Below are 54,885 nucleotides of genomic sequence, written 5' to 3'. Positions count from 1 at the left end.
CAACCTGGAGCAAAAGTCCGCTTTTGTCCAGCGTTGTATAAGTCTTTCAGAGCGGATCTCACCCCCTTACAATAGACAGCAACTTGATTCCATCTTCATGGCCTTGCTGCTTGCTCGGTCGGCAGCAGGGGTTGCTTGAGTCAAAGTCTTTCGGGAAGCTTGGGTGTTGAGAGCGGTGAAGTATTCCCAGAGTCTTTGCTTGCCTTGGCTGGGGGCAAGGTTGGCTTTGGCAGGCCTAGTGGGATCCCTGCTGTTGCTCCCTTCGGCAAGGGCGCAGTCGGGCTTTGTCATCACTGGCAGCGAGGGGGTGCCTGTCCTCAGCTATCGGCTGGATTTTCGCGGCATTCGCGGCCGGCTGGATCGCTATCGCCTGAAGATCCCACCCCAAAATGTGGCGGTGGCAGAGGTGCAGATCAAGGCGGATAGCAATTTCGATGCCGTCATCGACCCGAAGAATGTGCGCCTAGAGGCGGAGGGCAAGCCGGTGGAGCTGGCGGAAGTGTACTGGAACGAGGAGTTTCGCTCTTTGGAGGTGGTAGCCCGTCAACCCATTGCCGCCGGCCAGGAGATCCGCTTGGTGCTCTCCAATGTGCGCAATCCCTCCGCTGCTGGCATCTACCGGGTAGAGGCGCGGGTGCGGGGGACAGAGCCCAACCCCCTCTTCCGCAAGGTGGGCAACTGGCTGATTACCATCGACGATCCCGAGCGGCTCACGTTCTGAGGGGAACTCTCCTCCAGACGGCAGCCTGGTCTATCGAGAGAGACGGTCTTTGGTGCTGGCCGACCTCTGGTATCCCAATTGGTGGCAGGCCCTGCTCTTAGGCATGGTGCAAGGGATCACCGAATTCCTGCCCATCAGCAGCACAGCCCACCTGCGGGTGTTTCCGGCTTTGCTGGGCTGGCCAGATGCGGGAGCTTCGTTTGCGGCGGTGATCCAGTTGGGCAGTCTGGGAGCAGTGTTGATCTACTTTGCCTCTGACCTGCGCCAGTTGCTCCTTGGCTCCTGGAGGGCTTGGCAAGAGCGAGACTTCCAGCAGGAGTCTTGGCGGCTGCTCATGGGGATCCTGGTGGGAACGTTGCCGATTGGGGTGGCCGGATGGGCCGTCAAGGCCATTTGGGGATCTCCGCCCCGCCAGTTGTGGGTGATCGCTGCTGCCGCTATTGGCTTGGCCCTAGCTTTGGGCTGGGCAGAACGGGTGGGGAAACGCCGGCGAGGCCTAGACAGCCTAGGCATTTGGGATGGAATCTGGGTGGGGCTGGCCCAGGCCTTGGCTTTGATCCCAGGGGTATCCCGCTCCGGCGTGACGCTGACGGCGGCTCTGTTGCTCGATTTGCAGCGCTCGGCTGCCGCCCGCTACTCCTTCTTGCTGGGAATCCCCGCCCTCTTTTTGGCCGGGGTAGAGGAGTTCGTCTCCGAGTTCAGGACAGAGGCGCTGCTAGCGCAGGGGCTGGGGACGCTCTCGGCCTTTGTCTTCTCCTACTGGTCCATCGATTGGCTCATTCGATTTTTGCAGCGCAGCAGCACCTGGCTGTTTGTTGTCTATCGGATGGGTTTTGGCCTGTTCATTTTCTTGGGACTGGCCCTGGGGTTCTTGCAACCTTAGACCGACTTTTGTCCCCGCAGAATCTGCAGCGCTTTGGGCAGGTGCTCCGCTAGGTGGGCCGGATCCACCCCTGTCGGACCCCGCTCCCCCACCAGCTGGATAGCTGCCTGGGCATGCCACCACACCCCGGCACAGGCGCAACTCAGTAGCTCTGAGATCCCCATCGCCTGACCCAGTTGGGCCCTTCTGCGCGCCACTAGTCCACCGATTAAGCCAGTTAAAACATCGCCGCTGCCGCCGCGAGCCAAGGCCGGTGTGCTCTCCGGGTTTACCCAGCATTCCCCTGTGGGAGAGGCGATTATCGTCCGTGCCCCCTTCAAGACCACCACCGCCCCACTCTGGGCTGCTGCCTTTTGGGCTGCCTCGAGGCGATCCTCAAGCGAGATCCCAGGAAAAAGCCGGCGAAATTCCCCCAGGTGCGGGGTGAGGATAGCTTGGATCCCGTTTTCTGGCAGGCGCTCCACCCCCATCTCCGCTAAGGCATTGAGGCCATCGGCGTCGATCACCCAGGGGATCCCGGCCCAATCCCGCAGCAAGATCTCCAAAAGCAGCTGGCGGGTTTCCCCAAGGCCTGGCCCCACCGCCACCGCCTGGAAGGGCTTCTCAGCTACTAGCGGCAAAGAAGGGATCCCTTCCCAGGGGTGCACCAACACCTCCGGCAAAGCGCTGTGGATCAGCTCCTTCAACTCCGCCGGCGCCACTAGGGTTACCATGCCCACGCCGCTGGCACGGGATCCCAGGCCGGCCAACACTGCCGCCCCGGCATAGGCCGTCGAGCCTGCTACCAGCAGCAGGGATCCCTGGCGGTACTTGTGGGTGTCCAAGGGGGGATCGGGGGGGAAATGGGGCCAGGGTTGCAGCAATAGCTGGGGAACCGCCTCCGCCGGGCAGGCCCAAGGGGGGATCCCAAAATCAATGCGACGCAGCTGTCCTACCCAAGGCAGAGCCGCCTCCTGCCACAGGCCCCGCTTCCAGAGGCCCAGGGCATAGGTGTAGCTGGCGCGGATACAGCAGCCCCAGATCTTGCCTGTCTGGTCGTTGAGGCCAGAGGGCAGGTCCAGGCTGAGGATGGGAATGCCGCTGCCGTTGGCCCACTCCACTGCCTCTGCCCAGGGATCCCCCAGGGGCCGGTTTAGGCCAATGCCAAACAGGGCGTCAATCAGTAGATCGCAGTCGGCCAACTCCTCCAGCCGATCCACAAACTCCGCCCCCAGCGTCCTGAGATAGCGAGCGTGGTCGGCAGTCAGGGGCTTGAGATCATCCGGCTTGCCCAGCCAAACCTTCACCTCCTTTTGGGCCAGCCGCAGCTCTCGTCCAACCACCAAGCCGTCGCCGCCGTTGTGCCCTGTGCCGCAGAGGATGCCGATGCGCTGCGCATGGGGGAAATCCTGCCGCAACTGGGCAAAAACGGCCAGGCCCACCTTTTCCATGAGAGCGGCCACAGGCATGCCGGCAGCGAAGATCTGCTCCTCGAGGCAGCGCATTTGGGCCGAGCTGACTAGGGCAGTGGAGGGGTCAAAGAGGGGCAGGGCGCCGCGCCGCTGGGGCGAATGGGGCTCTGTCATCGCAGTCATGGTTGAGGGGGACTTAGGGAGCTTAGCTCGATCACGTTCCCGTCGGGATCCCGAACAAACAGCGCCGCTCGCCCGGAAGCGCTTGGCTGCACCTCGTAGCCTGCCTGCAGCAGGCGGGCCTTTACCGCTTCCAGGTCTTCCACGCCCAGCGCCACATGGGGAAGGCGCCCCCACTTCGCCTTGCTGCCCCCACTGGCTGGCTGCCCTTGGTCAAGCGGCTCCTCAGTAACAATCAAGTGAATCTGAGAGGAGCCCACCTGGTACCAAGCGCCGGGAAAGTCAAAGGGAAACCGCTCTGCTTTGGGGAGCCCGAGCACCGTCCCGTAGAAATGCTCAGCCCTGGCCAGATCGCTAACCCAAAGGGCAGTATGTAAGTGCTGATAGGCAGGCATGACGCTAGGTCTAATGAAGTTCTTCTCTGAGGGTCTGTTCCGCCTGTGCGCTAAGTTGGAGCTAGGGCAACGAGCGCTTGGCCTTGCCCAGGGGTTGGTCTATGGGATCCCGCACCAAGTTTTTCGGCACTGTCCTGGCCATGCTGGCCGTCAACAGCATCTATATGCAGTTGCAGCAGCTTGCCCTGCGGCTAGAAGAAAAAGTGAAGCCAGCTCCCTCAGAGCAAGCCTCTCCAGAGCCTCAGAGCAACGCGCAGCCGCCGGATCGCTGAGAGCCTCTGGCCCAAGTTTTCCGGAGGGTGCAACTGGCCAGGGCCGGCTTTGTCGGGATCCCCTAGAAGCCGGGTGGTGCTTTGCAAAGGGGATCAAACTCCGTACCATAGAGGAGCAGGCTCCCCTGTTTTGCGGTTTACACCTTGGGTACTCACCATGACTCAGCCCTCAGCAGCCTCTGGGCAAAAGCCGATCGTTGTCGCCCCTTCTATTCTTTCAGCCGATTTTAGCCGCTTGGGGGAAGAAGTGCGGGCAGTGGACGAGGCAGGAGCCGACTGGATCCACGTAGATGTGATGGATGGCCGCTTTGTGCCCAACATCACCATCGGCCCGCTGGTGGTAGAAGCGCTGCGCCCGGTTACGGCCAAGCCTCTGGATGTCCACCTGATGATTGTGGAGCCGGAGAAATATGTGGCCGACTTTGCCAAGGCGGGGGCCGACATCATCTCCGTTCACGCCGAGTCCAGCTCCACCATCCACCTGCACCGCACCCTCAGCCAAATCAAGGATCTGGGCAAACAGGCAGGTGTGGTGCTCAACCCGGCCAGCCCTCTGGAGCTGATTCAGTACGTGCTGGATCTGGTGGACCTGGTGTTGATCATGAGCGTCAACCCTGGCTTTGGCGGCCAGAGCTTCATCTCGGCGGTGGTTCCCAAGATTCGCCAGTTGCGGGCCCTGTGCGACGAGCGGGGCTTGGATCCCTGGATCGAGGTGGATGGCGGCATCAAGGCCAGCAACGCCTGGCAGGTCATCGAGGCGGGGGCCAATGCCCTGGTGGCGGGCTCAGCCGTATTCAAGGCCAAGGACTACGGGGAAGCCATTCGCGCCATTCGCCACAGCCGCCGCCCCGAGCTGGTGACGGTTTAGGGCTTTCTTCCCGTAGGCCGGCAACGCCGCAAGCAGCCTCAGCTCAAGCCCTAGCCCGCGCAAAGCTTTAGCGCAGAGCGGCCGTCTTCTTCTGGGCAGCGGCAGGGGAGGCACCTGCTTCAGCTTGACCTAGGCAGTGAGGAGGCGCAGAGGGGGGAACAAGCGGCTGAGGCGAGGTAGGGCTGAAAAAAACCTGGCAGAAGGGCAGGCGGCTGTTGCGCTGAATGTCGGCAAGGTAAGGGGGAGGGATGGTGCCCCAGTAGGCCCTTAGGACATGCTGGTCGGGATCCTCTGGCAGCACCTGGTAGTGCAACATTAGGCGGTTATCGGGAAACCAGGCGCGAACAAGCCTTTGCAGTTGCCTGAAATTGAAGCCTGGCTCTTCCGGATTGTAAATGAGGTGCATCCCCACTAGCCGCCCGCCCATGAAGTAGGCCTCTACATAAAACCCACGGGCATAGAGGGGGGGCTCTGAGGGATCCCGCGACGAAGGGGCATCCGGCAGATAGAGGGCCTCACCGCCCGGTCGCAGTTGCCAGCGGCTCCAGCGGGGATCCTCTCGGTCGCTGGAAATAGTCTCCCAGTTGTTGGCGTGGGCGTAGCCTAAGAAGCGCTCCTCCACCATGCCTAGATAAAGCATCTCCATCTGCAAGGAGGGTCGGGCCCGCGTTTGCAACAAGGGCAGAGTGCGCACTTCTCCTTGCTTGAGCACCAAAACTTCCGCCAGGGCTGGACAAGGTTTCCACGCCAGCAACGCCGCTAGGACCCCTGCCCCAACTGCCCAGCCCAGGTAGCCGAGACCAGGCTTGACCCAGGCAAGCAGCCATGGGGCTAGCCTCGGGAGCTGGAGAGACAGCCTAAGCTGAGTGTCCAACCCAACAAAAGCTGGAACGTAAGATGAGATCACCGCAATTTCAAAGAGCCCAAAGCTGTTAGGAAGTCTATTCTAGCCACAGAGCTAAAGCCTTTTAGAAATTTTGTTGCCTTGCATCAATTTTTGCAGGTTCTGAATGTCTGCCACCCAGTGCAACAAAGTAACACTTCCGGCATGGTAACTCCAGGGCTAATTGTTATCGCCGGCCCCACCGCCACTGGCAAGTCACGTCAGGCGTTGCTGCTGGCTCGGCGGCTGGGATCCCCTCTGCTGAATGCCGACTCTCGCCAGGTCTACCGGGAGTTCGACATCGGCACTGCCAAGCCTACCCCCGCTGAGCGGGCCCTCTGGCCGCACGAGTTGATGGACTTTGTGGATCCCCGCCACACCTACACCGTGGCCGAGTTTCAGCAGGCGGCCCAGTCGCGCATTGCCGAGGCCCATCGGCAGGGACAGACTCCCATTCTGGTGGGGGGGACGGGGCTCTACATCCAATCCATTACCGCAGGGCTGGGGATCCCGGCAGTTCCGCCGCAGCCCGAGTTGCGCGCCCAACTAGAGACGTGGCCGCCCGAGATCCGCTACGCCTGGCTGCAGCAGTTGGATCCCGTTGCCGCCGAGCACATCCATCCCCATGACACGGTGCGCACCCTGCGGGCTTTGGAGATCATCTACACCACCGGCAAGCCAGCTTCCCGCCTGAGGCAGGCCCATCCTCCCAGCTACCCCATCCTCATCTTGGGGCTGCGCTGCCCAATGCCCCGTCTGGAACAACGCATTGCTCGGCGCACGGCAGAAATGCTGGCAGCAGGCTGGATTGAGGAGGTGAAAACGCTGCGGGAGCGCTACGGGCCAGACCTGCCCCTCTTACAAACCTTGGGCTACGCGGAGATTGGCGCCTACCTAGAAGGGCGGATCCCAGAAGCAGAGCTGCAGCCTTTGATTGTGCGGCGCACCCGCCAGTTTGCCAAGCGGCAGATGACCTGGTTTCGGGCCATGCCAGGGATCCAATGGCTGGACTGCGAGGCCGAGGATCTGCCGGAGCAAATCTGGAGCCGGGTTACGGCGTGGATGGCCGCTCAGACCAGCGCTGTTCGCGATAGCGGGACGGAGTCCTTAACCAGTCCTGCCGTCGCTGCGCGTCCGCCCGCCGATCCGTAAGGATCTCCAACACCCGCACCCCCTGGGTCGGCAAGGGATCCAAGGCTTGGGCCAGCTCCTCCCAGGTCTCTATCCGCCGGTGGGGGATGCCATGGGCCTGGCAGAGGAGGGCAAAATCCACGGCCTGGGGGGTGGCAAAGTAGGGCTCAAAGGGAGGGTTGGGCTCCTGGCGAGCCGCCTTGGCAATGGGCAAGAGCTCAAAGATACCGCCCCCCTGGTTGTTGATGAGAAGAATCGTCAGGGATCCCTGAAGGCATTGGGCAAGACGCAGGCCACCGCAGTCGTGCAAAAAGGCCAGATCCCCGGTCAGCACCACCGTCGGGCGCTGGCGATGGGCCACCCCAAAGGCGGTCGAGAGGATGCCGTCGATGCCGTTGGTGCCGCGGTTAAAGTAAGGCCGGATGCGGCGGTCGTTGGGTGGCCAAAACCACTCCACATCCCGCACCGGTGTGCTGTTGGCAATAAATAGCGGCGTCTCCGGCGGCAGGTGATGGGCCAGCCACCAGGCAATCTTGCCCTCAAACCACTCCGGCAGAGCTGCCAGCAGCCGATCCAGCTCAACCCGAGCTTTTGCTTCCGCCTGCAGCCAGGCTTGCAGAAAAGCGGTTGTTTTGGCTTTGCCTGCCGGGATCCCTGCCGCCACCTCCTCCACGGCAAAGGGCAAGTGGGTCGTGGAGTTGTGGAGAGGATCGGCGTTCTGGGGCCGAGGGTCGAGCAGCCAGGTGCGGGGTTGGACTTGGGCCAGGGTTTGCCGCAGGGCCTTGCTGGTGGGCAAGGGTCCCAGTTGGATCACCTGCTCTGGCCAAAGATGGGGCTGCTCTCCCTGGAGGAGAAAATCGTAGGTGGTGATGAGGTAGGGGTTAAGGGAAGCGTAGTTGCGCAGGGGGGAAAGGCCTTCTGCCAACACCGGCCAGCCCAGGGCTAGGGCCAGACGGGCCACTGCCTCAGCGTAGGCGCGGGGATCCGCCGCTTGGGCCGGCCCTGCCAAGATCACTCCCCGCTCACAGCTGCACCACTCCTGCCAAAAGGAAGCCCTCTCCATCTGAGGACTGCCCCGCAGCGCCTGGCAGGAAGATCCGGCCGGAGCAACCCCCCGAAAAAAGCTCTTCTCAAACTCCGGATTTTTCTGCCAACGGGCCAGGGGCGCGGTGCTGCTGTCAGCAATGGGAGCCAAGGGCTCCCGCAAAGGCACGTTGAGGTGCACTGGACCCGGGAAAGGGTAGAGGGCACGCTCCCAGGCGTGAATGACGGTCTGGCGCAGGTAGGCCAGAGCTTCTAGGTCGGCGCTGGGCAGGGCTAGCTCCGCCTGCCAGTTGGGGTAGTGGCCGTAGAGCTTCACCTGGTCGATGGTCTGCCCGGCGCGGCAGTGGCGCAGCTCCGGCGGCCGATCCGCCGTCAAAACCAGAAGTGGCCAACCACTTTCTGCCGCCTCGATGAGAGCGGGGAAAAAATGGGCGCCGGCGCTGCCAGAGGTACACACTAGCGGGATGGGCTGCCGCAGCTGCTGGGCCAAGCCAAGGGCAAAGAAGGCCGCCGACCGCTCATCCAGCACCGGAATGGCCTCGATCTCAGGGTGCTGCGCCAGAGCATAGGTGAGGGGGGCAGAGCGGGATCCCGGACACACCACCGCCACCCGACAGCCCAGCCGGCTCAAGGTCTCGGCCAAAACGGAGCTCCAGAGGGTGTTGAGGTTGCGCCAGTCCAGCCGTTGAGGGCAAGGCGTGTCAGCCATTCCAGCCACAAGAGGTAGCGGGAAAGAACCCAAAATGGGCACATCCTGTTACTGTAGGCCCATCGACCACCCCGGGGAAGCCCCCTCTCCTATCCACCGCTTGTTATGGCCTCCTGCCGACAGGAGGAGCCGGAGGTTGGTCAAGTTTCTCGAAGGGGGGAATAATGTTTATCGACCTTTGCTGCAGCCAAGCAGGAGCGCCCATGCCCAGAAAACCCGATGGCTACCTCGTTCACATCATGCTGGAAGGGGGTCAGACCCTGCAGGTACGGGTCAAGGAAGCCAGAGAATACACAGAGCTGATCAACCAACTGATGGTGGGTGGGGACGAGTTCATCACCTTGCCCAAGCAAATGGACAACGAGTACATGATCGTGCGTCCCCAGCGGGTGGCCGGTGTGTCGGTGGAGGCAATCTACAACTCCAGCGTTGGTATTGACTTGTAGAAATCCCAAGAGCCAAGCCAGGGATCGCGCCCGAAGCCCCCAGCCTTGAAGCTGGGGGTGCTAGGAAGGCTTTCTACAGACTTAGATTTAGGATTGCAAGGCCGAGAAGACTATTTCTCCGGTGGCAGGAGGACTTTGTCAATGACGTGGATAATGCCGTTGGAGGCTTTGAGATCGGGGGTTGCCACCTTGGCGTCGTTGACCCGGATCCCATCCTTGACGGAGATCTCCACCGGCACTTCAGCAAGGGTAGTCACCTTACCGGCCTCTAGATTTTGAGAGAGAAGCTCGCCAGACACGACATGGTAGCTGAGCACTCGCTTCAATTTCTCCTTGTTTTCTGGCTTGAGCAAGTCGTCTAGCGTGCCGTTCGGCAGGGCCGCAAAGGCTTCATCAGTAGGGGCAAAAACGGTGAAGGGGCCCTCCTCAGAGAGCGTCTTCACCAGGTCAGCAGCCTCCAGGGCTTTGAGCAAGGTGGTGAAGGAGCCAGCCTCAGTGGCAACATCCACAATGGTTTTGGCTTTTTGGGCAGGAGCCGCAGTCTTCGCGCTTGCAGGCGCTGGGCTAGGGCTGCTGGCATGGACTCCAGGAGCCACAGCCAACACCGTGGCCGAGGCAACGGCTAAAGAGAGCGTGAAGAGCTTGCGAACCATGGAATGTAACCCTCCGTAAAGAGTAGGTTTACACTCTTTACGACGGACAGCCTCTGGCTCGAGTTCCTTACTTCCCGTGGTGGAGCTGCTAGCTGTTTAGGCGTTGCCTCTGCGGCTTGCCGAGGGATCGCCGCCGCTTTCAGCTGGGTTGGGACTGGTCAAATCGTTAAGGCGGCGCAGGATCCCCCATCCCTGCAGGGCTTCCAAGAGGGCCTCCCGCACAACGGCCACGGTTTCTTGGTCAAGGGCCAGGCGCAGATAATCCACTGCCAGCCGAGTTTGTTCGGGAGCCAGATGGGGCAGGCGGCTCTGCAGCCGGCGTACCCCCAGCAGCCGCCTGTAGGGATCGGGGGAAGCAATGTCGCTAAGATCCCGCTCCCATTGAGAACGCTGCCGCTCTTGCCGGCGGCTGAGCCACTCCCAAAACAGCAGTGACAGCAAGGCAAAGGTGGCTAGCCCCTGCACAATGGCGCCCGTGGCCAGCCAGCGCTGGTTGGCTTCTGCCCAGATTGAGACCACAAGGTAGGTGCCGAGGGTGGCGGCTGCCCCACCAGTAACGGCTAGCAAAAGGGAGCGGTCAGCTTGGCGAAACCAAGCCTGCCACTCCTGCCAGCGGCGGCTAAACTCAGGGCTGCAAGCCGCGTACACCCCTAGCATCACCCCAGTGCCCACTGCTAGGGAAAGGGCCAGGCGCCAGTGCCAAAAGGCTAGCCCCGCCAACGCCAAGCCTGACACCGCCAAAACCCGCCCCTGCGATCCCCCCAGCAGCCACCCCGCCGCCTGGGCTCCCCTTTCCTCTGCCCCTTTCTGAACCCGCTGAAGATACTCCTGCCAGGATCCCTGGCCAGAAGAGGGGCGACTGGATCCCTTCTTCACCGCCGGCAACTCTCCCAACTTTTTCTTCGCCAAGACAGGTCAACGCTTTAATTATGCTCTGTCGGCAGATCGGAGATAGGCTTTCCACCCCTGAGCTTGCAACTGGGCATTTTTCTCCTGCACAGCCTGCTTGAGGTTTTCCCGGTAGGCAAGCACCCGCTGCAGCAGTTCAGGATCCCCGCTGGCTAGGATCTGCACCGCCAAGAGACCGGCGTTATAGCCGTTGCCAATGGCTACGGTAGCCACGGGGATCCCCTTGGGCATCTGCACTATCGAATACAGGGAGTCCAGCCCCTGCAGGGACTGGCTGAACACCGGCACCCCGATGACTGGCAGAGGGGTAAGGGAGGCTACCATCCCCGGCAGATGGGCCGCCCCGCCAGCGCCGGCAATGATGACGCGGATGCCGCGGGTGTGGGCACTGCGGGCAAACTCCACCATCGCTTCGGGGGTGCGGTGAGCGCTGAGGATCTGGAGGAGATAGGGGATCCCAAACTCCTCGCACACCTGAGCGGCGGGGGCCAAGGTGGGCAGATCCGAATCGCTGCCCATTACGATAGCGACAAGAGGGGAGTCTTCCATGGCTTGCTGGCCCGTCGTAGCCGATCCATAATCGCATAGCCCAGCCCTGTCAAAACCGGGGGGGGCTCAGCCAGCAGCAGGGTGGCTGCCCCTTCGTCCAAGCGGCGCAGGCTGGCAAAGAGAGCCCGCGCTGCCGCAGTGGGATCCGGCCCCAGGCATTCAAAGGTCAGCGCAACTCCCGGCCAGTGGTGGGCAAAGCTTTCCGCCAGCGCCTGGGCATCGGCTGAGAAACTGAGGACGCCCAGGTGGGCATGTTCAGCTGTCTCCTGCCGCAACCGCTGCCACTCCTCAGGGCGGAGCTGGTCAAAGGCAACAGGCAACAACCAGAGGGGCTTGGTGGGGGCGTAGTGGCTGCTGAGCCCTCCCGGTGCCTCGGGCCTTAGGTTGCTGTCCGGTGCAGTCTGGAGGGGCAGGCCGAGATGAGCTTCCAGCACTTCCCGCGGGATCCCGCCAGGGCGCAACAGCGTGGACGTGCCGTCAGGGCTGAGCTTAAGCACGGTCGATTCCAAGCCCACGCTGCACTCTCCTCCGTCCAAAATGTAGGGGATCCGCCCCGCCAACTCGGCATAGACCGCCTGGGCGGAGGTGGGGCTAAGGCGGCCAAAGCGGTTGGCGCTGGGGGCAGCTAGAGGCACCTGAACTGCCTGCAGCAAAGCCTGGGCCACGGGGTGGGCAGGCATCCGCAGCGCCACTGTAGGCAAGCCACTGGTGACGAGATCCAGCACCCGGGGTCCCTTGGGCAGCACCAGCGTCAGCGGGCCCGGCCAGAAGGTGTCGACAAGGGATCCCAGCCGAGCGCGGGCGGCGGCAGTAAAAGCCGACAGATCCACCAGCTCCCCGTCCAGCGCCTCAAGGCAGACCCCAGCTGGCAGGTGCAGGATCAGGGGATCGAAACGGGGGCGCTCCTTGACAGCAAAGATGGTGGCCACCGCCTGTTCGTTGAAGCCGTGGCCCGCCAGGCCGTACACCGTCTCCGTAGGCATGGCTACCAGTTGACCTTGCCGCAGGGCTTCAGCGGCTAGGGCAAGGTGCTCGGGGGTGGGGGGAAGAATCTGCGTTGGCATTGGGCAAGCTGGGGATCCCCTTCCTACCTCCATTGTCAAGCCAGGGGGAGGGCAATGTCTCCTTCTGCAGCTCAGCGCTTGCTCTCTTCCTCCACGTGGGTGTGCAGCACCCTGCCGCGTAGGGTCTTGCCCAGCCAGGGAGTGGCCTGCGAGTGGGAGCGGAGCGTGGCTGCCGAAACTGTCCAGGTATGGGTTGGATCAAAGAGCACCCAATCGCTGCCGGGCTCCAGGCTGGGCGGCTCCAACCCCAGGCAGCGGGCCGGGTAGAGGCTAAGGGCCGACCAGAGCTGTAGCGCCGTCAGCGCTCCCGTCTCCACCAAGTTCTGCCACAGCAGCGGCAGGGCCAGCTCCAGACCCATGGCCCCAGGGGGTGCGTCGGCAAAGGGCAGGGTCTTCTCCTCGTAGGTGTAGGGGGCATGATCGACGGCAATGCCCAGGCTACCGCTGCGGATCCCGGCAATGAGGGCCTCCCGGTCGGCGGCACGGGGAAGAGGAGGCAGTAGGCGCAAGTTGGGATCGTAGCCGCGCTCGAAGACAGCTTCCTCCGACAGGAGGAGGTGCATCCAGGTGGTACTGGCGGTAACCGGCAGCCCCTCTGCCTGCGCCTGCTGGATAAGCTCCAGGCTGCGGGCTTGGCTGAGGCGCATCACATGCACTGGCGGCGGCGAGGGAACGCTGCGCAGCACTTCCAGGAGGCGGGCTAGGGCGGCGGTCTCGGCACTGGCTGGGATGCCCTTTAGCCCCAGGCGCAGAGCCCATACCCCCTCGTAGAGACTGCCCGAACCACCTAGGGTGGGATCCCAGGCCCAAACCAGCAGGGGCTTGTTCCAGGGCCGCAAGTACTCCAGAGCTTGTCGCACCAGGGCCAGGGAGCGCAGCGACTCTGCTCCCCCAAGCCGGGCCACAAAGCCAATGGCTCCAGCGCGGGCCAGCTCTCCCCAAGGGCTGGGAGCTTCTTCCCGGCCACCCAAGCTCAAGGCAGCCCAGGGCAGCCAGCGAGGATCCCCAGGCCGGCGACGATAGCGACCTAGCTGCTCTGGCTGATCCAGCACGGGAAAGGCTGCCGTCCCCGCAAGAGGAGTGGGCAGCAGGCCAACTTGGGTAAAGCCGCCTGCCCGCGCCGCTGCTGCCAAGGAAGTGAGAGTCTCGCGGCCAGCGGAGAGGCCATTGTCTTCCAGCTCGCCACTAGAGGTGTACAAATCGATCAGGCCTGGGCCCAGCACCCAGCCGGCGGCGTCCAGACGGGGGATCTTGGCGGGGATTGCCGTTGCCTCGACAAGCAGGAGGCGGCCCCGACGTAGCCAAACGTCAGCCACGCCATCGCGCTGGCGGCAGGGATCCAACAGGCGTACCCCTTGGAGGCAAATGTCTGGCAAACCCAGGTCGGCAAGGAGAGGGGATCCCATCTCTTACCCCCTAGAGAGCGCCCGCCGTGGTGCAGTCGAAAATCTGGCCGGACAGGTGAGTGGTGAGGTTGAGCACTCTTAGGACTGGGGCACCCTCCTTTCCTTCCGGGTAGTCGATGACGGTAATGCCGCCATTGCCTTGCTTGAAGATCCAAAAGGCATGGGGAGAAAGGTCGAACAACTGGCAGATGATGGCTTTGTTGATGGCATCATGGGCTACCACCACTGCCGTACCTTCAGGAAACTGAGCAGCAGTAGTGGCCAAAATTTCTTCCCAGGCTGAGCGGGTGCGGGCCCAAACTTGGTAGAGATTTTCCCCGTTGGGCATCTGCACAGCCGCAGGATCCCGCTGCCAGCGCTCCAGCTCGCCGGGGTATTGGGCCTCCACCTCGCTCTGCAGCTTGCCCTCCCAGTCGCCGTGGCAGATTTCTTGCAGCTCCACCATTGGACGCAGAAGGAGGTTGGGGTGGTAGCGGCAAATGGCATCAGCAGTAGCCCAGGGCCGCTTGAGGGGGCTGGAAAAGGCTAGATTCAGCGGCTGATCCGCCAGAAATTCGGCTACCTTGGCTGCCTGCTCCTCGCCGGTGGCGTTGAGGGGGATATCCCGCTGCCCCTGGAAGCGTTGCTCCCGGTTCCACTGCGTCTCGCCATGGCGCACCAGCAGAATGCGCATCCCCTGCTTGCGCTGGGGCAGGGATTGGCCCAGATGGGCGGTGATGTTCCAGGATTCCAGTTGGGGTGGCCCCCCCAGGCCCTGGGGAAAGTTGAGGACGCTAATGGCACAGTTGTTTTGCCCCAGGCGGTGGTAGTGGACTGGCCCCAAGCCAATGGCCGTGCTGACCAGGGCACGGTTGAGGCCGCTGTGGCCGACGATAAGAACGTTGAGGGGATGCTTAGGATCCTTCCCTCGCTCTGAGCGGGGATCCGCCTGCACCTGCTCAGCCAACTGTTGCCAAAAGCCCTGGGCTTGCTGCCAGAGATCCCGCACCGGAAAGCGTCCCCCTAGCTCCAGCTCCTCGGGATGGTACCGCCATCGGGAGTACTCTTCTGGGTACTTTTCCTTCACCTCGGCAAAGGTCAGGCCTTCCCACTCCGTTAGGTCAATCTCCCGCAGCTGCTCGCTAATCAACAAAGGGACCCCCGCTCGCTCCTTGAGAAGAATGTGGGCAGTGTCGAGGGCGCGGGAGAGAGGGCTAGAGTAGACGTAATCCAAAGGGATCCCGGTCAGGGCCTCAGCTAGCCGTTGCGCCTGCGCTTCTCCACTGGGGGTGAGGCGAGAGAGATCGGAGCGACCTTGGATGCGATTTTCGACGTTGAAGGTGCTCTCACCGTGGCGCACAAGCAGGATGCGCAGGGCAGGCTGAGCCATCGTTTGCACCGGTTGAACTCGAGAACACCTTACTAGAGTATCGCCTAGAGCCCTGCTGTGGGGTTTGGCTGGCCTCCCTAGAGATGAGCCGCTCACAAAGGGGTAAGCCGCGCTAGGAAAGCCCCCTCCGCCTCCTGGTAGAGAATTTGTCCTTGCCAGCCGTTGGCGTGGGCATAGTGCAGCAGGGTTTCTGGGTCCACAAAAAGCCAGGGGAAAGGATCCCCGCGCCGGCCGTTGTACTCAGCCACAAAGTTCACTACCTTGGTTTCTGCTTTCCCCCCCTCTAAGTCCCTAGGAACGGTCGGCTCTGGATCCTGCAGCAGATCCTCCAGACGCGCCGAGTCGCCCTCTTCGCTGAAGTCGCTGAGCTCGGTAGAGTCCACAAGCAACTGGCCGGTGGGCTGAATCCAATGGCGAGCCCGGCACAAAAAACGCTCCAACCCCTCTAGGGATCCCAGGAGGCCAGCGCCGTTCATCAGCAATAGCAGCGTGTCGAAGGGCTCTTCCGGCCCTGCCCAGTGGAAAAGATCGGCAGCAATGCGGCAGCGCACTCCCCGTTCGGCCATGATCTGCAACGCCACGGGCGAGCGATCCAAGGCAGCCACGGCCAATCCTTCCTCCTGCAGCAGCAGGCTGTGGCGGCCCGTGCCGGCGCCGATGTCCAGCACCCGACCGCGGCATAGATCCAAAGCCATGGCCTCCACCTCCGGCAGCTCCTGGGTGAAGAACACCTCGGCGGAGACCACCTGGGGCTCTTCCGCCAGAGGGATCCCCTCCAGACTGTAGGCGTACAAGCGCAGGGATCCCTTGGCCTGGCCTCGGTGCCAGTCCCATAGGGCTTGCTCTAAGGGATCCTGAAGTGGGTAATTCTCGACAGCCTTTATCATGGAAGGGGAAAGCTAAACCATTGACCCGATGGCCATCGTCGCCTTTCTTTACGGTGCCGCTATCGTCCTTTTGCTGATTGCAGCAGTGGTTTGGGCAACATCTCGGCAGTTCAATGTGGAGACCGAGACGCAGATCGGCACCTCGCCAGAAGAGCCCTCCGAGACCTCATCCGTTCCCATTTCCATTGTGGAGCAGCTAGAGCGCCAATACCGCAACAGCCCTTCCTACCGTCCCGATCCGTGACATACTCCCGCACTCATGCTATGCATAGTCGGAGATCCTTAGAGATCCTTGGAAAGATGACTTTTGAGGATTCCTGAGGATACAAGCAGTGTCTTTGCTGGCCAAAAGCTAGCGTTTTCTCTCTCTATATATGGTTGCTAAGTCTCCACCACCCATTGTCTACATTGCCTTGGGGCTATTGCTACTCTGGGGCGGTCATCGTGCTTGGCGGGCGGGCTATGTTCGCTGGCCGCAAGGGATCCCTCTGCCTCAGGTGTCGCTGCCAGGGTTGGGGGGTGGAGCACAAGATCTGCTCCTGACCAGCGGCGAGCGCACCTTGTTTGCCGATAGCAGCCCCACGGCCACGGCAGCGGCGGAGCTATTGCGCCAAGGTAACCTCAGCGCAGCCATCTCGGTGTTGGAGATGGGTCTGCAAAGCAACCGCAACGACCCAGAAGCTCGCATTTTCTTGAACAACGCCCGCGCCCAGCAGCAGGGCAGTCCCTTGAGCCTGGCGGTGGTGGTGCCCATCTCCAGCAACCCCAACCGCGCCAAAGAGACCCTGCGCGGGGTGGCGCAAGCTCAGGAGGAGCTTTTCCAACAGGGGGGAATCGGAGGACGGCTGCTGCGGGTAGTGATTGCCGACGATGGCGATAACCCTGAGCGAGCAGCAGCGGTGGCCAAAGCCCTGGTGGCGCAGCCTGAGATCTTGGGGGTGATTGGCCATAACACCAGCGATGCCACCCTGGCTGCAGCCGAGGTTTATCAGCCTGCCGGCTTGGCGATGATCTCCTCCACCTCCACCAGCACTCGCATCAGCATGCTGGGGGATGCCATTTTTCGCACCGTGCCCTCGGATCAAGTGGCTGGCACACAACTGGCCCGTTATGCTCTCAACACGTTGCGGCTGCAAAGGGTGGCCATCTTCTACAACCCCAACAGCGCCTACAGCTCCAGCCTGCGGGACGCCTTTGCCTCCACCCTGACCAGCGAAGGGGGCATCGTGCTGGCGGAGTTCGACTTATCGGCGTCGGACTTCAACCCCCAGGCCAGCCTGCAAAGGGCCGTCGGCCAAGGAGCCCAGGTAGCTTTTTTAGCTCCCACGGCTTCCGTAGCCGAAAAAGCGCTGGCCGTAGCCCGCGAGAACGCTGTAGCTGGTAAGCCCCTTGCTCTTCTGGGCGGCGATGTGCTCTTCAGCCTCACCACATTGCAAGAAGGGGGAGCAGCGGTAGAGGGCTTGGTGGTGGCGGTACCCTGGCATCCCCAGGTGCCGCGCAACCGCGGCTTTGCCCAGAAGGCAGCCCAGCTCTGGGGAGGGCAGGTGAGCTGGCGCACCGCTCTGGCTTATGATGCCACCCGGGTTTTCTTGCAAGCTTTCAGCCAAGGAGCCACCAGCCGCAACGCTGTTCTCGCCGCCCTGGGCGACCCGAACTTCCGCTTGCCGGACGGCGCTTCCGGAGAAGTGCGCTTCTTGCCCTCCGGCGACCGCAGTGCTCCCCATGTGCTGGTGCGGGTTGAGCCCGGCAACCGCTCCGGTACCGGCTACGATTTCGTGCCTCTCCCCTAGGGATCCCGCCAGGCGCTACAGTGGGGGATGCTCTCAATCTCCTCAGAATCGAATGGATCCCATGCCCACTCGGATCACAGCCTGCTTTCAGGCGCTGCGCAGCCGTGGTGAAAAAGCCCTCATCCCCTACCTCACCGCTGGGGATCCCAACTTGGAAACCACCTTTGAGGCTTTGCAGGTTCTGGATCAGAGCGGCGCCGATCTTATCGAGCTGGGGGTACCCTACTCGGATCCCCTGGCCGATGGGCCGGTGATCCAAGCAGCAGCTAGCCGTGCTCTCCGGCGGGGCGTGACCTTGGGCGCCATTTTGCAGGGGTTGCAGGGCCTCTCGCTGCAGGCCCCCCTGATCCTGTTCACCTACTACAACCCCATCTACCAGCTCGGCATTCCCACCTTTGTGCAGCAGCTGCGCCAGGCCGGCTGTGCCGGCTTAGTCGTCCCCGACCTACCCCTAGAAGAGGCTGAACCCCTGCGGGAAGCGACGCAGGCAGAGGGGATCGACCTCATCTTACTGGTGGCCCCCACCAGCCCCCCTGAGCGCATGAGGCGCATCGCCCAACACTCCAGCGGCTTTGTCTACCTGGTCAGCACCACCGGCGTTACCGGCGAGCGATCCACTCTGGAGCAGCGGCTCCCTGCCTTGCTGCAGCAGTTGCGCCAATCCACCTCCCTGCCGATTGGGGTGGGCTTCGGCATCTCTACCCCCGAGCAAGCCCGCCAGATCGCCCTCTGGGGAGCAGATGCAGCCATTGTTGGCAGCGCCTTTGTGCAGCGGCTGACCAGAGCTTCCACCCCTGCCCAGGGGCTGCAACAGATTGCCTACTTCTGCCGCGATCTCAAGGCTGCCCTGCAAGGAGTGGGAACTCTGCACCTTTGACGGCTGCAGCCGGAGCCCTCAAAGGGAATGAAACAAATATTTACATCCTTTTAGCCCCCTGCCGGCCAATTCTCTGCTCGCTGGACTCTAGAACTGGAAACTCGGCAGCCGACTAGACCTTTCGGTGTCGGCTTGTTTGTAAATCTTCACAAAATCCTCATCGCTCCCGCGCTATAAAATTGACCTGGATGCTCGGCTGTCTGAAGGTTGCAGGAGTTCTCGACCGATCTCAAACTCTGGGGCTTCAGTGGGGGAGTTTCAAGCAACCTCCACGGGATCCCCGGTTTTTGGGAAGCGGATTCCGCATCCAGCAAGGCTCGGTAGCTGGCTTTTGAGAGGATCAGCCAGTCGCTCATCCTTGACTTCGGAAAAAAACAAAAGGAGATCCATTATGCAAGACGCCTTTACCCGGGTGATTACTCAGGCAGATGCACGTGGGGCTTTTCTAAGCGAACAAGACTTTGCCCGTTTGGAAGCTTTGGTGGCAGAAGGCAACAAGCGCCTGGATGCCGTCAATCGCATGACCAGCAACGCTGCCCAAATTGTGGTCAACGCAGCCCGTTCTCTGTTTGCCCAGGAGCCAGATCTCATTGCTCCTGGCGGTAACGCCTACACTAACCGTCGCATGGCTGCTTGCCTGCGCGACCTTGAGATTATCCTGCGCTACATTACCTACGCCACCTTGGCAGGGGACAGCTCAGTGCTGGAAGATCGCTGCCTGAACGGTCTGCGAGAAACTTACATTGCCCTGGGGGTGCCCACCAGCTCCATGGCCAATGCCATTGCGGCTATGAAGAGGGAAGCTCTGGCCAAGATCATGGATCCAAACGGCATCACCCCTGGCGACTGCTCAGCAATCCAAAGCGAAGTGGCCAGCTACTTCGATAAGGCGGCTGCTGCCATTCTGTAAGGTATCTCGGTTTTCGGCGAGGGTCAGTTTCTTTCATAGCCAGCCGAGAATCTAACGGGGCAGTAAAGGAGCTGCCTGTTGGTTGCTTTTACTAACAGTCAATGTATTGAGGAGTTGCAAATGAAAACCGTTATCACCGAAGCAATTGCCGCTGCTGACAATCAAGGGCGCTTTCTCAACGCCAGCGAGCTGCAGGCGGTGAGCGGTCGCTACCAGCGGGCTGCTGCCTCCCTAGAAGCGGCTCGGGTGTTGACTCAGAACCAGCAGACGCTGGTGCGCGAAGCGGTGCAGGAAGTGTTCAAGCGCTTCCCCTACTTGAGCCAGCCGGGTGAAATGGGGCATGGCGAGGTCTTCCAGGCCAAGTGTGCCCGTGACATCGGCTACTACCTGCGCTTTATCACCTACTCGCTGGTTGCCGGTGGCACTGGTCCTCTCGATGAATACCTGGTGGCCGGTCTGCGGGAAGTGAACCGCGCTTTTAACCTTTCCCCCAGCTGGTACATTGTGGCTCTGCAACACATGAAGAGCCGTGCTCTGGGCATGCTGAAGGGCCAAGCGGCCAATGAAGCTGCCATCTACTTCGATTACGCCATCAACGCCCTTAGCTAGGGGAGGCTAAGCTAGGGCTCCTTAGGCAGGGGAGCAATTCCTTCTAGCAGTTTGCCTGGCAGGCAGCAGCCTGGAGAAAGCCGGGTTGCTTGCCTGCAGGCTCAAGCCAGAGGGAAGGCATTCCTAAACTTGCTGCAAAGCAGCTTGATAGCGCTTTGGAAAAGCTCCTTTTTGCCCATGCGACTTTGATAAGCAGGAGTGTTAACAGCGGGGGAAAGCCATGTTTGGTCAAAGCACCAGCAGCCCGGAAGCTCTAACAGAAGCCGGTAGCCGGGTTTACAAGATTGAGTACACTGGCCTCCTTAACCCGCCCGATGCCCTGACCACCTCAGCGAAGGTACGCCGCAGCACTGCTACGCTTACAGTTCCCTACAGCCGGCTGTCTGCTGAGATGCAGCGCATTCTCCGGATGGGTGGCAAGGTTCTCCGGGTTACTCCTCTTACGGGATCTCCTACTTCCCAGTGAAGGATCTGGCTGCGCTGGAGCGTGGCTCTGGGCAAGCAGTCGTTGAGAGAGCTGCCCTAGTTTCATGAACGGTTCGGCAACAGCTCGCATAGCCTCCAACACGGCGGTGCTGCCCCAGCAGCTTACCTGGGAGCAAGCAATAGCTTGGCTGCAAGGAGACGATCCGCAGGATCGCTACTATGCAGCCTGGTACCTGGGCACGACTCGCGAGGCGCGGGCAGTGGAGCCTTTGCTATTGGCGCTGCAGGACGAGCGGGATCGCACGGCGTTGGGAGGCTATCCGCTGCGGCGTAGTGCCGCTAAAGCTCTAGGGCAGATTGGCGATGTCCGGGCGGTACCTGGGCTAATTGAGGCACTTAGCTGTAGCGATTTGCTGGTGCGAGAGGAGGCGGCCTACGCTCTAGCCCAGTTGGGAGACAGGCGAGCGGTGCAGCCTCTTTTAGCTTTGTTAAGGTCGCAAGAGGAGCAGCCTTGGGAGGCTTTCATTGAGGCGCTGGGCCACCTCAACGCCACAGAAGCGGAAGCGGCCATTCGGCCCTTCTTAGATCACCCCTCAGAAAGAGTGCGCTCGGCAGCAGCTTGGGTACTCTATCGCTTTACCCAAGCGGAGGAGCTGACCCAGATTTTGGTGGCGCTGCTAGCCCACCCCAACTTCAGCTTGCGCCAGGCGGCCCTCTTTGATCTGGCTGAATCGGGCTGGCTGGCGGGGGCATCCCTGCTGGCAACCGCCAACGTAGCCCTCAACCTGCGCCTCAATGCTTTAAAGCGGCTGTTTGACGTGGCCTTGCAGTTGGGGTGGGTGCCGCCAGATCAGGTGGCAGCGGCAATTATCCCCCAGCTGGACAAGCTGTTTTAGACCTGGAACCTCTAACCTTACTACCTTAGCTTCTAGGCTGGTCATGTCCTCTTCATCAGCTGCACAAGGGCTTCCTCCTGCTGTGGCCCAACTGGCTACCCAGCTGGAGCAGGCCACTTCAGAGGCAGAGCTGCTAGGGGCGGTGCGAGCCCTGGGATCCCTAGGACAGGTAGAAGGGATCCCCCTGCTCATTCGCGCTTTTGGCTTCAACCGTCCTGCTGTAGGGGAGGCGGCTCTGGAGGAGGTGCTGCGCTTTGGAGAAGCGGCAGTACAGCCCTTGCTGGCCAACATTGACGGCTTTGACTACGGGGCGCGGGCCTACTCGGTGCGAGCTTTAGCCCGCATTGGCCATGGGGATGCCTACCCCTTTTTGGTCGAGGCCATTGTGGCCGATTTTGCCCCCAGCGTGCGGCGGGCAGCAACGCGCGGGCTGGGACGGGTGGCTGCCCAGCGACCCCTGTCCGATCAAGAGCAAGCTTTGCAGCTACTGCGGCAATGCCTGGGGGATGCCGATTGGGGAGTGCGCTATGCCGCCGTTGCAGCCCTAACGGATCTAGCCCGCCTGGGAGAACTTTCTCTGCGAGCTGCTGCCGAGGCAGCCCTTCAGATAGCTTTGCAGGATGCGGATCCTCTGATCCCTCTCCGCGCTCGCCTAAGCCAGCAGGAACTGGCTAGGGAGGCGTAGGCTCTTTTCTTTGTTGTTTGTTTCTTGTTAGGAGCACAGCCTATGTCTCTTCCGTTGATTGCCGATCGCCCCACTACGCAAAACGAGCGGGTAAACCGCTACTTTGTACCCAGCGACGAAACTCCGCCCGTCTACCGCCCCGATGACCCGGCGGGCATTGAGAATGTTATCCGCGCCGCCTACCGCCAAATCTTCAGCGAGCACCTGATGCTGGAGAGCTACCGGCAGAAAGCGCTGGAATCCCAGCTGCGCAATGGAGCAATTTCGGTAAAAGAGTTTATCCGGGGCCTGGGCAAGTCGGAGGTCTACCGCGACTTGGTCATGGTTCCCAACGACAACTACCGCTTCGTTGAGATCACCTTCCAGCGCTTCCTGGGTCGGCCCACCTACAGCCAAATGGAGCGCATCAAGTACTCCATCATTCTGGCCACCCGCGGCCTAGACGGCTTTATCGACGCCATTGTCGATAGCGAGGAGTACGACGCTGCGTTTGGGGACGATGTGGTGCCCTACCAGCGCCGCCGCCTTTCGGAGAAACCGACCAACTTGGTTACCCCCCGCTACGGAGCCCGTTGGCGGGATATCTCCGGCGTGAGGCCCTCGGCTCGGGAGGTGGTGCGCACCTATCGGGTTGTTCGCTTGCCTAAGCCCGGCGATCCGGAGAACTTCCTCAACATGGCTCGCATGCTCAACCCCAAGCCGGCAGCGCGGCAAAACATTAGCGTCTTCGATCTAAAGATTCCCGACATGACCACCAACCGTCGCTAGCCCTAGACAAGCTCTCTAGGACAATTGCTTGCGGGACTGCCGGGCCGATGCTCCGAGGCTGTTTGGCTGGGGGGCTCGGCAGTTCGGTTGCGGCAAGATTCGTTATAATCTGGGTGATGCTTCTTAACACTTGGGCTGCATGAGGAATCCCGTTGTGCGAGCTTTTTTCGTCGGCAAAGCAGTGGCCGATGTTCTGCGCGAGCGTTGGGAAGGCGCTCTTGCCGACCTTGCTGCGGAGGTGGGCAAGCTATGGGCAGAGCTGCAGGAGGGCTGGCAGACTTTTGCCCAGGATGTCATGGCCCGAGCTGAGGCGGAAGCATCGCTAGCTACCCAAGAAATGGCCTCGTCCACCTACAAGGTGGAGGATTTGCAGGCAACTCTAGATGACCTGCGGGCCGAGGTGGCGCAGCTACGCTCTGAGTTGCAGAAGTACCGGAATCGAAACGCTTGAAGGCAAGCACAGCAAAGGGATCCAAGCCTGCTAAGCCCTATACCGCCTACCGGTGGGCCCGAGAGAACTACAGCCGCTGGGGCCGTCTTTTCGACATCTGGCGCTTTGTGCTGGCCTGGCTCTTCTATCTCTGGCTGGATCAGCAGGCCTGGAGCTATGGGGGGCAGCCCACGCCAGAGCGAAAGGCTAAACGCCGCCGCGCCCGAGCCATTTGGATCCGCGAGACGTTGCTCCACCTCGGCCCTACCTTTATTAAGGTGGGGCAGTTTTTCTCCACCCGCGCCGATCTCTTCCCCTCCGAGTACGTCGAGGAGCTGTCCAAGCTGCAAGACCAGGTGCCCGCCTTTGGTTACGAACAGGTGGCGGCCATCGTGCAGCAGGAGCTCGGCAAGCCCATTGAGCAGATTTACAGCTACTTCGATCCCACCCCTTTGGCAGCAGCCAGCTTGGGGCAAGTGCATCGCGCCAAGCTAAAAAGCGGCGAAGAAGTGGTAGTGAAGGTACAGCGGCCGGGCTTGGTGCGGCTATTTACCATTGACCTGGAGATCGGTCGCGGCATTGCTGAGTTTTTTCAGCACCACACCCCGTGGGGTGGAGCGGGCCGCGACTGGATTGGCATCTACGAAGAGTGTCGCCGCACCCTCTGGGAGGAGGTGGACTATCTCAACGAGGGCCGCAACGCCGACACTTTCCGCCGCAACTTTCGCGACATGCCCCAGATTGCTGTTCCCAAGGTGTACTGGCGCTACACCTCCCCCCGTCTGCTGACATTGGAATACCTGCCAGGGATCAAAATTAACGACTACGAGGCACTGAGCACGGCGGGATTGGATCGCAAGGCTTTGGCCCGCTTGGGGGCGGAGGCCTATCTGCGGCAACTGCTCAAAGACGGCTTTTTCCACGCCGATCCCCACCCTGGCAATATTGCCGTCAAGCCAGATGGCACGCTGATCTTCTACGACTTCGGCATGATGGGGCGCCTTCGCCCCGGCATCAAGGAAAAACTGGCAGATATGCTAGCAGCAGTGGTGGCCAAGAATGCCGACCAGGTGGTGGCCCTGCTGGTGGAGCTGGGTGTTCTAGTACCCACTGCCGATCTGGCACCAGTACGCCGCTCGGTGCAGTACCTTCTGGATCACTTCCTAGACAAACCCTTCTCCAGCAAGCTGGACGAGATCTCGGTGGCGGCCATTAGCGAAGACCTCTACGAGCTGGCCTATGAGCAGCCGTTTCGCTTCCCCGCCACCTTTACCTTTGTCCTGCGAGCCCTCACGACCCTGGAGGGGCTGGGAAAAGGGCTGGATCCAGAGTTTAACTTTATTGAGGTGGCCAAGCCTTTTGCAGAGGAGCTCATGAACAGTAGCCACCCCGAGAGGGAAACCCTGCTGGCTCAGGTCAGCCGCCAGGCGGTAGAGTTTACCAGCACCAGCCTCAGCCTGCCCCGCCGCCTGGAGACGGCCTTAAGTAAATTGGAACAGGGGGAGCTGCGCCTGCGGGTTCGCTCCAGTGAGACGGAACGCCTGCTGCGTCAGCTCAACTCGACGGGCTGGGGCACCACTTACGCGGTGCTGTTTGCAACTTTTTTTCTTAGCGCCACGCAGCTATTTTTGGCTGGGCATGCTACTTTAGCGATGGTCACCCTGGCCTTGGCTGTCTTGGCTGCCGCGGCGCTGCTCAGGGTACTCTTAAAGGCAAAGGAATTGGATCGGCTGAGGTGATGCGACGCTATGCTGGCGCTACGGATCCAGGCAAGGTTCGCAGCGGCAATCAGGATGCTTACTACTGCGATCCGGAAGGTCGCTACTTCATCGTTGCCGATGGCATGGGTGGACATGCAGCAGGAGCCGTAGCCAGCCAGCTGGCAGTTGAGACCATTCGAGCCTATTTGGATCGAGGCTGGGAGATGGTGCCGGCGCCCAAGCTCCTCAGCGAAGCAGTGGAAGCCGCCAACGAGGCCATTCTCAAAGATCAGCGGGAAAACCCGCAACGGGCAGACATGGGCACCACTGTGGTGGTGGCGATGGTGGATCCCAACAACAATTGCTGGAGTGCTCACATCGGCGACTCCCGCCTCTACCGCCTGCGCGGATCCCAGCTGCAGCAGATGACGGAAGATCACACGCTAGTTGCCCGCTCGGTTCGCCAGGGGGAGTTAACCCAAGAGCAGGCCCGCATCCACCCCTGGCGGCACATCCTTGAGCGCTGCCTGGGCCGGCTTGACACAGGGCCACCTGCTATCCAACCCATTACCCTGCTTCCTGGGGATCGCCTCCTGTTGTGCAGCGATGGACTAACCGAGGAGCTGGACGACGAAGTCATTGCCGAATATTGCTTGAAGGTGCCAGACCTGGAGCAGCTTGTCCTGGAGTTAATCGAGGCAGCCAAAGAGCGAGGGGGTCGGGACAACATCACGGTCGTTGTTGCCGAGTACGCGTGACGTCCTCCCCTCAATCAAGGTTGGCCTTACCCCAAAATCCAACGAGTGGGAGTTGCGCTGGCAGTGAAAAGCAGGGGCTTGCCAGTCATCTCCCCAGCAAACCCCTACTTGTCGAAGACAGCAGCCCAGTCTTTAGCTCTTCGGCTCAAACACCTTCAAGTCTACGATCTTCCCGCCCTTGAAGGTCCAGTGGGCAAAGGTTCCGGCTACGTCTCCCTTTTCATCGAAGTCCAGCGAGCCAGAAGCGCCAGTGTAATTGATGTCTTCCCCTTTCTTCAGCAGCTCCACCGCCTTGGCCCACTCGCCAGGCAGGATTTCGGTGCCAGGGGGATTGGCCACTTGCCGCAGGGCATCGCGGATAGCAGTGCCATCGGTGCTGCCCGCTTTTTGGATGGCCAGAGCCAGAAGGAAGGCAGCATCGTAGGCAGTGTCGATGTAGGGAGTGGGGGGCACTTCCCCGTAGGCAGCTTCGTAGGCTTGAACAAAGCTCTGGTAAGCCTTGGTGTCAGTGCGGGCCTGGGGCGAAGTGCCAATGGATCCCTCTAGCTGGTCTGCCCCCACCTGGGTGGCCAGATCGGGAGAGCGCATGCCATCTGTGAAGACAAAGCGCTTAAATAGCCCCCCTTCCAAGGCTTGCCGCAAGATAATCGCGCCGCTTTCTGGATAGCCAATGACCACCAGCGCCTGGGGGTTCCCTTCCTTGAGCTGATCCAGCTCGCCGCGGTAGGAAGCTTTGCCTGGCTCGTAGGGGACGGCCTTGGTGATCTTGCCCCCCCGCTTCTCAAAGGCAGCCTTGAAACTGTCGGCTAGACCCTGGCCGTAGTCGTTGTTGATGTAGATAACAGCCAGGCGATCCAGCTTCTCTTCACGGGTAATCTGCGCTAGGGCTACCCCTTGGAAAGCATCGGAAGGAACGGTGCGGAACAAAAAGTCATCGTCGTCCAAGGTGGTGATGGTGGGCGCGGTAGAGGCCGGTGAAATTTGCGGAATCTTGCTGGGAACCGTGACTGTCGTGGCCACCGGAATGGTAACACCACTGCCCAAAGCGCCAACAATGGCGGCCACCTTCTCCACGTTCACTAGCCGCTTGGCCGCATCAATAGCCGGCTGCGCTGAAGTTTGGTCATCCGCCTCCACCACTTGAATTTGAGATCCAAGGACGCCGCCAGCTTCGTTGATCTGCTTGAGGGCCAGCTTGATGCCCTTGAGGCAGTTCTCCCCATAGGCCTGCAGGTCGCCCGTCAAAGACAGCAGCGCTCCTATCTTAATCGGGGCTTTGGCTGCTTGCTGAGCTGTGCTTGGCAGCAGGGTGGTGGCCAGCGCCGCTGCTGTCAGGGCTGCCGCCGTCGCGAAGGCCCGCCGGGTCAGTTTGTGCATGGGAGACATAACCAAGAACCTCCAATGAGCTCCAATGAGGGAATAAAACTGCAATTCTCAAAGGTCGATGGTATAGAAGTAGACGTTAGCCCACCTCAAAGGGTTCCCTCCAAGAGCCAACCCAACCCCTGCCAGGGGGCTTCTTGGCAAGCCTATCGGCGAGTTTGGTTAAATAAGCTTCTTTACCCTACGACGAAAGCTCATAAAATGGTGAATCCATTAGGGAATGGAGCTTTCCCAGGGTAGCGGTGTGATCGTTATTGACAACATCTCCAAACAGTTTGGCGGCGTCAATGCCCTAGATCACTGTTCCTTCCGCATCGAAGCTGGTCGGATCACGGGCTTGATTGGTCCCAACGGGGCGGGGAAAACAACTCTTTTCAACATCATTGCCGGTTTTATTCGGCCCAATAGCGGACGCATCTGGCTAGATGGGGAAGACGTCACGGGCTTGCCTCCCCACCAGTTGTTTCAACGTGGGCTGGTGCGCACCTTCCAGATCCCGCGGGAGTTTGGCCGCATGACCGTTCTGGAAAACTTAATGGTTGTTCCTCCCCATCAGGCTGGAGAAAACCTATTTAACGCCTGGTTCCGCTGGCGGCGAGTACAGCGGCAGGAGCGCCAGCTTCAGGCTCGGGCTGAAGAAGTTTTGGAACGGCTCAACCTCATCCACCTGCGGGATCAACTGGCAGTCAACCTTTCGGGCGGGCAAAAGAAGCTGCTGGAACTGGGACGCACCCTGATGACCGATGCGCGGGTCATCCTCTTGGACGAGCCGGGGGCTGGGGTCAACCGCACGTTGCTGGCAGACCTAATCCGCTTTATTGAGTACCTCAACCGCGAGCGCGGCTGCACCTTCTGCATCATTGAACACGACCTGGATCTGGTGACCCGCCTTTGCCACCACGTGGTGGTCATGGCGGGGGGAAGGGTGTTAACCCAGGGACCCATGCAGGAAATTCGGCAAAACCCTGCCGTGCGCGAGGCCTATTTGGGATCCATCGCTTTAGCAGATGCCCTCAGCTCGGAACCGGCCTCCACCCTCTCGCCGGAGGGATCCCCGCCATGACTCCTTTGCTCGAGATTCAAGATCTCTATAGCGGCTACCGCGGCGTGGACATCCTCAAAGGGATCCGCCTCAAGGTCAACCCGGGGCAAATCGTGGTGATCATCGGCCCCAACGGAGCAGGCAAATCGACAGTGCTTAAATCCCTCTTTGGGTTGGCCACCATCCGCTCGGGCCGAGTGCTGTTCCAAGGTTCTGACATCACGCATCTTGCTGCCGAGCAACTGGTGCGGCGGGGGATCGGCTTTGTGCCTCAGACCAACAATGTCTTTCCCTCCCTCACCGTCGAGGAAAACCTGGAGATGGGAGCCTTTATCCGGCGCGACGACTACACTGCCCAACGGGAGCGGGTTTACGAGCTGTTTCCGCCGCTAAGGGAAAAGCGAAAGCAAGCGGCGGGATCCCTCTCCGGCGGGCAGCGGCAGATGCTAGCCATAGGGCGGGCGTTGATGGCGGAGCCGCGACTGTTGTTGCTGGATGAGCCGACAGCCGGCCTGTCGCCGCTGTATGTCGAGCAGACCTTTGCCCTCTTGCAAGAAATCAACCGCCTTGGCGTCAGCATCCTGATGGTGGAGCAAAATGCCAAGCAGGCCCTGAGCTTAGCGGACTGGGGCTACGTCCTCTCGATGGGAGAAAACCGCTTTGAAGATACTGGCCCCAACTTGTTGCGCAATCCCCAGGTGCTGGAGCTGTTTTTAGGGGGCTGAGGCAGGGGCTAAACAGAGCTAGCCAGCTGCAGCTGGCGCAATTGGGCTGCTTGCTTGAGAAGGGCTTCCACGAAGCTCATCGCTTCCTGGGCGGAGTGGCCGGCAGCTAGTTGGGCCAATTCTTCCCGGCGCTCTTCTTCTCCCAGAGGATCCACCCGCACGCAAGTTCGCCCTTCTTGCACCACTTTGTGAACCCGCAGGTGGTGATCCGCTAGGGCAGCAATCAAGGGTTGGTGGGTAACGCAGAGAACCTGGCGGCTACGGGCAAGCTGGTGCAGTTTGGCGGCAATGGCCTGTGCTACCTTGCCGGATACGCCGACGTCGATCTCGTCAAAGACCAGGGTAGCCACCGGATCGACGCGGCTGAAGACTGCTTTTAAGGCCAGGAGAAAACGGCTCATCTCGCCGCCGGAGGCAATGTCGGCTAGCGGTTGCAGGGGCTCCCCAGGGTTGGGACTAAACCAAAAGCTCACCTGATCCACCCCTTCGGCAGTGGGGGATCCGGCTTGAATCTGCACCTGGAACTGCACGCCGCTCATCCCCAGGGGCCTGAGTTCCTCCAGCAGGGCTCTCTCCAGTTTCCGGGCTGCCTGCTGCCGCAGTTGGGAGAGCCTCTGGCAGTGGTGCTCCAGCTCCTGGGCTGCTTGGTTCAGCTGCGCCTCTAGTTCCTCCAAGTCGGTGCTCTCGTCCCGCAGGCGGGCTAGCTCCACCTGCACCCGCTCCGCATGAGCCATCACCTCCGTCAAGGTGGGGCCGTATTTGCGGCAGGCCTGGCGCAGTTGAGCTAAGCGCCGTTCAATTTTGCTTAACCGACTGGGATCGGCCTCCAGGGCCTCGCCGTAGCGCAGCAGCTCCCGCCCCGCTTCCTCTACCTGCACGAGGGCGTTGCTAACCATTTCCGCCAAGGGGGCAAGCTCGGGATCCCGTTGAGCCATGCTCCGCAGCAGCCGCTCGGCCTGGGCCAAGAGATCGGCAATGGCTGGCGAGCCGCTGTCATTTTGGTAGAGCAGTTGGTGGGCGGCATGGCTTTGCTGCCGCAACTCCACCCGGTGGACTAGGCGCTCCCGCTCCCGCTCCAGTTTGCTCAGCTCCTCGGGATCCTCCAGGCGCAGGGCAGCCAGCTCTCGGGCTTGCAGCTCCAACAGATCTAGGCGCTGCAGGCGCAGTTGTTGACTCTGCTGCCGGGACTCCATTTCAGCTTTGAGCTGGCTCCAGGTCTGGTAGCAAGCTGCCACCTGGGTCCGTGCCCGCAGCAGCTCTTCGCCGCCAAAGGCATCCAGCCAACGGCGCTGGGCTTGAGGGGACTGAATTTGAGCCGTTTGCCCTTGGGCAGTGATCTCCAGCAGTTGGGAGCGCAGCCTGAGCATCTGAGCTTTGTTGACCACCACCCCGTTGACTCGCAGGCGGCTGGTGAGCTTGCCGCTACGCACCGCCAGTTCGCGGCTGCAGACCAGGCCCTCTTCCAGGGGCTCAATCTGTTCTTGCTCTAGCCAGGCTTCCAGATCGGCATTGGGTTGAAAGATAGCTTCCACTAGGCCCCGCTGGCTGCCACTGCGCAAAGCCCGCGCTGGCCCGCCCAAAGCCGCATCGAGGGCCTCGAGAATAATGGACTTACCTGCCCCCGTTTCCCCGGTAAGCACGTTGAGCCCTGCCCCAAAGGGGATCTCCAACTGCTCGATCAGGGCGAAGTTCTCAATCCGCAACAGGCTCAGCATAGGGATCTGTCGCCCGAGGCGTCGCTAGCGGTGGCTAGGGCAGTTCTGTCTCAGGTTAGCGCAGCTGCTCCTGGAGCGAGGTTAGAAAGGAGGTTGCCCTTAGGTCTCCGGCGTTTCCCCTGGTTTATCGACTTGCTCGGGCGTGGTGTCGAGGGTTTCAGGGGTTGCCGTTACTTCCTGAGCAGGAGGGCTAGGCTCGGTTTCTGGCTCTAGGGCAGCGGATCCAGTGTCAGAAGCAGCAGGCGGGATCCCGGCTTCAGGTTCAGAAGCAGCAGCGGTGGGGGGAACGGCTTCTTCTTGCTTTTGCCGCTCATAGCGGCGCCGTTTGACGGCTTCGTCCACCCAGACGTAGACCAAGCTGAGAAGGGAGAGCCCTGCCGTTGCCACTAAAACCCAGAGTAGAGTGTTGTCTATCGCCATCAGGTGCAATCCACCAAACGCTGCTGCCTGTGGAGAAATGCTGCTTCCTGAATCTTACCGTTGAAGTTGCACTGCCTAGTCCAAAGACGGAAGCCGTCTGCCATGCGCTACCTCAAGTTTTATAAACCCTACGGCGTGCTCACCCAGTTTACCGACCCGGCAGGGCGCCTCACCCTCAAGGCCTTCATCCCAGTGCCCAGGGTCTATCCAGTGGGGCGGCTAGATCGCGATAGCGAAGGACTGCTCTTGCTCACCGATGACGGCCAGCTCCACGCCCGCCTGATCGATCCCAAGTTTGGCCACAAGCGCACCTACTGGGTGCAGGTGGAAGGGATCCCTACGCCGCAGGCTCTGCAACAGTTGCAAGAGGGAGTGATCATCCAGGGGCGAAAGACCCGACCGGCTGAGGTTAGAGTTCTGGCCGAGGAGCCGGATCTGCCACCGCGGGATCCGCCCATTCGCTTTCGCCGCTCCATCCCCACCACCTGGCTGGAGCTGACGCTGCGGGAAGGTCGCAATCGCCAGGTGCGCCGCATGACTGCTGCGGTCGGGATCCCAACGCTGAGGCTGGTGCGGGTAGGACTAGGCCCCCTTTCCCTAGCAGGTCTGGCTCCTGGCCAGTGGCAGGATCTCAGCGAGGCGGAGTTGGCCCGCTTGCGGCACTGCTGTTTTGGCCAGTCGCGCCGTCCCCGGCTTGGGCGAGAGTTACAGCACCCCTTTTGAGCTGGGGATCCCATCTTGTCGGCGCGGATCCCGTTCTACGGCCATGCGCAGGGCGCGGGCAAAGGCCTTGAAACTGGCCTCGACGATGTGGTGGGCATTGAGACCAGCAACCTGGCGGATGTGCAGGGTAAGCTGGGCGTGGTTGGCCACCGCCTGGTAGAACTCGCGCACCAACTGGGTTTCGTAGCGGCCAATGCGTTCGACGGTCAGCTCCAGACCATAGCTGAGGTGGGGGCGCCCGGAAAAGTCCAGCACCACCTGCACCAGCGCCTCATCCAACGGAGCCCAGAAGTGACCAAAACGGTAAATGCCGCGCCGATCCTGCAGCGCCTGCGCCAGCGCCTGTCCCAGGGCAATGCCCACGTCCTCATTGGTGTGGTGGTCGTCGATGTGCAGATCCCCCACGGCCTTGATCTGGAGATCAATTAGCCCATGGGTGCTGAGCTGGGCCAGCATGTGGTCCAAGAAGGGGATCCCGGTGTCGATCTCGTACTGCCCTCTGCCATCGAGGTTGAGATGCACTTGAACGTCCGTTTCGTTGGTGCGGCGGTGCACCGAGGCCGTCCTGGGCTGCAGCAGGCGGGGGGAGTCGATGGCTGTCATGGCAAGGGTAGGGGAACACTAGGAAGTCCCAGCTCTAGGATCGCACAGGTAGGGGTGTCAGAATCAGCGTCTTTCGCAAGGGGGGCAGGCGGGCTCAGGTTGCAGAGGGGGAGAGTGTTCCTTGCAGGATTGGCAACAGATTCAACGGGCCCTCAAGCAGTATTGGGGCTACGAGGCACTGCGCCCACCTCAGGAGCGGGTCATCCGTGCCTTGCTGGAGAAGCGGGATGCACTGGTGGTGTTGCCGACGGGTTTCGGCAAGTCTCTGTGCTTTCAACTGCCGGCCTTGCTGCAGACAGGGCTGACCCTGGTGGTCTCGCCTCTGATTGCCCTGATGGAAGACCAGGTGCAGGATCTCTGGAAGCGCCGTCTGCCGGCGGCCTGTTTGCACAGCGAGCTGGATCCAGCTCTGCGCAAGCGGGTGTTGCGGGCTTTGGAGGAGAACCGGCTGCGTCTACTGTATCTGGGGCCGGAAACCCTCTTCAGCCCGCCAGTCTGGGAGCGGCTGCAGCAGGTGCCCCTCAACGGCCTCATTGTTGACGAGGCGCACACCTTGGTGCACTGGGGGGGATCCTTCCGGCCCGACTACCGCCGTCTGGGATTGGTGCGCCCTGCCCTGGGCCAGCCTGCCTTTCCCATTGCTGCCTTTACCGCCACTGCCGATCCCGAAACCCTCAGCCGCCTGCGCCACATCCTCGACCTGCAGAATCCGGAATGCATTCGCGCTGACCCGCTGCGAACCAACATTTCTCTTAACGTGGCGGTGGCCTGGAGCCCAGCGGATCGCCGTCGGCGCCTGCTGCGCTTTCTGGCGGAAAACTCCGGCTCGGGCCTGGTGTACGTGCGCACGCGGCGGGATGGAGAGGAGCTGGCCGAGTGGTTGGGCCGCCGCAACCAGAAAACCGCCACCTACCACGGCGGCCTGGAGGCGGGATCCCGCCGTCGGCTGGAGCGGGCTTGGCTGGAGGGCGAGCTGCGCTTTCTGGTCTGCACCAACGCCTTCGGCTTGGGGATCAACAAGCCCGACGTGCGCTGGGTGCTGCACTTTCACCCGCCCCCCAACTTAATGGACTACCTGCAGGAGGTGGGGCGGGGCGGGCGGGATGGCGTCCCTTGCCAGGCCCTGATGTTGGTCTCCGAGCCGACAGGCCTCTTGGATCCCACCGATCGCCAGCGCCAAGCCTATTTCTATTCCCAGCAGGAGCGCTTGCTGGCCCAGGCGCGGCGTTGGCTGCAAACGCTGCCCCCCCAGGGATCCTACGCCGACTTGCCCCCCGGAGAGACGCGGGTGGCCCTGGGCCTGCTGCAGGAGATGGGCTGTCTGCATTGGCCAGATCCCTTTCACTTTCAAGTGCTGCACCGCCGCTGGCAGCCGCCGCCGCAGCAGGATCCCTGGCAGGGGATGGACGACTTCATCCACAGCCGCGGCTGTCGCTGGCAGGTCATCCTGCGGCATTTTGGCTACCCTGAGAACCAGCCTGGTCTGCCCTGCGGCACCTGCGACCGCTGCCGGGCTTCCCAAAGGCGCTGATGGGTGCTTGCCCAGCCTTGTGGCCAGCGATAGGATCCCCTCGCTGAGGCTTTCCTGGAGTGTCCATGGGTGGTTCTGGATCCCCAGTTGCAGCGCTTGAGCAGCCCTTGTCCCTGGCAAAGCAGGTGGCGCAACTGCTAGTGGTGCCGGTCTCGGCCCGCCTGGGATCCCAGGCTCCTCCCCGAGAGGTTCTCAAGCGGCTGATCCAAGAGGTGGGGATTGGAGGCATCTGGATTACCGATGGCCATGTGGCTGAGGCCCTGCTCCTCATTGAGGAGGCGCAGTCTTGGGCGACTCTGCCCCTTCTTGTGGCAGCCGAGGCCAGTCGCGGCCTGGCTCTGCAGGGAGCCACTTCCTTCCCCCACCCCCTGGGCCTGAGCCGCCTGGGCTCTGAGGCCGAGCGCTGGGCGGAACAGTGGGGAAGGATCACGGCGCGGGAGGCGGCGGCCATCGGCATCAACTGGCTGCTTGGCCCGGTGGCTGAGCCCCTGGGGCAGGGTCTAGCAAGACTGGCGCTGGCTGAGGAGCCACAGCTGGCGTTGCAACTGGCGCGGGCCTTTGTGCGCGGCTGCGAGCAAGCGGTTCCGGAGGGGATTCTAACCACCGCCAGAGCCTTCCCCGGCCAGGGCTGGGCAGAGGGGCGGGCCAACCCCCTGCTGTTGCTAAAGCCAACTGCTGACCCCTGGTGTCCTCGCCTAAGCCTCACCTTGGAGGAGCTGCAAGCAGGACCCTGGCTGCCGTTCCGCGGTCTGGTGGACCAGGTAGGAGCCATCTCGGTTGCGCCAGTGGTGCTGCCGGAGTGGGACGAGCGCTGGCCGCTCTCTCTTTTGCCGGGGCGGCTGACCCAGCTGCTGCGCCAAGAGTGGGGGTTTAGCGGTCTCATTGTGGCAGAGGGCCTCGACCAAAACTTCCTAGCCAACCTGGCTGATCCCCCCCTGCTGGCGGTGCGGGCTCTCCAGGCCGGCGCCGACCTCCTTTTGGCCCCTCCCGACCCTTTGGCGGCTCTCGCAGCCGTTGTGGAAGCTGTGCAGCGGGGATCCCTAGACCCCCAGGCCATTGCCCAGTCGGTAACGCGGCTGCTGCGGGCTAAGCAGCGGCTTTTTCCCTCCGCCTCCGCCCTACTCAAGCAGGTGTGGCCGCCCCTGGCAGAAACGGACTTTAGCTTGCTGCCTGGCTGGATGGGGGCTCAGGTCAACCGCGGTTTTCCCGACGAGCACTTAAAACCCTTGCTACTGGGGGATCCCCTCGCCAAAGATTCACCCCTTGCCAAGCTGTTTAGCGCCCGCTCCCATCTTCCTAGGGCTGCCCAGTTGGGATCTCTTCTAGCCGAGAGCGACATTGCCCCTTGTCAGGCAGCCATGGCCCGCGGCGGAGTGACCGGCGGTCAGCCTCTGCCTCTCCCCTTGCCGCCTGGCAGTTGGAACTGGATCTGGCAAGATCTCTCCCTGGGCGCTGAGGCAGTGCTCCTAGCCGAGTCCCCTGCCCTAAGCATTCCCGCGAGCTTGGGTCTTCCGCCCCTACTCAGCCATTCCCTTACCCCCTTGAGCTTGCTGGAGGCAGCCCTTAGCAGCGGCGGCCAGTTGATTCTCCAGGCCTTTGTCCACGAGGCTCTGCCCAACTACGTGGTGGATTGGCTAAGGCGGTGGCGGGAGCGGATAGCAGCCGTTGTTACCTATGGAAACTTGGCGGTTTGTCATCGCCTCCAGAGTTACTTCCAATGGACCAACGCCATCCACAGCCTCAACGCCGATTCCCTTGCTCAATTGGCAGTCATGCAACGCCTGTTTCCCAGCCGACCCCTGCTGGAGAAGGGCAGGCTTCAGCAAGCTGCTGCAGATCATTAAGAGAAAGTAAATGCCGTTACGGATTGTTGGCAGGAAGGGGCTCCTAAGCTATTGTATTGGTGGAAATGTAAAAGATTGAAACGTCTCTCTCAGGGTTGTCGGCTGTGCCTTTCTTTTTCCCCCACCTCGACATTTCCGGTAGCCCTCGCTTGGCTTCTGGCGGGGGAGGAGGGCAAGCCTGCTCTCAGCCCTCCAGGTGGCAGCCCCTGAGCCCATTTTTTGCCCTCCTGCAGGCGATGTGGTCAGTTGACTGGGCGAGGAACCTGGGACTGGGTCTAGCTCTTGTTGGTCTAGCGGTCTTTGGCTGGAGTTGGCTAGCGGCAGCCATGCGGCCGGATCCCTACACCGAGGCTGTTTTAAGTCTAGAAGGACAAGCCAGCAGGGGAGCCTCGCTATTTGCCCTTAACTGTGCGGCTTGCCATGGCGAAGAAGGGGATGGCCGTGTGGGCCCCAGCCTGCGGGGAGTAAGCAGCCGCCGCTCCGACCGGTTTATCATTGACCGAGTAACTAGCGGCAAAACTCCGCCCATGCCCCAGTTTCAGCCCGATCCCCAAGCAATGGCAGACTTGCTTAGCTACCTGAAAACGCTCTGAGGCCGGCTCATGGGCCTGACACAGCAGCTTGCTTGCTATGCTCTCTGGCTGGCCTCCGTTTTTGCTTTTGCGGAATGGCTGCGCTCCCAGCAGGTAGACGGCGAATGGGTGCGCAAAGTTATCCACATTGGCGTAGGCAACATCATCTTGCTGGCCTGGGCCCTCCAGGTGCCCCGCTGGGTGGGAGTGGGGTTCTCCCTGGTGTTTGCGGGCTTGGCGCTGCTCTCCTACCGCGTGGCTATCTTGCCTAGCCTAAACGGCGTTGGGCGGCGCAGCTTCGGTACTTTTTTTTACGCTGTCAGCATTGGTCTATTGCTCTTCTGGTTTTGGCGGCCCCAGCAACAAGTTTTCGCCGTCATTGGCATTCTGGTGATGACCTGGGCCGATGCCCTGGCAGGGCTGGTGGGCAAAAGCTGGGGCAAACACCTGTATCGACTGGGATCTCTCCAAAAAAGCTGGGAGGGATCCCTGACCATGTGGGTGGTGAGCAGCTTGGTGATGGCGCTGCTGCTTGTGGGGTACTTTGGCTTCTCTCCCTTGTTGCTTGCCATCAGCGTCGGGGTGGGAGGGGTGGCCATGGGCTTGGAGATGTTGTCTTGGTGGGGGCTGGACAATCTGACTGTGCCATTGGGCAGCGCCAGTCTCTGCTTTGCTCTGCTGCAGCTTCTCAACTATCTGTAACGATTGCTACCAGTTACAGGCCAGACTAAGCCCAGTCCCAGCAGGGGCTGCTCTTCTTAGCCGCCCTCGCGCCGCCGGGGAGTACGGCGGGCCTTCCCCAACAAACTAGAGGTGGGACTCGTCGCCGCTCAGCAGCCAAGTAACTGAGACCCCCAGCGCCTTGGCAAAAGCCACCAGTTCTTTGTCGATGACCCGCCGTTTGCCCTTTTCCACCTGGCCAACCTTGACGTAGTCCAAATGCACACCGTACTTGGCCAGGCGACCCGCCAGTTGATCCTGGGTTAGCTGCAACTTCTCTCGTACCCAGCGCACCCGCTCTCCAATCAAGTTGGCCGCAGGGCGGTGCTGGTCTTTTCCAGCTTGGGGGGTCTGATGGCTTCTCCGGCGCCCCATGGTAGCCTAAGCTAGCACGATTTTGTCGGAGCAGGTAGCCTAGCGGTCTCCTAGGCATCCTACATCAAGCTCTGGATCGAAAATTGCTCACAGCCGTTTATGTCCAGGATGCTTGACCTATCAATCTCTGTTACTCCCGCCTACAGAGAGGAGAATTCTTAGCAAGAATGACTAGCATGATCGATTTTCGCTCACACAGGAGGAGAAACTTTCCTAGACTAGGGAGTGAAGTTCTCTCCTCAGGTGGCTGTGGTTTTCTCTCGTCCCCTATCCCCTCAAGAGCTCGAGGAGCCCTGGCCGGAGGCTCTGGATTCGGCTGCAGAGGCTGATTTAGAGGCCGGTAGCCGGCGCCTCAATGAAGATGCGGTCGACCACTACTTGAATACGATTGGCCGGGTGCCCCGCATCGATCACGCGGAAGAAATCGAGCTGGCGCGCAAAATTCAGCAGAAGCTGCTCATTGATCAAGCCCGCAAGGAATGGCGGCAGCAGCGGGGGCAGGATCCCAGCGATGAGGAATTGGCGGCAGCCCTGCAGATCCCTGTAGCTACTCTGCGCTCGCGCATCCGCCAGGGAGAGCAAGCTCAGCGCAAGCTCATCAACGCCAACCTGCGTCTGGTGGTCAGTGTGGCCAAGAAGTACCTCAACCGGGGGGTGCCCTTTCTGGACTTAATCCAAGAGGGCAACATGGGCCTCATTCGAGCCACTGAGAAATTCAATGCCGAGCGAGGTTTTCGCTTCAGCACCTACGCCCACTGGTGGATTCGCCAAGGCATTACCCGCTGCATTGCCAACCAAGCCCGAACCATCCGCCTGCCAGTGCACATGGTGGACAAAGTGCGCTTGCTCAAGCGCACCAACCGCGAGCTCATGAAGGCCCGAGGACGGCGGCCTACAGAAGCCGAGCTGGCTGAGGCACTGGGCATCAAGATCAAGAAGTTGCGCCTGATCCAACAGGCTGCCGCTTTGCCTCTGTCGTTGGATGTGCCGGTTGGCCAGGAAGGGGAAAGCCGCCTGGGAGATCTGCTGCCGGATGAACGGCAGGAGCAACCCTTTGAGGAGATCCTGGAGCAATCCCTGCGGCAAGATGTGCGTTCTGCCCTGCAGACCCTGAAGCCCATTGAGAGGCAAGTGTTGGAGTTGCGCTATGGGCTAGACGGGCAAAGGGCAAGAACCCTGCAAGAAGTGGGGGATCACTTTAACTTGACGCGGGAGCGGATTCGGCAGATCGAACGGGATGCCTTGCGCAAGCTACGGGTGGGCCGTTCTTCGCGAACTTTGGTGCAGTACCTTCGCTAGGTTTGGCTCCAGGGGCTACTAAGGACTCGCTACAGAGATAGACCCAGCTTCAGGCCCAGCAGGGCATGGGTAAAGAGCAAGCAAAGAATGAGGCTGCCCAAATAGGCATGGGCTGTGCGCCAGGTCTCACGGTTGCCGCCAAAACCGCTCAGGGACAAAGCACTGTTGGCCGCCAGCAGCAGCAACACCAGGGATCCCGTCCAGAAGTGAGGGCTCCTCAGCAGGGGCTGGCCCTGCATCACAAGAGAAAGAAGGCCGCCGGTGTAGCCCAAGGCAATGAAGGTGGCCATCCAGGGGGCTACTTTGCGGTGATCCAAGAGGGGCTTTTGGGCCGATTCCGATAGGGAGCCCCCGCCTGCCAGGCGCAAGACCCGCCCCCGCCAGCCCGTTAGGCCAACAAAGCTGCCCATGACCACTACCACAATGCCCATCATCAGAGGATGTCCCCATTGCACAACTGGTTGGGGCAGGTTGAAGCCAGCAAAGAACTGGGCTACTGGCTGCAAGGCAGCCGTCAACGACTCGGAAACTGCCGACAGATCGGGCAAGGCCAAGCCCAACATCGGGATCCCTCCACTAGCGCAACAAACCCACGGTCTGTAACAAATCTACAACAAACCTACCCTGGATGACAGCGGCTAGCCAGAGGCTTCAGGGGAACACCTGGCGACGGTAAAATGTCTAGCGGTGAAGGGGCGGCCGAGGGCAGATCCCTGGCTGCAGACGCTAGCGAGCACAACGGAGTTATTCCCATGGCCAAGTTGTTGTTGGGGGATCAGTCCTTTGAGGTGGAGCTACTGACGGATGTGCCCACCAATTGGCCTGGAATTAAAGTCATGTCCAAGGGAGCTAAGCTAGATATCCCCCCAGGAACGGTGGTGAGGGTGGAGTCCGAGGATGACCACATAGCGGGCTCCTACAAGGTGGTCTATCGTTTGGCACCTGCCTATCCCCGCAGCTGGCGACTCCTCTTGGAGCGGGCAAGTGCCGAGATTGCCCAGGCGGCAGCAGCTTCCCCATCCAAGGCTGCCCCAGCTAGCCCTGCCTCAGGCCCCTCGGCGCCCAACCGCGATAAGGTCTTTACCATCAAGGTATCCGGCCTGGTAGGAGGAGGCGTGCGCAAGAGCGTTGTCGAGTACAAAGTGCCCTTCAGCCGGCTCTCCCAAGAAGTTAAGCGGATTACCCAAATGGGAGGCAAAATCGTCAGCATTACGGAGTCCAATTTGTTGAGCAACCTCAGCTAACTTGCCCAGAAGGCAGCTGTAGCTCTGCTGGATCCCCACCAGCAGATGAGGGTGGTAGGCTAACGCTGGTTTTGCCGGTGAGGAGGAGAACATGACGTCTCGACAGCCGCCGAGGCGCCGGGGTGGCTATCCAGTCCCCAGTGCAAAAAGGGGAACCCCGTTCCCTCCCTCCGCCTTCTGCCACCGAAGTTTTTCTGCTCCCGTACGGCAACCGCCAACGAAGTTGCGCTTCCGGCTCCTCGGCTTCTTGGCCTTATTGGTCACGGTGCTGGGGTTTGGCGCCGGCGCCCTAGTGGCCTGGGTAACTGCTCATCCCAACTGGGCTAGCCGCCTGCTGGGGCTAGGGCCTGCAGCCGAGATACCAGCTCCCCGCGCCCAAGCCAAGGCGGCCCAACAGCGCCTGACCCTCCCCCAAAAGCGGGATCCCTTTGCCCTTCATCCCACAGCCAGCCTCTCTTACGTGCCGGCCATCATGTACCACGACGTGGTAGCTGGCCGCAAACAGGTGTGGTTTGACACCACGGTAGCCGAGCTGCGGCAGCACTTCGAGGCCATTAAGCAGGCGGGGCTGACCCCCATCCACATTGACCAACTGTACAAACACCTACGCGACGGGGATCCCTTGCCGGAAAAAGCCATTTTGCTGACCTTTGACGACGCTTACCTGGGCCTGTACGAGAACGCCTACCCCCTCCTGAAGGAGTACAACTACCCTGCCACCTACTTTGTGCAAACTGGCTTTGTCGGCGTGCCCACCAGCAAGGATCACTTTACCTGGGATCAGATGCGGGAGATGGACGCCAGTGGGTTGATCGACTTTGCCGCCCACACCGTTAACCATCCTCCCGACCTGCGGGTGCTAGACGACAACCGTCTGCGGCGAGAGGTATTTGACTGCAAGGCCAAGCTGGAGCAGGAGCTGGGCCACCCCATCTACTACTTTGCCTATCCCGAAGGCAATCGGGACGAGCGAGTGAAGCGGTTTCTTGCCGAGGCGGGCTACCGGATGGCTTTCACCATGGATCCTGGCTTTACAGGCCAGTCTCCCAACTTGCTGGAGGTGCGCCGCTTCAACCAGTTTCGCCTTACCGAAGCCATTATTGGCGCTCGCACCTTCACCCTTGGCCGCAGCCCCGACTACTGGCTGGATGTTACTCAGCCGTTGGCTTTGACTGACGAAGTGATTGACGGGGTGCGGGTACTCACCATCCGCGGCGGACGGGTAGCCACAGTGCACGCAGAACGGCGCTACGAGGTAAGGACCCTAGTCCAGCGCTACCAGGCCGATGCGGGCATTAACGGCAGCTTCTTCTCCATTCCCTGGATTAACTCCGCCAGCAACGTCATGGTGGGGCCGGTGATGGCTGCCAACCACAAGACCTTCATCCCCGGTCGCCCCGAAGATGACAAGGTGCTGCGCGGTCGCCCCCTGGTGCTGCTGGGCAGGGATCGGCTGCGCTTTGTGCCCTTTGATCCCGATACTATGACCCGGCTTGAGAACATCCGCCAGTTGATGCCGGAGGTTACGGATCTGTTTGTGGCGGGCCTGTGGCTGGTTAAGGACGGCCATGCCCTCTCCCAGGCGGAGATCGATTCCTTCCGCCTCTCTAGCGCCGCCGAGTTTCGCCCCAGGGCTTTCTTTGGGGTGGACAACCAAGACCAGGTAGTGATCGGAGTTACCAAAACCCACGTCAACGCCGCCATCCTGGCCCGTCTTTTGCCCAAAAGTGGGATCCGCGAGGCGGTGCTGCTGGACTCCGGCTTTAGCACATCGCTAGTCTACCGGGGACAGATTTTGGCCACTGGCCATGCCGGCCCCAACCAGCCCAGCCGCCCTGTGCCCCATGCCATTCTGCTCTACGACCTGAACCGCCTATGGGCAAGGGATCCCTATCCAGAAGCCGAGGCTGGCTCTGAGGGAGATCGGCTGGAGGGGCTGGTGCAACTTTTGCCGGCTAGCGACCAAGAGGCAGCCAGGGCCCAACTGAAGAGCATTCTGGCCGGCCAGCGCACTTTGAGGCAGGGGGATCGGGGCCCGGCGGTAGTGGCGGTGCAACTGGGGTTGAGCCACCTGGCTGCTCAGCAGGGACGGCTGGATCTGCTCCCCTCTGGCCCCGATGGCGTGTACGGCCAAGAACTGGCCCAGGCAGTGGCGGAACTGCTGCTAGCCGAACCTGGGCGCAGTGAGGAGGGATCCCCTCAAGCAACCCCTACACCCCTAGGCGCGGGAACTGCCCCTCTGTCTGGAGGCGGGGACGCCATCGACGCCCAACTGCTGAAGCGGCTGCTGGAGCGGGTGGACTTCTCTCCTAGCGCTGTGCTGGTGGATACGCGCCTGGAGCGGCCAACTTGGCCTCTGGAGCGCAAGCCAACCCGGAAACTGCTGCCCAGGGTGGCTCTAGATTGAGCTATGGCTGCAAAGAGTCGGTGAGCGCAGCATTTAACCTCAAGCTGAGGCCAAAGCTAGGCCAGGTTCCCTTGGTTTGCGGGGTGAAGTTTGTCATCCCCTGGGTTCTGACAGCAGCCGGGCTGATTGCGACTGTTGAAAGTGGCCAAGGGGGGTTGGGACCTGGAGGGATATCCTTTCTGAAGCTGGTTTTGCTATCTTGCTTTCAATACTTTTCTGCTGCTTCCTATGGCTTCTTCTGCTTCAGCAGATCTGCCCCGCCCTCTTCTACAAGCAGAGGTTGCTCGTCTAGACAGCCTCCGCTACAACGAACAGGGTTTGATCCCGGCCATCGTGCAGGACTACCTGGATGGGACGGTGCTGATGATGGCCTGGATGAACCGGGAGTCGCTGCAGAAAACTTTGGAAACGGGCCGCACCTGGTTCTGGAGCCGCTCGCGGCAGGCGCTGTGGCCCAAAGGGGAAACTTCTGGCCACGTCCAGTGGGTCAAGCAAATCCGCTACGACTGCGACGGCGACGCGCTGGTCATCTTGGTGGAGCAGGTGGGGGATGCGGCATGCCACACGGGGGCGCGGAGCTGCTTCTTCCGCACGCTGCAAGGGGATCCCATTCCGGCAGCCGATACCCTGTCGCAGGTGTTTGCCGTGGTCAAGGCCCGCCAGGCGGATCCCCGGCCCGATTCCTACACCAGCAGCCTGCTGGCCAAGGGAGACAACGCCATCCTGAAAAAACTCGGCGAGGAGACGGCTGAGGTGGTGATGGCGGCAAAGGAGGGGGACAAGACAGCCCTGGCCCGCGAGGTGGCGGATCTCTGGTACCACTGCCTTGTGGCTCTTGCTCACTATCAGGTGGATATTCGGGATGTCTATCGCCAGCTCCAAGCCCGTCGTTCCCCTCAGTGAAGGTGCTCTGTCCAAGGGAGGGGAGCCGCTTTTGGAGGAGATGGATCAGCCCCCAGCCAAGACCCCCTTGGAGTTGCAGGCCGGGCGACGGGGCCAGGTGGATCTGGAAACCGATCGGGAGACGTTGGCTTGTTACCTGCGGGGCCATGGCCAGTGGATCCAGCGCTGCTTCCAGCCGTTGCGAGTGGAGCCCCTCTCTGCTGAAACCTACAGGCTGCAGTTCTTCCGCATGGGCGGCCTAGGATTTGAGCTGGAGCCCAGCTTTGGGATCAAGATTTGGCCGGAGGAAGATTACCTATTTCGGCTCACCTCCATTGAGCTGCCGGGGGATGCTGCCCTACCCTATCGGGTGGATTGTCAGGCCAGCTTCCGGCTGGAGGAGCTGCCGGGATCCCCTGCCACCACCCGTGTCCACTGGGATCTCCATCTGGATGTGCGCCTGCATTTGCCCAAGTTTTTGCACGTTCTGCCGCGCAAGTTGGTTCAGAAAGTGGGCAGCCAAGTGGTGCAGCAGGTTACCCGCAGCCTCAGCAATCGCTTTACTCACAATGTCTGCAGCGATTTCTACCGCTCCGTTGGTCGTCCCCATCACCCCTATCGCTTGGTTACGGTAGAGGATAGGGCGTGATGCCGTTGCGGGCAGGCTGCTCGGCCTTTCCCGCCAGCCGGTGTAAACGTCGTGCTGTCCTCAAAAACACGACCTTGATGGGAGGTGCGGAGGAACCATCAGACGCGGAAATCCTCCGCTAGTTGTGCCCTGGAAGAGACAGCCGCTGCCAAAACTCAATCCTGTTCCCGCCGAACCTCGCTTGGGTCTCCCCGCGCTGCGCAAGAGGTGGGCAGACCGCGGTAACGGGAGAATAGCGCCCTTCAGGGGTGGGTGGTGGCATCCACCTCGGCGCACTGGTGTAGCCTGCAAGGAGTAAGTAAAGAATCCCACCTCCAGGGTTGGGGAGAATGCCAACCCCTTGCTGGGGCACGTGCCTACAATTCAACCGCTGCCAGAGCTTCTTCCGGCCCCACCAGAGCAATGGCGGCGTTAACTAGGTAGGTTTTTGCGGCTTGCTGGAGCTGGGCAGGTGTGAGCTGCCTCACCCTCTGCAAATACTGCTGGTCGAACTCCATGCCCAGGCCCAGAATCTCGTACCAGCCGGCTAGTTGCGCCACCTGGGCGTTGGTCTGTTTGCTGAGGGCATACTGGCCCAACAGCTTGCGCTGGGCCATCTCCACTTCCTCATCGCTAAGGAGGGTTTTGTGTAGGCGATGGATCTCCGCCTGCAGGCGCTCCAGGGCCACTGGAGTGTTCTCCGCTGCCGTGCCCAGGTAGGCCACAAAAGGGGCAGGATCCCGGCGGGTGGCAAAGAAGGCCGAGACCTCATAGGCCAGGCCACTGCGCTCCCGCAGCTCCACAAACAGGCGGCTGGACAGGCCGCTGCCTAGGTAAGTGGCCAGCAGCTTCAGGGCCGGATAATCCGCAGAAGCAGCGGGGGATCCGCGAAAGCCAAGCACAATCGTTGTCTGCTGGGTGGGTTGGAATAGCTTTCGCAGTTGCGGCTTCTCCAAAGGGGGCAGCGACAGGTCTAGTTCAGGAGCAGGCGGGCTGGTGCTTACCCAATCTCCCAGGACAGCTTCCACTTGGGCCGCCATCGTCTCCGGCAGCTCTGGACCGATTACCGCCATCACCATTCCCTCCGGGCGGCAGTAGGTGGCGTGGTAGGCCAGCAAGTCCTCCCGGGTCAGGGATCCCACCGTCTCCAACCATCCCAGCTCGGGAAGGGCATAGGGGTGATCCCCATAGAGGGTCTGCTGAACCTGGTTGAAGGCAAGGCTGAAGGGTCGCTCCTGTTGGGCGCGAATGGTCTGCAACAGCAGCTCCCGCTCGCGCTCTACCTCCGCTTCCGGAAAGCTGGGCTCCCGGAGGATTTCCGCAAGCAACTTCAGCAGCTCGGGGAAATCAGCCGCCACACACTGCAGCCCGACCTCGAGACAGTCGGCAGAGCTTTCCACCCCAAGCCCAGCCCCTAGGGATTCCACCCAGGCAGCAATGGCCTGGGAGTCGCGCTGCTGGGTGCCCTTGGTGAGGACAGCCGCCAGCAAGTGGCTCAAGCCTGCCTGCTGCAGTCGCTCCACCCGGCTGCCGCCGCGAAAAAAACAGTGAGCAGCCAGGATTTCCGTTGCCGGATTCTGGCCCAACAGCAGCGTGATGCCGTTGCTCAGGCGAAGGCGCTGTAAACGGCCACGTTGCATGGCAAAGAGAGGGAAGCTCCTAGGGGCAAGGGATCGACCTACCGGCAGGCCAGTTGCAGCTCCGAAGCCGCAGCAGCGCCAGAGGCAGCCGGCTTGAGCAAGGCCACCACGTAAGCCTCCGGAGAGAGGTACTGCTGAGCTAGCTCACGGACTTGGGCTGGGGTAAACGCTTGCAACAGCTCCAGGTACTCCTGCAGGCGCTGCACCCCAACCAGGGTCTCGTAGTAGCCGTAGATGCTTGCCAGCTCGCTAGGCGACTCGGCAGAGAAGAGGAGTTCGTGGGTCAGCAGGCGCCGCGCTCGATCTAGCTCAGCCTGACCGATACCCTCCTGCTGCAGCTTCTCAACCTCGCGCAAGATGGTTGCCTCCACCCGCTCCAGGTTTTCCACTTCCAGGCGAGCACTAATGCAAAAAAGCCCCCCCTCTTTCAGCACCAGTGAAGAACAGCCCACCCTCCTCACCCAGCCGCGCTGCTCTCGCAACAGATGCACCAGCCGCGAAGTGCGGCCTCCCCCCAGTACCGCGGCCAACAGCTCCAGGCCGCAAACCTGCTCCCAGGCCTCGAGGCTGACGGTGGGCCAGGCCAATTTTAGACGAGCCTGCTCCAGGCGGGTATGGGTGCTCTCGCGGCGCAGGATCCCTTGGGGGCGGGGCTGAGGCGGGATTGGGGGCCTTGTCCAGGCAGAGCCACTGGCAGGATCCCCAAACTCTCTTTCCACCAGCGCCAGCACCTGGTCCGGATCGATGCCTCCTGTCACCACCACCGTCATGTATTCGGGTCGGTACCAGCCGCGGTGGTAGGCGCGTAGCAGCTCTGGGGTCAACCCCATCAGGCTTTCTGGCGTGCCCAGCACGGGTCGCCCATAGGGGTGCTCCACCCCAAAGGCAGTTTCCATGAGGAGCTGATAGGCCGTGTGCCCTAGGTTGTCGGCAGCGCGGCGAATCTCCTCCAAAACCACCTGGCGCTCCCGCTCCACCTCCTCCGGAGGGATCCCAGCCCGCAACACTGCCTCCGCCAGATAGGGCAAGGTATCCGGCAGGTCGGTGGCAGCTACGGTGATGTAGTAGTGGGTGTAATCCTGGCCAGTGGCAGCGTTGGTGATCCCTCCCCGCCCTTCAATAACCCGGTCCAGCTCCCCGGGGGCCAGCCGCTCGCTGCCCTTAAAGACCATGTGCTCCAGAAAGTGGGATATGCCCAGCCACTGCGGCGGCTCGTTGCGCCCGCCTGTTTGGACCCAGACGTCCACCGTGGCCGAATCGGCAATGGGAAGGGGGTGAAGAATGACGCTTAGCCCGTTGTTTAGGCGATGGGTGTAAGCAGGAAGAAGACGCGGTGCGCGGCTCAAGGTCAAAGTTCTTAATCAGCAGAGAACAAACTTAATCTTACTCGCACAACCGCCGCTGAGAGCCTTCAGGGAGCAATTGGGTTCATCTTTCTAGTTTTGGGAAGGGGTATCCGTTGATCCTGGCCACGACAAGCTGGGGGATCCCTCGCCAACTAGGCTCTCTTCTACCTGAAAGCCAGGCGGCCATTCCTCACTTTCGCGCACCCGCTGCACCACTTCCTTAGGCAGGGTCACTCCCAGCTCCCGCGCGGCTACGGCCACCACGTCTCCCCGATCGATCAGGCCGGCAATGGCGCCGCTGGGGGTGAAGACCAAGACTCGGCGCGACTCCGCCTGGCCCATCATCTGGATGACCTGGACAATGGGAGTTTCCTCCCGCACCCCTTGAAGTTGCTCCATTGGCTTGAGAATGGCTTTGAGGGTGAGGTGATCCCACTGGCTGCGCTCGATGTCGTTGAGCAGTTCCGGCCTAACCAAGCCCCGGTAGCGACCGTCCTCCTCGGCAAAGTACACTTCCTGAACGCCTCTTGCGGTCTCTGGCTGGAGGGAGGCAGGGATCAGGTAGCGATCGACAAACTCCCGCAGGCTCATGCCCGCATCCACCACGCGAAAGCGGCGGCTCATGACATCTGCGGCCTTCAGGCGAGCCAACACCCGCTGCAGCTGCGCATACTGCTCGTAGCGACGGGCGCTATTCAAAATAAACAAGCCAATTAGCCCCGTCCAAAGGCCATTGAGGCTCCCCAAAAATACCCCTACTAGACCCAGGCCCACCAAGCCCCAGCCCACTCCCTGGCCAGCTCGAGCTGCCCACAACATGCCCTTTTGCCGATCCCCTGTCCAACCCCAGATGGCTGCTTTGAGCATCTGCCCCCCATCCAGGGGCAGCCCTGGCAGCAGGTTAAACAGGGCAATCACTAGGTTGATGGCAGCCAAGCTGGCAAGCATTGAGGTCAGCGGCGACCCTGGCCCCGCCCAAGCTCCAGCCACGCTGAAGAGGACAAACAAGCCCAAACTGAGAAGGGGCCCTGCCAAAGCCACCCAAAAGGCGCCCAGGGGGCGAGGCACTTCTCGCTCAATGGCCGCCATGCCGCCAAAGATGAACAGGGTGATGGAGCTCACCCGTACTCCATAGGCCCGGGCGACTAGGCTGTGGGCCAACTCATGGGCCAATAGCGAAAGAAAAAGCCCCACCGCTGGCACCACCCCGTAGGAGAGCACCAGCAGCAGAGCCGCTGGAAACCAGGTGTAGTCGAGGAACAAGGGGATCCCCCACAAATTCCCGATGCGCAGGCGACTGGTCATGGCCTTAACTCCTACACAGCTCTTGCCCAGGAGGGCTTTTAGGACAGCAGGCAACCTTTCTCCTTGGGATCCCTTCCTTTCCACTCTAGCCCTTTCCGGGACTTCGCAGCGAATCCTTGTGGTACCCTGGGTAGCTGTCCAGCAAACCAGGCAACCCTGCTAGAGCGGCCGGGTTAGCCGCAGTGGCCCTATTTTTTTGTCCCTCTTTCTGGGGGACGACGGAAACAGCTATGGTATCGACTTCCTCCTACGAGCAGAGCAAAGCGGTACCCTCGCCCCAGGAACAAGCGCCAGGTTTTGTAGACGAGTTCCCCGCGACAGCCCCAACGGCTGCCCCAGTGTTCTACCGCACCTATAGTCGGCGCCGCCCCGATGGCAGCCGCGAGACTTGGAGTGACGTCTGCGATCGCACCCTGGCCGATATTGCCCGCCTAGGGCGCCTTACTCCCCAGGAGCGGGAGCTGTTGGAACGTCTGCAGCGGCAGTTGAAAGCGTTGATCTCAGGTCGGGCCCTGTGGGTGATGGGCACCGAGTGGATCCAGAAGCCGGAAAACTACTCCGGCGCCTACAACTGCACTAGCCTCACCGTGGTGGACTGGCGCTCCTTTGGCCTGATGATGGATCTGGCCATGATGGGCTGTGGCACGGGAGCGGTGCTGGAGCCTCAGTTCATCAGCCAGTTGCCCCCCATCCTCAACCGCCTAGAGGTGCAGGTAGTAGGATCCATTGGTGCCACCCCCCCCGAAGCGCGGCAGGAACACACCCGCATCCAGCGCCAGGGCTCTCACGTGCACATCCAGGTGGGCGATAGCCGCCGCGGCTGGGTGGAGTCTTACCAAGCTCTCTTGGAGCTGGCGGCGGATCCCAGTTTTGGGGGTCAGGTGGAGGTGACGGTGGATCTCAGCCATGTGCGCCCCGCTGGGGAGCGGCTAAAAGGGTTTGGGGGCGTGGCCAACCCCATCAAGCTGCCCGGCTTGTACCAGCGCTGTGCCGCCATCCTCAACAAAGCCGTGGGCAGGCAACTGAACTCGGTGGAGTGCTGCCTGCTCATTGATGAGGCGGCCGCAACGGTGGTGGCGGGGAATATCCGCCGTAGTGCAGGTATGCGCCAGTTTGCCGCCGACGACGAGCTGGGATCTAGCGCCAAAGACAATCTCTGGCAGCAGGACGAGCAGGGCAACTGGAGAATTGACCCTGAGCGAGATGCCCTGCGCATGGCCAACCACACCCGGGTATTTCACCGCAAGCCAACGCGGGAAGAGTGCATTGCTGCCGTGCGCAAGCAGTTTTACTCCGGCGAGGGGGCTATCCAGTGGGCTGGGGAAGCCGTAGCGCGGGCCAACGCCGACCTAATCAACACCCCCGAGCTGAAGCGGGAGTTCCTCAACGTCTATGCCTCGGAGGGACCCGAGGGAGCTAGGCGCTGGATAGAGGAGCGGCAGGCAGCTAGTAGCTCTCCGTCTGTCCAACCGCCAACGTGGCATAGGGTGCAACGGTATGGGCTGAACCCCTGCGTTACCGCAGACACTTGGATCCACACGGGCGACGGCCCGCGCCAGGTGAAAGACCTTATTGGCAAGCAGCACAGCACCTACGTCAACGGCGAGCTATTCAGCACGACCCCAGAGGGGTTTTTCTACTCCGGCACCAAGCCCGTGCTCAAGCTGGTGACCCAGGAGGGATTCTCTCTTCGGCTGACGGGCAACCATCGTGTTCTCAAAGTCATTGCCCAGACTCCAAAGGCGCAATACACGGAATGGGTGCCGGCAGAAGAGCTCCGCCCGGGCGACCGCATTCTGCTGCACAACCATCGCGACCTAACCCCCTGGGATGGTGAGGGGACCTGGGAGGAAGGCTGGCTCTTGGGGAATTTGCTGGGCGACGGCAGCCTTGCCACAACCCAGTGGAATGACACGGCTGTACTGCGCTATGGGCAGGATACGCAGCAGGAGATGAGCCTCCATGCGGCTCAGTTGTTGCAGGCTGCGGTAGGGTACGAACCTCGCCGGCCAGAGACCTGTTATCACCCCAAGCTGAAGGGCCGGGTTATCCATTCCACCGGCTTGGCGAAGCTGGCAGCTAAGTTCGGCATGGCTCCAGGACAGAAGCAAATGACTGCGGCACTGGAAGCCACAAGCTTTGATTTCCACCGCGGCTTTTTGTGCGGCCTGTTTGACGCAGACGGCAGTGTGCAGAGCGGTCAAGAGAAGGGAGTTAGTGTGCGGCTTTCCCAAAGCAACCTGGACACCCTCAAAGCTGTGCAGCGCATGCTGGCGCGTCTAGGGATTGTCTCGGTCATCTACGAGAATCGCCGTCCCGCTGGGTATCGTCTGCTGCCTGATAGCAAGCGCCAGCCAGCCCCCTACGCCTGCCAGGTGCAGCACGAGCTGGTCATTAGCGGGGACAACCTGCACCAGTTTCAGGCAGTGGTGGGCTTTCGAGAACCGCGCAAAGCTCAGAAGCTAGGTGAACTGCTCGGCAGCTACCAGCGCCGGCTCAACCGGGAGCGGTTTACGGTTACAGTTGCAGCCCTGGAGCCTGACGGCGTGGAACCGGTCTATGACTGCACCGTGCCCGGCCCAAGCTGCTTTGATGCCAATGGGTTGGTTGTCCACAACTGCGGTGAGATCATCGGATGCGACTTCCACTGCAATCTGGCTGAGATCCACCTCAACCGGCTAGATCCCCACAACCGCCAGGAGCAAGAGGAGGCCTTTACGGCAGGGGCCCTGTCGGCTGCGGCGCTATTGCACCACCGCTTTGTCGAGCCCCGCTTCCAGCGCTCAAGGGAATGGGATCCCATTGTCGGCGTCTCGTTTACTGGTCTATTTGACTTTTGCGTCAAAGCCTTTGGGGTGGACTGGCTGCGCTGGTGGCAGGAAGGGAGGCCCGATACGCCTCTGGGGCGGGAGTTTAAGCAGCAGGAGCGGGAATACCTCAGCTTCTGGAAGGAGGTCGTTCACCGCGTGGTTTGGGACTACTGCGACCGTCACGGGTTGCGCCGCCCCAACCGCTGCACCACCGTTCAACCTGCCGGCACCAAGTCGCTCCTGACTAACGCCTCTCCCGGCTGGCACCCGCCCAAGGCTCAGCGCTACATTCGCCGCATCACCTTTGCCAAAAACGACCCCGTGGCCCTGGCCTGCCTGGACTACGGCTACTCGGTGGTGCCCGCCCAGTCTGACAAGGATGAGCACGGCAACCTGCTCAACGACCCCTTTGATCCCCGCTGCACCGAGTGGTTGGTGGAGCTGCCGGTGGAGGTGGAGTGGGCCAATTTGCCCGGCGCCGAGGAGATTGAGGTTGAGCGCTTCTCTGCCCTGGCTCAGTTTGACTTCTACATGCAGGTGCAAAAGTACTACACCACCCACAACACCTCCGCCACCATCGAGCTGCGCGAGGACGAGATCGAAGCGCTGGGATCCCGCATTTACGAGGCCATCCGCGACGACGAGGGCTACATCAGCGCAGCACTGCTGGCCCGCTTCGACGCTCCCTTCCCCCGCTTGCCCTTCGAGAAAATCGACAAGGCCACCTACGAGCGGCTGATGGCCGAGGTCAAGCAAAGACGAAAGACCGACAACTTTTACGAGGCGCTGGCGCGCTATGACCGCAACCTCGCCCTAATAGCAGAGGGTCCAGCAGGGTGTGATGCCCTCGGCTGTCTGATGCCGGAGGCTAGCTCGCAGGGCGAGAACCCGTCCCGTTAGCAGAGGGGGGGATCCCGCCTCGGGCTCTGGCTACACTGTTCTTGGCCGGGAATCCGAGCACTGCGCGCCTTGGCAGCCCCCTCGGCAAGCTAGGGGCAGGGGGGGTTGGCACGGTCCGGTTTTCCCTGCTCGAGCGTTTGGTGGCTGGAGGATCTGATGCAGACAGGAGCGCAGCTCCCGAGGAAAGCCTGGACGGTGGAAATCTGGCGCAGGCTGAGGGGGCTGGTGCTGGCGCTGGCGGTGCTGCTGGGGATCGCCTGTTCTAGCCTCAAGGGCTCTGGGACCTCCCCTCCTGGATTGATCCCTCCTCCGCCTGAGCCGGGCAGCCGGTCGATTCCTCTAGCGGTGCGCACTCTGGGCACCAGCCGCTTTAAGTTGCTGGGCTTGACAGTGGGTGTGGCTGGAAGCGAGGCTGAAGTGCTTCTGGATACCGGCTCAGCAGGGCTGCGTATTCTGTCGTCGGTGGCAGGGCGCTTTGGCTTAGAGCGGACGGGGATCCCTTCCACGGTAACCTTCGCCGATGGCACGCAATTTATCGGTGTGCTGGCTCGCGCTCCCTTCAGCTTGGGTGGGATCCAGAGCCGAGAGCCAGTCACAATTCAGTTGATTGACCAAATTACCTGTGTGGAGCCGCTGGTGGCCAGCTGTTCCGACTATCTATTTGGGCCAGGGCGGCCCTTTGCTGGGATCCTGGGCACCTCGTTGGACGAGCGCAGCCCTGACCGCGACCTGTTTAGCCCTCTCACTCGCCTGCCGGGCAATTTTCGCTCGGGGTACCTCATCCAAACCGGCGGCTTTGAGTCTGCTCAGGGCCTTTTCACCGTCGGCCTGACCGAGGCCAACACCGCTGGCTTCAGTTTTCGGCCACTGCCCCAGGTGGGAAGTTTTCCCGATGGCACGCCCATCTGGCGGGATGAAGCTCTGCAAGTGGCCTACAGCATCAGCAACACTTCTATTCAAAATGTCCCTAGCCCCACCGTATTTGACAGCGGCGCTTCCGACATCTTCCTCAACGTTCGACTATTGGGATCCGCTCCTTTTCCCACCGCTACCCTACCCTCAGGCTCGGAGTGGCGAGCTGTGCTGGGAGGAGCCTTTGACTACCGCATCCGGGTTGGCTTTCCGGTAACGCCCAGCCGGGATCGGATCTTTGTCAACGGCAACCAGAGCGTGCAACTGTTGGGCATGCCCCTGTTTTTCAACGCCGACGTTGCTTTCGATATTGAACGTGGTCGGATTGGCTTTCGCCTGCGTTGAGACCAAGTTTTGAGTTGAACTGGGGAGGAAACCAATGCTTGCTCAGGACGGGATCCCTGCGCGCAGAAGGGCACGTCGCTGGCCCTGGATCTGGGTTCTGCTCCTAGTGTGTTGGCTGGGGTTGGGCGGGCCGGCCTGGCCAATTGGTTTGGGAGATCCCTTGCCGGAGTGGGCTAAGTCTATGCAAGTGGGGCGGCAGCGGCTGCGCGGCGTGGAGCACTACCAAGGCCAAGAGCAGATCCGGGCCTACGGCAACCAGGCGGGACGAGTGTTTTGGATTCAAATCGAAAGCAGTGCCGACCTGCCGCCGGATCCCCGGCAGTACCTGGGAGAGTACCAGGCGTTTCCAGCCGAGGTCCTCCAGGTAGTACCGCTGCGGGCGCAGCGGTTGCGCTTCCAGCAGGGAAATCGCAGCGCCGAATGGCAAGTGGTGGGCATGAGCGGCCACTTTGAAGCTGAGGCGTTTAGCTATGACCTGGCCCCGCCCGAGTTGTTTCAGCCCTGACCTAGGGGCACGATTGAGACAATTAGGGCTTATCCTAGAGAGGAGCTTAAACGCAAAGTTTGCTAATGAGACTGCTTCAGCAAGAAGTTCCAGTTATCCTCAATCGCTTTCTTGTTAAGGAGCTAGCTCAGGAAGACCTCACCTTTTATGAGTACGACTGTAGGCCAAACCCACCCCCGGAGCTAGGAGAAGAGCAGAGAGCTATCGCTAGGGTTTGCAATCGGCTAGATGTAATAGCTGCTCGTTTGGGAAGTCGCATTATCACGCAGGAAAGAGTTTCGCCCAGCCAGCTCAAAACACCAGAGTGGGAGTTGGAAGAGCGTGGGCTTAGGGTTCTAACCTGTGCCAATGCTCAAGAAAGAAGCGCCCTCGAAAGCTTTGAGCGCAAGAGGATAGGGTTGCGCCTTAAATCTCAGTACAAGAAAACTGAAGTCGAATGGATAGGAGGCGGCCTGCTCTGGTGGGTGACTGCTCAGAAAGGGGTAGAACTTTCCGGAGAAGGCTGGGAAATCCACAGAGGGAGAATGATAGATGTTGCCGTCGAACCAGACGGAAAGCTTTACTTAGAAGTCGATATTCATTACCGCTTCTACACGCCGTGGACTTTGCATGAATGGTTGGAAAGCTATCCGGACGTTCCAATCGAGATTGTGCGAAATACATACTTTGATGCGAACGGCAAACGTTTGACTTGGAAATATCTGGGTATTCTTTCTAACCAATCCCCATGGGAGATTCGGTTACCAGAGCAGAACATCAGTCTGGCGGAGTATCATTTGCAGAAGTACAATGCACTTGTAGAAGAAGTTGAGAGCTCTTGGGTAGTCGAAGTAGCATCAAAGGAAAGACGTTATCCCCATCTCTCCCGAAGGTTATCGCCTGCTTTAACCTTGGAGATGCTAGCCAGTCTAGAAGACAACAGAAGCCCTGGCGGAAAAGTTAGCGCCGCTGTTATCGAGTGCATCAGAAAAAGTTTGAAAGAACGATTCGAAAAGTCCGAAGAGACTGCGAGGACCATTATAAAGGAAGTCTACAAACTTTCCCCTGAGGAAATTAAGCCGCTAAAGACCCAAGGCTACATCCTGCCCAAGCCAAAGCTATTGGGATCGGGTCGCAGACCAGTTGAAAATCCTGCTCGGGTTAGATACCGGGGATGTGCGAAGGTAGGCGAGACCAAGTTTGCATGTCTAAACCTCTATGACGACAAGCGAGAGTACCCTAGCGAAGTGCTCAACTGCTTGCTTGAGGTAGCCCAAAAAAGCGGCGCGGAAATTGAAGTAGACTTCTATGCCACTCAGCAAGACTTGCCTGAGGGCGATCTCGCCCGAAAAAGGTTCTGGCAAACCTGGGCTGAGCAAGGGATCAAAACCGTTTTGGTCGTTATGCCGTGGTCACCCAAT

54 protein-coding genes are annotated in these 54,885 nt (G+C 61.1%); 34 read left to right on the top strand and 20 right to left on the bottom strand.

Annotated elements, in window-relative coordinates:
• Positions 1-163: 163 nt before the first annotated feature.
• Together NW807_RS01845 and NW807_RS01840 are read left to right on the top strand one after the other, a co-directional pair.
• Positions 164-721: a DUF2808 domain-containing protein gene (locus NW807_RS01845; RefSeq protein WP_414393321.1), complete on the top strand. Its 558-nt coding sequence runs from the start codon at positions 164-166 to the stop codon at positions 719-721.
• A 49-nt stretch (positions 722-770) separates the two neighbouring features.
• Positions 771-1,604: an undecaprenyl-diphosphate phosphatase gene (locus NW807_RS01840; protein ID WP_414425131.1), complete on the top strand. Its 834-nt coding sequence runs from the start codon at positions 771-773 to the stop codon at positions 1,602-1,604.
• Here NW807_RS01840 and NW807_RS01835 read toward each other — a convergent pair.
• Positions 1,601-3,178 (bottom strand): NAD(P)H-hydrate dehydratase, encoded by a 1,578-nt coding sequence (locus NW807_RS01835; RefSeq protein ID WP_414425130.1) that lies wholly within the window; start codon positions 3,176-3,178, stop codon positions 1,601-1,603. The two genes, NW807_RS01840 and NW807_RS01835, sit on opposite strands and share 4 nt — an antisense overlap.
• Complete coding sequence (locus NW807_RS01830) at positions 3,175-3,570, bottom strand: VOC family protein (protein WP_414393318.1); 396 nt, start codon at positions 3,568-3,570, stop codon at positions 3,175-3,177. Before NW807_RS01830 ends, NW807_RS01835 begins: the two co-directional genes overlap by 4 nt.
• 101 nt (positions 3,571-3,671) lie before the next feature.
• Here NW807_RS01830 and NW807_RS01825 point away from each other — a divergent pair, with 101 nt between their 5' ends.
• Positions 3,672-3,842 (top strand): hypothetical protein, encoded by a 171-nt coding sequence (locus NW807_RS01825; RefSeq protein WP_414405389.1) that lies wholly within the window; start codon positions 3,672-3,674, stop codon positions 3,840-3,842.
• A 157-nt stretch (positions 3,843-3,999) separates the two neighbouring features.
• On the top strand, positions 4,000-4,710 hold the full coding sequence (gene rpe / locus NW807_RS01820) for a ribulose-phosphate 3-epimerase (protein WP_414393314.1): 711 nt from the start codon (positions 4,000-4,002) through the stop codon (positions 4,708-4,710).
• Between the two features lie 67 nt (positions 4,711-4,777).
• Here the strand turns inward: rpe and NW807_RS01815 are convergent, their stop codons facing one another.
• Positions 4,778-5,464, bottom strand: coding sequence for a hypothetical protein (locus NW807_RS01815; RefSeq protein WP_414425129.1), 687 nt, complete (start codon positions 5,462-5,464; stop codon positions 4,778-4,780).
• 294 nt (positions 5,465-5,758) lie between these two features.
• Between NW807_RS01815 and miaA the strand changes: the two genes are divergently transcribed.
• Positions 5,759-6,745, top strand: coding sequence for a tRNA (adenosine(37)-N6)-dimethylallyltransferase MiaA (gene miaA / locus NW807_RS01810; protein ID WP_414425128.1), 987 nt, complete (start codon positions 5,759-5,761; stop codon positions 6,743-6,745).
• Here the strand turns inward: miaA and menD are convergent.
• Positions 6,645-8,477 carry a 2-succinyl-5-enolpyruvyl-6-hydroxy-3-cyclohexene-1-carboxylic-acid synthase gene (menD, locus tag NW807_RS01805; protein ID WP_414425127.1) on the bottom strand — a complete coding sequence of 611 codons (1,833 nt, stop codon included), beginning with the start codon at positions 8,475-8,477 and terminating at the stop codon, positions 6,645-6,647. The two genes, miaA and menD, sit on opposite strands and share 101 nt — an antisense overlap.
• 203 nt (positions 8,478-8,680) lie before the next feature.
• On the opposite strand from menD, the gene NW807_RS01800 reads away from it, so the two are divergent.
• Positions 8,681-8,923, top strand: a complete 243-nt coding sequence (locus NW807_RS01800) for a hypothetical protein (protein WP_414393306.1) — start codon at positions 8,681-8,683, stop codon at positions 8,921-8,923.
• Between the two features lie 110 nt (positions 8,924-9,033).
• Here the strand turns inward: NW807_RS01800 and NW807_RS01795 are convergent, their stop codons facing one another.
• The 7 genes from NW807_RS01795 to NW807_RS01765 all read right to left on the bottom strand — a co-directional run bounded on the left by NW807_RS01795 (position 9,034) and on the right by NW807_RS01765 (position 15,760).
• Positions 9,034-9,576, bottom strand: a complete 543-nt coding sequence (locus NW807_RS01795; protein WP_414425126.1) for a fasciclin domain-containing protein — start codon at positions 9,574-9,576, stop codon at positions 9,034-9,036.
• Positions 9,577-9,672: 96 nt separating this feature from the next.
• Positions 9,673-10,485 (bottom strand): hypothetical protein, encoded by an 813-nt coding sequence (locus NW807_RS01790; protein WP_414425125.1) that lies wholly within the window; start codon positions 10,483-10,485, stop codon positions 9,673-9,675.
• A gap of 18 nt (positions 10,486-10,503) precedes the next feature.
• A complete protein-coding gene (gene purE / locus NW807_RS01785) occupies positions 10,504-11,034 on the bottom strand; it encodes a 5-(carboxyamino)imidazole ribonucleotide mutase (protein WP_414405382.1) in 531 nt (176 codons plus the stop codon).
• A complete protein-coding gene (locus tag NW807_RS01780; RefSeq protein ID WP_414425124.1) occupies positions 11,004-12,098 on the bottom strand; it encodes an L-threonylcarbamoyladenylate synthase in 1,095 nt (364 codons plus the stop codon). The genes purE and NW807_RS01780 overlap by 31 nt, the downstream gene beginning before the upstream one ends.
• A 71-nt stretch (positions 12,099-12,169) precedes the next feature.
• Positions 12,170-13,504, bottom strand: coding sequence for a dihydroorotase (locus NW807_RS01775; protein ID WP_414393298.1), 1,335 nt, complete (start codon positions 13,502-13,504; stop codon positions 12,170-12,172).
• A 10-nt stretch (positions 13,505-13,514) separates the two neighbouring features.
• On the bottom strand, positions 13,515-14,873 hold the full coding sequence (locus NW807_RS01770) for a histidine phosphatase family protein (protein WP_414425123.1): 1,359 nt from the start codon (positions 14,871-14,873) through the stop codon (positions 13,515-13,517).
• Positions 14,874-14,965: 92 nt separating this feature from the next.
• Positions 14,966-15,760 carry a class I SAM-dependent methyltransferase gene (locus tag NW807_RS01765; protein ID WP_414425122.1) on the bottom strand — a complete coding sequence of 265 codons (795 nt, stop codon included), beginning with the start codon at positions 15,758-15,760 and terminating at the stop codon, positions 14,966-14,968.
• 28 nt (positions 15,761-15,788) lie between these two features.
• Between NW807_RS01765 and NW807_RS01760 the strand changes: the two genes are divergently transcribed.
• The 12 genes from NW807_RS01760 (at position 15,789) to NW807_RS01705 (ending at position 25,609) form a co-directional block, all read left to right on the top strand.
• Positions 15,789-16,004: a hypothetical protein gene (locus tag NW807_RS01760; RefSeq protein ID WP_011430147.1), complete on the top strand. Its 216-nt coding sequence runs from the start codon at positions 15,789-15,791 to the stop codon at positions 16,002-16,004.
• A gap of 130 nt (positions 16,005-16,134) precedes the next feature.
• A complete protein-coding gene (locus NW807_RS01755; protein ID WP_414425121.1) occupies positions 16,135-17,550 on the top strand; it encodes an ABC transporter substrate-binding protein in 1,416 nt (471 codons plus the stop codon).
• 61 nt (positions 17,551-17,611) lie between these two features.
• Positions 17,612-18,427: a tryptophan synthase subunit alpha gene (gene trpA, locus NW807_RS01750; RefSeq protein WP_414425120.1), complete on the top strand. Its 816-nt coding sequence runs from the start codon at positions 17,612-17,614 to the stop codon at positions 18,425-18,427.
• Positions 18,428-18,818: 391 nt separating this feature from the next.
• The gene (locus NW807_RS01745; RefSeq protein ID WP_414393286.1) at positions 18,819-19,337 is read left to right on the top strand and encodes a phycocyanin subunit beta; all 519 of its coding nucleotides are present in this window, start codon (positions 18,819-18,821) and stop codon (positions 19,335-19,337) included.
• Between the two features lie 120 nt (positions 19,338-19,457).
• The gene (locus NW807_RS01740; RefSeq protein WP_414359365.1) at positions 19,458-19,946 is read left to right on the top strand and encodes a phycocyanin subunit alpha; all 489 of its coding nucleotides are present in this window, start codon (positions 19,458-19,460) and stop codon (positions 19,944-19,946) included.
• A gap of 220 nt (positions 19,947-20,166) precedes the next feature.
• On the top strand, positions 20,167-20,412 hold the full coding sequence (locus NW807_RS01735) for a phycobilisome linker polypeptide (RefSeq protein ID WP_414393284.1): 246 nt from the start codon (positions 20,167-20,169) through the stop codon (positions 20,410-20,412).
• 64 nt (positions 20,413-20,476) lie between these two features.
• Complete coding sequence (locus tag NW807_RS01730) at positions 20,477-21,268, top strand: HEAT repeat domain-containing protein (RefSeq protein WP_414411456.1); 792 nt, start codon at positions 20,477-20,479, stop codon at positions 21,266-21,268.
• A gap of 43 nt (positions 21,269-21,311) precedes the next feature.
• Positions 21,312-21,953 carry a HEAT repeat domain-containing protein gene (locus NW807_RS01725; RefSeq protein ID WP_414425119.1) on the top strand — a complete coding sequence of 214 codons (642 nt, stop codon included), beginning with the start codon at positions 21,312-21,314 and terminating at the stop codon, positions 21,951-21,953.
• A 42-nt stretch (positions 21,954-21,995) separates the two neighbouring features.
• On the top strand, positions 21,996-22,721 hold the full coding sequence (locus NW807_RS01720) for a phycobilisome rod-core linker polypeptide (protein WP_414393278.1): 726 nt from the start codon (positions 21,996-21,998) through the stop codon (positions 22,719-22,721).
• A 139-nt stretch (positions 22,722-22,860) separates the two neighbouring features.
• Positions 22,861-23,172, top strand: a complete 312-nt coding sequence (locus NW807_RS01715) for a DUF6825 family protein (protein ID WP_414393277.1) — start codon at positions 22,861-22,863, stop codon at positions 23,170-23,172.
• Complete coding sequence (locus tag NW807_RS01710; RefSeq protein WP_414425118.1) at positions 23,169-24,890, top strand: ABC1 kinase family protein; 1,722 nt, start codon at positions 23,169-23,171, stop codon at positions 24,888-24,890. Before NW807_RS01715 ends, NW807_RS01710 begins: the two co-directional genes overlap by 4 nt.
• On the top strand, positions 24,890-25,609 hold the full coding sequence (locus NW807_RS01705; protein WP_414405457.1) for a Stp1/IreP family PP2C-type Ser/Thr phosphatase: 720 nt from the start codon (positions 24,890-24,892) through the stop codon (positions 25,607-25,609). Before NW807_RS01710 ends, NW807_RS01705 begins: the two co-directional genes overlap by 1 nt.
• Before the next feature lie 132 nt (positions 25,610-25,741).
• On the opposite strand, the gene NW807_RS01700 is transcribed toward NW807_RS01705, so the two are convergent.
• The gene (locus NW807_RS01700; protein ID WP_414425117.1) at positions 25,742-26,986 is read right to left on the bottom strand and encodes an ABC transporter substrate-binding protein; all 1,245 of its coding nucleotides are present in this window, start codon (positions 26,984-26,986) and stop codon (positions 25,742-25,744) included.
• Between the two features lie 250 nt (positions 26,987-27,236).
• Here NW807_RS01700 and NW807_RS01695 point away from each other — a divergent pair, with 250 nt between their 5' ends.
• The gene (locus tag NW807_RS01695; protein ID WP_414393270.1) at positions 27,237-28,055 is read left to right on the top strand and encodes an ABC transporter ATP-binding protein; all 819 of its coding nucleotides are present in this window, start codon (positions 27,237-27,239) and stop codon (positions 28,053-28,055) included.
• Positions 28,052-28,759 carry an ABC transporter ATP-binding protein gene (locus NW807_RS01690; RefSeq protein WP_414393268.1) on the top strand — a complete coding sequence of 236 codons (708 nt, stop codon included), beginning with the start codon at positions 28,052-28,054 and terminating at the stop codon, positions 28,757-28,759. The genes NW807_RS01695 and NW807_RS01690 overlap by 4 nt, the downstream gene beginning before the upstream one ends.
• An 8-nt stretch (positions 28,760-28,767) precedes the next feature.
• Here NW807_RS01690 and recN read toward each other — a convergent pair whose 3' ends face one another.
• Positions 28,768-30,474 carry a DNA repair protein RecN gene (recN, locus tag NW807_RS01685; protein ID WP_414405461.1) on the bottom strand — a complete coding sequence of 569 codons (1,707 nt, stop codon included), beginning with the start codon at positions 30,472-30,474 and terminating at the stop codon, positions 28,768-28,770.
• 99 nt (positions 30,475-30,573) lie between these two features.
• Entirely contained in the window at positions 30,574-30,894 is a 321-nt protein-coding gene (locus tag NW807_RS01680) for a hypothetical protein (protein ID WP_414425116.1), read from the bottom strand.
• A gap of 102 nt (positions 30,895-30,996) precedes the next feature.
• Here NW807_RS01680 and NW807_RS01675 point away from each other — a divergent pair, with 102 nt between their 5' ends.
• Complete coding sequence (locus tag NW807_RS01675) at positions 30,997-31,617, top strand: pseudouridine synthase (protein WP_414393262.1); 621 nt, start codon at positions 30,997-30,999, stop codon at positions 31,615-31,617.
• On the opposite strand, the gene hisB is transcribed toward NW807_RS01675, so the two are convergent.
• Positions 31,600-32,220: an imidazoleglycerol-phosphate dehydratase HisB gene (gene hisB, locus NW807_RS01670; protein ID WP_099812743.1), complete on the bottom strand. Its 621-nt coding sequence runs from the start codon at positions 32,218-32,220 to the stop codon at positions 31,600-31,602. The two genes, NW807_RS01675 and hisB, sit on opposite strands and share 18 nt — an antisense overlap.
• Positions 32,221-32,341: 121 nt before the next feature.
• On the opposite strand from hisB, the gene NW807_RS01665 reads away from it, so the two are divergent.
• The 4 genes from NW807_RS01665 to NW807_RS01650 all read left to right on the top strand — a co-directional run bounded on the left by NW807_RS01665 (position 32,342) and on the right by NW807_RS01650 (position 36,869).
• The gene (locus NW807_RS01665; protein ID WP_414425115.1) at positions 32,342-33,751 is read left to right on the top strand and encodes a RecQ family ATP-dependent DNA helicase; all 1,410 of its coding nucleotides are present in this window, start codon (positions 32,342-32,344) and stop codon (positions 33,749-33,751) included.
• Between the two features lie 107 nt (positions 33,752-33,858).
• Positions 33,859-35,595, top strand: coding sequence for a glycoside hydrolase family 3 N-terminal domain-containing protein (locus tag NW807_RS01660; RefSeq protein WP_414411448.1), 1,737 nt, complete (start codon positions 33,859-33,861; stop codon positions 35,593-35,595).
• Between the two features lie 104 nt (positions 35,596-35,699).
• The gene (locus NW807_RS01655; protein WP_414393258.1) at positions 35,700-36,188 is read left to right on the top strand and encodes a c-type cytochrome; all 489 of its coding nucleotides are present in this window, start codon (positions 35,700-35,702) and stop codon (positions 36,186-36,188) included.
• Between the two features lie 9 nt (positions 36,189-36,197).
• Entirely contained in the window at positions 36,198-36,869 is a 672-nt protein-coding gene (locus NW807_RS01650; protein WP_414393257.1) for a diacylglycerol/polyprenol kinase family protein, read from the top strand.
• A 105-nt stretch (positions 36,870-36,974) separates the two neighbouring features.
• Here NW807_RS01650 and NW807_RS01645 read toward each other — a convergent pair whose 3' ends face one another.
• Positions 36,975-37,262, bottom strand: coding sequence for a helix-turn-helix domain-containing protein (locus NW807_RS01645; protein ID WP_414405467.1), 288 nt, complete (start codon positions 37,260-37,262; stop codon positions 36,975-36,977).
• A 225-nt stretch (positions 37,263-37,487) separates the two neighbouring features.
• On the opposite strand from NW807_RS01645, the gene NW807_RS01640 reads away from it, so the two are divergent.
• Positions 37,488-38,561 carry an RpoD/SigA family RNA polymerase sigma factor gene (locus NW807_RS01640; RefSeq protein ID WP_414393253.1) on the top strand — a complete coding sequence of 358 codons (1,074 nt, stop codon included), beginning with the start codon at positions 37,488-37,490 and terminating at the stop codon, positions 38,559-38,561.
• A 29-nt stretch (positions 38,562-38,590) separates the two neighbouring features.
• Here NW807_RS01640 and NW807_RS01635 read toward each other — a convergent pair whose 3' ends face one another.
• The gene (locus tag NW807_RS01635) at positions 38,591-39,124 is read right to left on the bottom strand and encodes a DUF4079 domain-containing protein (RefSeq protein ID WP_414393251.1); all 534 of its coding nucleotides are present in this window, start codon (positions 39,122-39,124) and stop codon (positions 38,591-38,593) included.
• A 114-nt stretch (positions 39,125-39,238) separates the two neighbouring features.
• Here NW807_RS01635 and NW807_RS01630 point away from each other — a divergent pair, with 114 nt between their 5' ends.
• From NW807_RS01630 to NW807_RS01615, 4 genes are all read left to right on the top strand, one after another.
• The gene (locus NW807_RS01630) at positions 39,239-39,805 is read left to right on the top strand and encodes a phycobilisome linker polypeptide (RefSeq protein WP_414405468.1); all 567 of its coding nucleotides are present in this window, start codon (positions 39,239-39,241) and stop codon (positions 39,803-39,805) included.
• A 247-nt stretch (positions 39,806-40,052) separates the two neighbouring features.
• On the top strand, positions 40,053-42,212 hold the full coding sequence (locus tag NW807_RS01625; protein ID WP_414425114.1) for a polysaccharide deacetylase family protein: 2,160 nt from the start codon (positions 40,053-40,055) through the stop codon (positions 42,210-42,212).
• A 228-nt stretch (positions 42,213-42,440) separates the two neighbouring features.
• A complete protein-coding gene (gene hisIE / locus NW807_RS01620) occupies positions 42,441-43,115 on the top strand; it encodes a bifunctional phosphoribosyl-AMP cyclohydrolase/phosphoribosyl-ATP diphosphatase HisIE (RefSeq protein WP_414425113.1) in 675 nt (224 codons plus the stop codon).
• A complete protein-coding gene (locus NW807_RS01615) occupies positions 43,075-43,743 on the top strand; it encodes a DUF1997 domain-containing protein (RefSeq protein ID WP_414405470.1) in 669 nt (222 codons plus the stop codon). The genes hisIE and NW807_RS01615 overlap by 41 nt, the downstream gene beginning before the upstream one ends.
• Positions 43,744-44,099: 356 nt before the next feature.
• Here NW807_RS01615 and NW807_RS01610 read toward each other — a convergent pair whose 3' ends face one another.
• From NW807_RS01610 to NW807_RS01600, 3 genes are all read right to left on the bottom strand, one after another.
• Entirely contained in the window at positions 44,100-45,362 is a 1,263-nt protein-coding gene (locus NW807_RS01610; RefSeq protein ID WP_414425112.1) for a M16 family metallopeptidase, read from the bottom strand.
• A 38-nt stretch (positions 45,363-45,400) separates the two neighbouring features.
• A complete protein-coding gene (locus NW807_RS01605; RefSeq protein ID WP_414425111.1) occupies positions 45,401-46,708 on the bottom strand; it encodes a M16 family metallopeptidase in 1,308 nt (435 codons plus the stop codon).
• A gap of 90 nt (positions 46,709-46,798) precedes the next feature.
• Positions 46,799-48,013, bottom strand: a complete 1,215-nt coding sequence (locus NW807_RS01600; protein WP_414425110.1) for a site-2 protease family protein — start codon at positions 48,011-48,013, stop codon at positions 46,799-46,801.
• Between the two features lie 230 nt (positions 48,014-48,243).
• Here NW807_RS01600 and nrdJ point away from each other — a divergent pair, with 230 nt between their 5' ends.
• The 4 genes from nrdJ to NW807_RS01580 form a co-directional block, all read left to right on the top strand.
• Positions 48,244-51,723 (top strand): ribonucleoside-triphosphate reductase, adenosylcobalamin-dependent, encoded by a 3,480-nt coding sequence (gene nrdJ, locus NW807_RS01595; protein ID WP_414425109.1) that lies wholly within the window; start codon positions 48,244-48,246, stop codon positions 51,721-51,723.
• 156 nt (positions 51,724-51,879) lie between these two features.
• Positions 51,880-52,980 carry a hypothetical protein gene (locus NW807_RS01590; protein WP_414425108.1) on the top strand — a complete coding sequence of 367 codons (1,101 nt, stop codon included), beginning with the start codon at positions 51,880-51,882 and terminating at the stop codon, positions 52,978-52,980.
• 34 nt (positions 52,981-53,014) lie between these two features.
• Entirely contained in the window at positions 53,015-53,485 is a 471-nt protein-coding gene (locus NW807_RS01585) for a hypothetical protein (RefSeq protein WP_414425107.1), read from the top strand.
• 245 nt (positions 53,486-53,730) lie between these two features.
• The coding region (locus NW807_RS01580; RefSeq protein WP_414425106.1) for an argonaute PAZ domain-containing protein at positions 53,731-54,885 on the top strand (1,155 nt) is incomplete at its 3' end.

Source organism: Synechococcus sp. R70.1 (genome assembly GCF_047461675.1).
Taxonomy (GTDB): Bacteria; Cyanobacteriota; Cyanobacteriia; order Thermostichales; family Thermostichaceae; genus Thermostichus.
This window is presented reverse-complemented; position numbering and strand designations above follow the sequence as displayed.

What these genes read in the sequence shown, in the direction of transcription:
- NW807_RS01835 (WP_414425130.1), bottom strand. Translation starts at nt 3,178, where the DNA reads ATGACTGCGATGACAGAGCCCCATTCGCCCCAGCGGCGCGGCGCCCTG.
- NW807_RS01830 (WP_414393318.1), bottom strand. Translation starts at nt 3,570, where the DNA reads ATGCCTGCCTATCAGCACTTACATACTGCCCTTTGGGTTAGCGATCTG.
- NW807_RS01825 (WP_414405389.1), top strand. Translation starts at nt 3,672, where the DNA reads ATGGGATCCCGCACCAAGTTTTTCGGCACTGTCCTGGCCATGCTGGCC.
- rpe (WP_414393314.1), top strand. Translation starts at nt 4,000, where the DNA reads ATGACTCAGCCCTCAGCAGCCTCTGGGCAAAAGCCGATCGTTGTCGCC.
- miaA (WP_414425128.1), top strand. Translation starts at nt 5,759, where the DNA reads ATGGTAACTCCAGGGCTAATTGTTATCGCCGGCCCCACCGCCACTGGC.
- menD (WP_414425127.1), bottom strand. Translation starts at nt 8,477, where the DNA reads ATGGCTGACACGCCTTGCCCTCAACGGCTGGACTGGCGCAACCTCAAC.
- NW807_RS01800 (WP_414393306.1), top strand. Translation starts at nt 8,681, where the DNA reads ATGCCCAGAAAACCCGATGGCTACCTCGTTCACATCATGCTGGAAGGG.
- NW807_RS01795 (WP_414425126.1), bottom strand. Translation starts at nt 9,576, where the DNA reads ATGGTTCGCAAGCTCTTCACGCTCTCTTTAGCCGTTGCCTCGGCCACG.
- purE (WP_414405382.1), bottom strand. Translation starts at nt 11,034, where the DNA reads ATGGAAGACTCCCCTCTTGTCGCTATCGTAATGGGCAGCGATTCGGAT.
- NW807_RS01780 (WP_414425124.1), bottom strand. Translation starts at nt 12,098, where the DNA reads ATGCCAACGCAGATTCTTCCCCCCACCCCCGAGCACCTTGCCCTAGCC.
- NW807_RS01775 (WP_414393298.1), bottom strand. Translation starts at nt 13,504, where the DNA reads ATGGGATCCCCTCTCCTTGCCGACCTGGGTTTGCCAGACATTTGCCTC.
- NW807_RS01770 (WP_414425123.1), bottom strand. Translation starts at nt 14,873, where the DNA reads ATGGCTCAGCCTGCCCTGCGCATCCTGCTTGTGCGCCACGGTGAGAGC.
- NW807_RS01765 (WP_414425122.1), bottom strand. Translation starts at nt 15,760, where the DNA reads ATGATAAAGGCTGTCGAGAATTACCCACTTCAGGATCCCTTAGAGCAA.
- NW807_RS01760 (WP_011430147.1), top strand. Translation starts at nt 15,789, where the DNA reads ATGGCCATCGTCGCCTTTCTTTACGGTGCCGCTATCGTCCTTTTGCTG.
- NW807_RS01755 (WP_414425121.1), top strand. Translation starts at nt 16,135, where the DNA reads ATGGTTGCTAAGTCTCCACCACCCATTGTCTACATTGCCTTGGGGCTA.
- trpA (WP_414425120.1), top strand. Translation starts at nt 17,612, where the DNA reads ATGCCCACTCGGATCACAGCCTGCTTTCAGGCGCTGCGCAGCCGTGGT.
- NW807_RS01745 (WP_414393286.1), top strand. Translation starts at nt 18,819, where the DNA reads ATGCAAGACGCCTTTACCCGGGTGATTACTCAGGCAGATGCACGTGGG.
- NW807_RS01740 (WP_414359365.1), top strand. Translation starts at nt 19,458, where the DNA reads ATGAAAACCGTTATCACCGAAGCAATTGCCGCTGCTGACAATCAAGGG.
- NW807_RS01735 (WP_414393284.1), top strand. Translation starts at nt 20,167, where the DNA reads ATGTTTGGTCAAAGCACCAGCAGCCCGGAAGCTCTAACAGAAGCCGGT.
- NW807_RS01730 (WP_414411456.1), top strand. Translation starts at nt 20,477, where the DNA reads ATGAACGGTTCGGCAACAGCTCGCATAGCCTCCAACACGGCGGTGCTG.
- NW807_RS01725 (WP_414425119.1), top strand. Translation starts at nt 21,312, where the DNA reads ATGTCCTCTTCATCAGCTGCACAAGGGCTTCCTCCTGCTGTGGCCCAA.
- NW807_RS01720 (WP_414393278.1), top strand. Translation starts at nt 21,996, where the DNA reads ATGTCTCTTCCGTTGATTGCCGATCGCCCCACTACGCAAAACGAGCGG.
- NW807_RS01715 (WP_414393277.1), top strand. Translation starts at nt 22,861, where the DNA reads ATGAGGAATCCCGTTGTGCGAGCTTTTTTCGTCGGCAAAGCAGTGGCC.
- NW807_RS01705 (WP_414405457.1), top strand. Translation starts at nt 24,890, where the DNA reads ATGCGACGCTATGCTGGCGCTACGGATCCAGGCAAGGTTCGCAGCGGC.
- NW807_RS01700 (WP_414425117.1), bottom strand. Translation starts at nt 26,986, where the DNA reads ATGCACAAACTGACCCGGCGGGCCTTCGCGACGGCGGCAGCCCTGACA.
- NW807_RS01690 (WP_414393268.1), top strand. Translation starts at nt 28,052, where the DNA reads ATGACTCCTTTGCTCGAGATTCAAGATCTCTATAGCGGCTACCGCGGC.
- recN (WP_414405461.1), bottom strand. Translation starts at nt 30,474, where the DNA reads ATGCTGAGCCTGTTGCGGATTGAGAACTTCGCCCTGATCGAGCAGTTG.
- NW807_RS01680 (WP_414425116.1), bottom strand. Translation starts at nt 30,894, where the DNA reads ATGGCGATAGACAACACTCTACTCTGGGTTTTAGTGGCAACGGCAGGG.
- NW807_RS01675 (WP_414393262.1), top strand. Translation starts at nt 30,997, where the DNA reads ATGCGCTACCTCAAGTTTTATAAACCCTACGGCGTGCTCACCCAGTTT.
- hisB (WP_099812743.1), bottom strand. Translation starts at nt 32,220, where the DNA reads ATGACAGCCATCGACTCCCCCCGCCTGCTGCAGCCCAGGACGGCCTCG.
- NW807_RS01650 (WP_414393257.1), top strand. Translation starts at nt 36,198, where the DNA reads ATGGGCCTGACACAGCAGCTTGCTTGCTATGCTCTCTGGCTGGCCTCC.
- NW807_RS01645 (WP_414405467.1), bottom strand. Translation starts at nt 37,262, where the DNA reads ATGGGGCGCCGGAGAAGCCATCAGACCCCCCAAGCTGGAAAAGACCAG.
- NW807_RS01635 (WP_414393251.1), bottom strand. Translation starts at nt 39,124, where the DNA reads ATGTTGGGCTTGGCCTTGCCCGATCTGTCGGCAGTTTCCGAGTCGTTG.
- NW807_RS01630 (WP_414405468.1), top strand. Translation starts at nt 39,239, where the DNA reads ATGTCTAGCGGTGAAGGGGCGGCCGAGGGCAGATCCCTGGCTGCAGAC.
- hisIE (WP_414425113.1), top strand. Translation starts at nt 42,441, where the DNA reads ATGGCTTCTTCTGCTTCAGCAGATCTGCCCCGCCCTCTTCTACAAGCA.
- NW807_RS01615 (WP_414405470.1), top strand. Translation starts at nt 43,075, where the DNA reads ATGTCTATCGCCAGCTCCAAGCCCGTCGTTCCCCTCAGTGAAGGTGCT.
- NW807_RS01610 (WP_414425112.1), bottom strand. Translation starts at nt 45,362, where the DNA reads ATGCAACGTGGCCGTTTACAGCGCCTTCGCCTGAGCAACGGCATCACG.
- NW807_RS01600 (WP_414425110.1), bottom strand. Translation starts at nt 48,013, where the DNA reads ATGACCAGTCGCCTGCGCATCGGGAATTTGTGGGGGATCCCCTTGTTC.
- nrdJ (WP_414425109.1), top strand. Translation starts at nt 48,244, where the DNA reads ATGGTATCGACTTCCTCCTACGAGCAGAGCAAAGCGGTACCCTCGCCC.
- NW807_RS01590 (WP_414425108.1), top strand. Translation starts at nt 51,880, where the DNA reads ATGCAGACAGGAGCGCAGCTCCCGAGGAAAGCCTGGACGGTGGAAATC.
- NW807_RS01585 (WP_414425107.1), top strand. Translation starts at nt 53,015, where the DNA reads ATGCTTGCTCAGGACGGGATCCCTGCGCGCAGAAGGGCACGTCGCTGG.